The following is a 57436-nucleotide window of genomic DNA, read 5'->3' as shown; positions in this document are numbered from 1 at the left end:
GCAGAGGAAGTTATGCAGCTGACAACAGAAGCAGAAGTAAAAGCTTTATTGGAAGAAAGAGCCAGAAGCTAAGGCTTTATAATGTATGATAGACTCTCAGGAGATATGATCTGTATTCGGACATATCTTCTGAGAGTTTTCTTATTTCAGAGGGAAGGTCACAGACTTCCCTCTGAAATAAAAGCGCTCCGCGGGTTGTTCTTTACGGGAACCTGTTTTTTTACTATAATAGATAGTAAGAACTCATTAGAAAAGCTTTGAAGGGAGCATTAATTATGGATCAGAATATAGAGAGAAGACAGTTCGTCTGTCCCAAGTGCGGATGCAATTCCTATGAACACGATCAGTTTCAGGCCACTGGAGGAAACTTTGCAAAGATTTTTGATGTACAGAATAAAAAGTTTATTACGATCAGCTGCACACGCTGCGGATTTACCGAGTTATATAAGAGCCAGACTTCAGAGGGCATGAATATTCTGGACTTTCTCATGGGATGACCGGAAAAGTGCAGGAGAACAAATACAGAGAGATTCAATGTTCCGCGGCCTGCAACCGGGTCCGCGGAAGATTTCCCTATCACTGGGATTTAAATATATACAGGGGCTGTGCCCACCGCTGCCAGTATTGTTTCGCTCTTTATTCCCACCAATATATGGAGTCAGATGATTTCTACCGTGAGATTTTTGTTAAGACGAACATTGCAGAGCGGCTGGAACGCCAGTTAAAAAGCAGGAACTGGGACCATCAGGTCATCAATCTGGGAGGCGTGACAGACAATTACCAGCCGGCAGAGGAGCAGTACAGGATCATGCCGGAGCTTTTAAAGCTTTTGATCCGATTTGAGAATCCGGCTATCATTTCTACAAAATCTGATTTAATATTGAGAGACTATGACCTGATCGATCAGTTATCCAGAGTAGCCTATGTAAATATTGCGGCGACGGTCACCACAATGGACGAAGACATAAGGAGTGTGTTGGAACCGGGAGGGGTTTCTTCCTCACGGAGGTTTGATGTACTCAGTGAATTCCGGAAGACGAATGCGTCCACGGGTGTTCATATGATGCCTGTCATTCCATACATTACAAGCGTCAGGGAGAATCTGGAGGCTGTATTTTCTGAGACGAAACAGAGGGATATCCACTATCTGATCACATCAAATTTAAATTTGAAGGGCCCCACACGTGCAGTGTTTTTCAACTTTGTGAGAGAAGAATTTCCACAGTATGAACATCCTCTGACCAGACTGTTCAGCTACGGCAAAGAATATAAGGAATATAAAAGTGAATTGTTTCAAATGATTTCAGAAGTCCGCACTAAGTATAATGTTAAAGCAGATTTTGGCAGCATCATAAAAGAAAAAAATGCACAGTTTGAGGCAGAGCAGCTGTCATTTTTCTAGGAGGTAATGACTATGGGAGAGATTATGTTGGAATGTTGTGTGGACTCATTCGAGTCTGCCAGGACCGCAAAAGAGGCAGGGGCAAAGAGGCTGGAACTCTGCGGTGACTTGATGATCGGCGGGACCACACCCAGCCCTAAATTATTGGAAATGATCAAGATGCGCCTCGACATCCCGGTCCATGTACTCGTCCGGCCAAGATTCGGAGATTTTTTATACAGTGATGAGGAGTTTTCGCTCATGAGAAGTGAAATTCATCATTTCCGGGAACTTGGGGCAGATGGTGTGGTATTCGGATGCCTTACAAAAGACGGGAGGCTGGATATGAGACGCATGGAAAGCCTGATGCAGAAGACGATGGGGATGTCTGTCACGCTCAACAGAGCATTTGATATGTGTGTAAATCCTTATGAGGCAATGATTCAGGCTATTGAACTGGGCATTGACACCGTACTCACTTCCGGGCAGAAAAACTGCTGTACCGATGGAAAGGAACTGCTGAAGAATCTTTTGGAAGTGGCAGGAAAAGATATCACAGTGATGGTCGGGTCAGGAGTTAACGCAGCTGTGATTGAAGAATTTTTAAGAGAAGCTCCTTTTGAGGCGTTTCACATGTCAGGAAAGAAAACGGTTCAGAGTGAGATGGAATACCGCAAACCGGATGTCAGTATGGGACTGCCGATGATGAGCGAGTATGAGCGCTTCGTTACGGATGCGGAGGAAGTTAAAAAGGCCGCAGCAGTGATAGAAAAGTATCATTCATAATTGGTCCGGTATAATTGTAAGAATTTTGTTATGTTTTTGTCTGCCGGATTTCAGAACTGTCCGCTATGATAGAGATAGTAAAAGAAAGGCGGTGTCAGTTTATGAGCAGACAAGCAGTAAAAAAAGCGACAAATTTCACAACTCTGGTGTTGATCGGAGCGTTGATTATATTTTCGGTTTACGGTTATCAAAAAGGGATTTTTACAAGCAGGGATCAGTTGGAACTGTTTATCCGGCAGAGCAGCTTTTGGGGACCGCTTCTGTTTATTGTGATTCAGATTGCGCAGGTTGTCATAGCGGTGATTCCGGGAGGACTGACCTGTCTGGCAGGAGTCGTCTTTTTCGGACCCTGGTATGGATTTTTATACAGCGCTGTCGGGATTATCATTGGTTCCTGCATTAATTTTTACCTGGCAAGACGATACGGAGAGAAATTCATCAGGCTTTTTGTAAGTGATGAGACATATGAAAAGACAAAGAAAAAGTTTTTGACAGGAAAAAAGTTTGATGTTGTGTTTACAGCGGCGATCCTTCTTCCGTGTGCACCGGATGATGTGCTTTGCATGCTGGCGGGACTAACGGATATGTCCTGGAGAAAGTTTTTAACAATTCTTTTTCTGGGGAGGCCGGTTACGATCGTAGTTTACAGTCTGGGAGGTGCCATGCTCCCGATGCTGCTGCGGTAGGCGTAAAATCAATAAAGATATAAGACAGTGGGCGGGACAGCATCAGGCTGTTCTGCCTTTTATCGCTTTTGTTCTATTGATTCGGGCCATCCGGTAGTATATACTGAAAAAGAAATCAGCCGACGAAGAAAAGATAAAGGAGACAGACGATGGGTTTAAACGAGACGCCGAGAGGAGACAGAATTCATATTGCATTGTTTGGAAGGAGAAATGCAGGAAAATCCAGCATAGTCAACGCATTGACCGGTCAGGAGCTGGCGATTGTTTCAGATGTGAAAGGCACGACCACAGATCCGGTCTTCAAGGCCATGGAACTTCTGCCTCTGGGACCGGTTGTTATGATCGATACCCCCGGCCTGGATGACGAGGGAGAGCTGGGAGAAAAGAGGGTGAAAAAGGCGAAAGAAGTGCTGAGAAAGACAGACATCGCTCTGGTGATCGCGGATGCGGAAACGGGGATTACAGAGTTTGAGCAGGGAATTCTTGATCTGATCAGGGAGAGAAAGCTGCCCTACCTGATCGTATATAACAAGACGGATCTTGCAGGCAGAGTCAGGGCAGAAGATAACGATCATGCCTGCTTTGTCAGCGCGGTAACTAAAGAAGGCATCTTTGGGCTGAAAGAAGCCATAGGAAAGCTTCTCCCAGAAGAAGAACAGCCAAGACAGATCGTGGGCGATCTGATCTCGCCGGGAGACTTTGTAGTTCTTGTCGTGCCTATCGACTCGGCGGCTCCAAAGGGGCGGCTCATACTGCCCCAGCAGCAGACAATCCGGGATATTCTGGAGCACAATGCCTGCTCTGTTGCAGTCAAAGAATCTGAACTGGAGCAGACACTTAAAGATCTGGGGAAAAAGCCGGCTCTGGTTATCACAGACTCTCAGGCATTTGAACAGGTGGCTGCCATCGTACCGGAGGATATTCCTCTGACTTCTTTCTCGATCCTTTTCGCCAGATACAAGGGGGATCTTATGGAGGAAGTGGAGGGGGCAAGGGCCGCCGGGCATCTAAAGGACGGCTCCAGGGTCCTGATCGCGGAAGGCTGCACCCATCACCGCCAGTGCGACGATATCGGAACGGTCAAAATACCCCGATGGCTTACGGAATATACAGGAAAACAGCTCGTTTTTGAAACGTCCAGCGGGAGTGCATTTCCGGAAGACTTAAGCGGCTACGATTTGATCGTCCACTGTGGGGGATGTATGCTGAATCCGAAAGAGATGAAGCACAGAATTGCCTCCTCTGTAAAAGCGGAAGTACCCATTGTAAACTATGGTGTCCTGATTGCCGCCATGAAGGGAATTCTAAACAGGAGTCTTCAGCCTCTCGGACTCTAAAATCCGGAGGGAGTCTTGACCGGAGGCGGGGTTCTTGAGATAATAGACAAGATAACGAAAGAAAGGATTTGAAACAGATGAGTAAAGTTAGAACCAGATTTGCCCCGAGCCCTACGGGAAGAATGCATGTAGGGAATTTAAGAACAGCATTATATGCTTACCTGATCGCAAAACATGAAGGCGGAGATTTTCTGCTCCGCATAGAAGATACAGACCAGGAGCGCCTCGTAGAGGGAGCCGTCGATATTATTTACAATACCCTTGCAAAAGCAGGACTTGTCCATGATGAAGGGCCGGATAAGGACGGCGGATGCGGTCCTTATGTCCAGAGCGAGAGGCAGTCAGCAGGCATCTATATGGATTATGCAAAGAAGCTGATCGACAAGGGAGAGGCTTATTACTGTTTCTGTGACGAGGAGAGGCTTTCCAGCCTGAAGGTAAAATCCGGAGATGTGGTGGTCAGCCATTATGACAAACACTGCCTGAATCTGAGCAGCGAGGAAGTGGAAGAAAAACTGAAAGCCGGTATCCCGTATGTGATTCGTCAGAATAATCCTACCGAGGGCACCACGACGTTCGCAGATGAAATTTACGGTGAAATTACGGTGGAAAATATGGAACTGGACGATATGATCCTGATCAAGTCCGACGGATATCCTACCTATAACTTTGCAAATGTAGTAGATGACCATTTGATGGGAATCACTCATGTGGTCCGGGGAAATGAATATCTGTCATCTACGCCGAAATATAACAGGCTCTATGATGCATTCGGATGGGAGAAACCGGTCTATGTACACTGCCCGCTCATCACGGATGAGGAACACAAGAAGCTGAGCAAACGGAGCGGACATTCTTCTTTCGAGGATCTGCTGGAGGCAGGATATCTGCCGGAGACGATCGTAAACTTCGTGGCTCTGCTCGGATGGAGTCCGGGAGGGGAAAGAGAGATCTTTACGCTGAAAGAACTGGAAGAGGCTTTTGACTATCATCATATGTCCAAGACTCCGGCTGTTTTTGATATGACGAAACTTGCATGGATGAACGGGGAATATATCAAGGCTATGGACGATGAGAGATTCCGGGAGATGGCTATGCCGTATGTGAAGGAAGTGCTCACAAGAGATGTGGATACTGATAAAATCCTCTCTATGGTCAAGACACGGATCGAGCTGTTCACAGAGATTAAGGACCATATTGATTTCTTTGAAAATGTGCCGGAATATGACAGTGCCATGTACCAGCATAAAAAGATGAAGACAACAAGAGAGTCTGCGCTGGAAGTGCTGAAAGAAATCGTGCCGGTATTTGAAGCCCAGGAAGATTTCAGCAACGATGCCCTCTATCAGACACTGATTGGATTTGCAAAGAGCCACGAGGTCAAAAACGGCTATGTCATGTGGCCGGTCCGCACGGCTGTGTCAGGCAAGCAGATGACTCCCGGCGGGGCATCTGAACTTATGGAGATTCTGGGGAAAGAGGAGTCTGTAAAAAGACTTCGTGCGGCTGTTGATAAATTAGAGGCTGAGCTTTCATGACAGAATGGAATGAGGCCCAGACAAAGGCCATCACTCACAAAGACGGCCCAATGATGGTCCTTGCCGGCCCGGGATCCGGGAAAACTACGGTTATCACAGAACGGACAAAATATCTGATCGAACACTGCGGGGTAAACCCCTCCAATATCCTGGTCATCACCTTTACAAAGGCAGCGGCAGCTGAGATGAAGGAACGTTTTTTGAAACTGGCAGGGAGATCCCTGCCAGTTTCTTTCGGTACCTTTCACGCAGTCTTTTTTACAATCTTAAAGCATGCGTACAGCTTTCGGGCGGGGTGTATTCTGCCGGAACATAAAAAGTATGATCTTCTCCGTGAAATTATCATGGACCGGGATCTGGAAACAGGAGACGAACCGGATTTCCTGCGTTCTCTGATCAGTGAGATCAGTCTCGTAAAAGGGCAGCTTCTTTCGATGGACTATTATCACAGCCAAAGCTGTGCGGACAGTGTATTTCAGCTGATTTACAAGCAATACAATGAAAAACTGCGGAAAAACCAGTGGATGGACTTTGATGATATCTTAGTCTATACGTACAGCCTTTTAAAGGAGAGAGAAGACCTGCTTGCTGCCTGGCAGAATAAGTTTCAATATATTCTGATCGACGAATTTCAGGATATCAGCCCGATCCAGTATGAGATCATAAAGATGCTGGCTACGCCCAGAAACAATCTGTTTATTGTGGGAGATGACGACCAGTCGATTTACCGGTTCAGGGGAGCAAAACCGGAGATCATGCTCGGATTCCCCAAAGATTATAAAGATTCCGAGAAGATCCAGCTGGATGTCAACTATCGTTCCAGCCCTGAGATCGTGGAGGCATCCCAGAAAGTGATCCGTGTTAATAAAAAGAGGTTTGACAAAGAGATAAGATCCTGCCGGGACAGAGAAGTTCCAATAGAGCTCAGGACGTTTAAAAATCAGCAGGAAGAATGCACCTATGTGGCAAAAAGGCTCAGGGACGAATACGAAAAGGGCCATCCCTATGAAGAGTCATCGATCTTGGTCAGGACCAACCTGGGAGCCAGGACGATGCTTGGAAAGCTCATGGAATATAACATCCCGTTCACGGTGAAAGATGGGATTCCAAGTCTGTTTGAGCATTGGATCGCAAGAGACATCATAGATTATATGAGGATGGCGCTCGGTGACCGGAGACGGAGCACCTTTTTGAGAATCATGAATAGGCCCAAGCGTTATATCAGCAGAGAATATATAGACCAGCCGGAGATATCCTTTGAGGATTTGAAGGAGAAGACAAGAGACAAGGAATGGCTTTATGATTATATCGATGAGCTGGAGGAAGATCTGAGACTTTTAAAGGATATGACGCCGTTTCTTGCGGTCACCTACATAAGAAAGTCTGTCGGGTACAATGCATTTTTGTCAGAATATGCAAGAATACGAAAACTGAAGGAGGAAGAACTTACCGATGTGCTGGAGGAACTTCAGGAGACTGCCAGAGGATATGACACTTATGAAGAGTGGTTTGATTTCATGAGACGCTATACAGAGGAGCTGAAGGCACAGTCCGAGAGCAGGAATCAGGGGAAACAGGGAGTTGTCATAAGCACGCTTCACAGTGCAAAAGGGCTGGAATACGAGAGAGTGTTTCTCATTGATGTCAATGACGGGGTAATTCCATATAAAAAGGCTGTGAAGACAGAAGAATTGGAGGAAGAGCGGCGGATGTTTTACGTGGGAATGACCAGGGCAAAGAAATATCTGCATGTCTTTTCTGTGGAGAAGATGTATAATAAAGACAGTAAAGTGTCGGATTTTATCCTTCCTTTAGAGGGGAAGAGGAGAAAGCAGCAGAAGGGAGCGCAGTAATATGAAACAGAGGGCAGTACCCAGACCGGGGGATTTTTATAAACATTTCAAAGATAAGCTGTATCAGATTATAACGGTGGCCGAACACTCAGAGACCGGGGAGGCGCTTGTCATTTACCAGGCTTTATACGGGGAATATAAAACCTACGCAAGACCGCTGTCCATGTTTCTGAGCGAAGTGGACCATGACAAGTATCCGGGAGTCAGTGCAAAATACCGGTTTGAACGCGTGGATGTAAAGACGTACCAGAATATTACAGAACTTCACCATATTGGAAATATTTTAGAAAGGCACAGGGAGATACCAAAACCGGAGCCCAAAGAACCGGAACCGCTGCCTGAAAAAGAGCTGCCGAACCCCGGGGAACACCGCCAGGAAAAAGAACAGCAGGATCTTCTGATCCGTTTTCTGGACGCTGAGAGCAATGAGGAACGGCTGGAAATTCTTCGGAGAAATGAAGACAGGATCTCTGAGACAGTACTGGATTCCATCGGCCTTTCCATGGACTTTCCGCTAAGTGGTGATGACCGGGGAAAGAAGCTTCGTGATCTGGAGGGATTTATCAAGACGAAGATGAAGTATGAGAAGACAAGAAGATAAAAAAAGGGAAAGCATGTGTGATATGCTTTCCCTTTCACTATGGCTGCGAAGCTTTTCTGATGATCTGTATCAGTTCTAATCTGTTTTTTTCGACTTTCCGCACTTTGAAATCGAAGGATGCATCCGATGCGGTCTCTCCCTCGGACGGGAGATGGTCCAACAGTTCTATCACGTATCCGCCCACAGAGTCGTAGTCTTCAGACTCGATCTCCGTATCGATCAAATCGTTTAGATCGTCAAGCTTTAAGGAGGCGTTTACGAGATAGGAGCCGTCCTCAAGTTCCTGGAAGCTTTCTGATTCATTGTCGTCGTACTCGTCCCGAATCTCTCCCACCAGTTCTTCTAAAATATCTTCCAGTGTGATCAGACCGGCTGTAATCCCGTATTCGTCCAAAACGATAGAGAAGCTGACATTTTCCTGCTGCATCTGAGCCAACAGGCTGGATATCTTCTGGGTCTCATAGGTGAAAAATGGTTTTCTTAACACGTCTCTGATATGAAAGATTTCTCCGCGGTGAAGTGTGCGGTAGAAATAAATATCCTTTAAATATACGATTCCGATGACCTTGTCCTTTGTCTCCTCATATACCGGCAGACGGGAATACTGTGTAGCCATGAACAGCTCCATTACCTCGTCGTAAGAAGCGTCGGCAGATACAAACGTAATATCGATTCTCGGAATCATAATGTCTTTCGCAATGGAATCTTTAAAATCAAAGACATTATAAATCATTTCTTTTTCATCTTTTTCGATGACACCATCTTCATGGCTGGCGTCAACGATCGTTCTCAGCTCCCGCTCTGTCATGACCTGTTTTGACTGCTTTGCATCGATCCGTAGCAGCATCAGGAGACCTGTGGAGAGCTTATTGATGACGATCACTACCGGGGTCAGGACTTTGGTCACATAATAGATGACAGGTCCGAAGCGGAGTGCAAGGTTTGTATTTTTGATCGTCGCATAAGTCTTCGGAGTGATCTCACCGAAGATCAGGACGAGAATCGTAAGAACACCGGTTGCGATCCCTGCTCCGGCACTTCCGAAAACATCAATGGCTAATGTTGTGGCCAGAGATGTGGCAGAGATATTGACAAGGTTATTTCCGATCAGGATGCTGCTGAGCATGGCTGCCGGGTTTTCGATCAGCTGAAGTACTCTCTTGGCTTGTCTGTTGCCGTCTTCCACTAAAGCGCGGATGGTATGAACGTTGACTGTCGTAAGCGCAGTCTCCGACGACGAGAAAAATGCCGACAGAGCTAGTAAGATAATTAAGATACATAATCTTAATATGACACTGGGGTCCAAATAAAATCCCTCCTAATTAATGTGGTTTATAGTGTGAGTTCTTCACTGCCTCCAGTCGGCTCCGAAGAGACTTCCTGGCAGTAATGAAGAAAAAAGCCGCAGGATGGCACCTCTTAAATAAGCGGGAGCCTTCTCCGGCAGATATTTATTCATTTTACAGATGATTGGGGTGAGGCAATCCATGAGCCCAACGAAAATCATATGTAAAACGTCTGTGGTTACGATAATTTTACTAGCCAAGCGGGGAAGTGTCAAGTTTTGCCTTGAAGGACGTCTCTCTTAAAAGGCGGCTATTTATGCTGATAGTAAAAAATGGCAAGCTGTGTCCGGTCTCTGAGCTCCAGTTTTTCAAGGATGACACTCAGATAATTTCTTATGGTTCCCTCGCTTAAAAACAGACATTCAGAAATTTCTTTATTGCTCATTCCTTTGGCTATGTATTCGATCAGGCGCAGCTCTTTTTCGCTGATGCCGTAGTCAGAATAGGAAAAATGCTGTTTGCTTGATAGCAGATCCGGAATTTTTGAGATGATCTCATTTCCGAAAACGTTCTGACCGTTTTCCACAGCGTGGAGGGCAGGCAGGATGCTCTCGAAGTCCTGTTTCAGGATGTAGCCTTTTGCACCGATATTCAGGGCATCGATGATATATTCATCGTCAGAGAATGTCGTCAGAAACAGGATTTTAGAATCCGGATATTTCCTGCGGATTTCTCTCGCGGCCTCGATGCCGTTCATGCCGCTCATCCGGATATCCATTAACAGAACATCCGGATGATGTAATTCATATAAAGAGACAGCCTCAGCACCGCTTGACCCCAGGGCCTGCACATGAACGTCACCAGATGACTCTAAAATTGTTTTCAAAGAAGCCGACACAAGTTTGTCGTCGTCGACAATAATGATCTTCATGATTTACCTCCCGGCTGATAAGATGCCGTATTGCGCGGAACAGTGATAAATATTTTAAAACCGCGTTCAAATGTAATGTTTATAGTGCCGTGAAAAGATTCGATCCGTTCTTTCATATTGAGAAGGCCCATCCCGGAGGAATAAGATTTCGGCGCCGTGGACCCGTCGTCTTCAAATAACAGCTGATAGAAGGATGGATGTTCCCTCAGTACAAGGCGAATCCGTGCTGCGTCGCTGTGCTTTGAAGCATTTGTAAATGCTTCTTTTATGATTGCGGCAAAGCAGAACTGAAGGTTTTGAGGAGGAGGCTCGGATATATCATATTCCAGATCTACGGTGTACTCCGGATACCCGTGTATGATCTCGGCGACAGAGTCACGAAGACTCACAGATGACTCCTGAAGCCCGTGCACGCTGGTGCGTATGCTGTCCATGGCCGTATTCAAAGTCTTATGCAGTTCGGACAGAGGAGCAGACAGGCTGCTGTCATGATTCAGAGCTTTTAGGGCACCCAGCTGCAGGATCGAGCGGGAAAGCATATGCCCTACGTTGTCATGGATCTCTCTGGCAATTCGATTTCTCTCTTTCAGGGTTGCAAGGTGTACTTCCGTCTCTTGTTTTTCCATCAGATACTGGTTCTTTTTATTCAATAAAAGATTCAGTTCCATACTGTCATCTCTCAGTTTTTTAAACTCCTCCCTCATCTTCTCAAGCTTTTGGGTACGAACGGCCAGAAAAAGAGAAAGCAGCAGACTGAGCATCAAATCGATGCGAAGGAAAAAAGGACGGTCCATGAAAAAAGGCACGGACGCCACAATTAAAATAGCACCGGAGAATTTTTGTCTGGTCCGGGTACAGTTGTAACAAAACAGAGGAAGAAAAATACTGAAAACCGGAAGGAAAAGACAGAGAACTCCGTAGAAACCTGAGACTGCAAAAGACAGTTTTTCTTCATTTTTAAGGGAAAGAAAACAGGAGGCCGTAAAAGCAGTCAAAAAAGCAATGACAGGCATGGTTCCAGACTCCCTTGAAAGAAGGGGCAAAATAAAAAGCAGCAAAACAAATTTATCAATAAGTACAGACATAAACCCCACCCTTCCCGAAATTACTTTAAGTATACCTTATTATGCATAAAATGTCATGACAAATGTCACTTCCGCTCCTGACACAAGACACTGTAATGATACAGCAGGATCATGTATAGTAAAATTATCAAATGAAAGGGGTGGAATTATGGAACAGTCTGTCATCGAAATAAAAAATTTAGTTAAGAGATATAAGGATCTTCTGGCACTGGATCATTTAAATATGGAGGTCAGGCAAGGAGAGGTTTTTGGACTTCTCGGGCCGAACGGTTCAGGGAAGACCACAGCCATCAACTGTATACTGGGACTCTTATCCTATGATAAAGGGGAGATCAGAGTTTTCGGGAAACCTATGGAAGCCGATTCTTATGAGAGCAAAAGAGAAATCGGTGTGGTCATGCAGAATGTTGCAGTCTTTGATGAACTTACGGTTGTTGAAAATATTGATTATTTCTGCGGACTTTATGTCAGAGACAAGAAGGAGAGAAAGAGGCTTGTGGAAGAGGCTGTCCAGTTTGTGGAACTGGAAGAATTTCGGAAGTTTTACCCGCCAAAACTTTCCGGAGGCCTGTTAAGACGCCTCAATATCGCCTGCGGCATTGCCCATAAACCAAAATTGATCTTTTTGGATGAACCGACCGTAGCAGTTGATCCCCAGAGCCGCAATAAGATTCTGGAGGGGATTCTTGAATTGAACCGGCAGGGGACGACTGTCGTTTATACCTCTCATTATATGGAGGAAGTGGAGCAGATCTGCAGCAGGATACTGATCATGGATAAGGGGCGTCCGCTGGCTACAGGCACGAAAGAGGAACTGAAGCAGATGATCAAAATGGGAGAAAAGATCACGGTGGATGTATCTGACCTAAAAGAAGAGGAACTTCAGGCAGTACGTAATATGAAACATGTATTCCAAGCGGATTACACGGACGGAAAACTCTATGTGCAGTGCAGCGGGGGCAGTCACAACCTGGTAAATGTTCTCGGATACCTGTCTGAAAGAGAAGTTTCGTTCGGCAGAGTTTATTCGGAGCTTCCCACATTAAATGACGTATTTCTGGAGATCACAGGAAAACAGCTGAGAGATTAGGAGGGGAAACTATGTTTTGGCATTTATATAAATATCATTTCAAAGCATCCATTAGAAATAAGTCCGCTATTTTTTGGAGTTTTGCATTTCCTCTCATACTTGCTACCCTGTTCTATTTCGGATTTGGAAATCTTTTAAACGATTCGGAGGAACTGAAACCAGTCCCGGCAGCAATTGTGGAGACGAAGGCGGCAAAAGATGCGGAAGGATTTAAGCAGACTGCGGCAGAGCTTTCAAAAAAGGGGGAAGATCAGCTTCTGAAAGTGAAGTACACATCTTTGAAGAAAGCCGAAAAGCTGCTCCAAGACGGAAAGATTGACGGCTTTTATACTCTGGGAGACAACATAAGGCTTACAGTGAAAGAAAATGGCATCAACCAGACGATTTTAAAAGAGGTCAGCGATCAATATATCCAGATGAATCATATGGTACAGCAAACGATAAAAGAACACCCGGAAGGGATGGAAAAACTGGTGAAGGCGATATCACAGAATATGGTAGAGAATCAGCAGATCAGTCTGGGGAATGAAGATGCCAATATGATGGTGCAGTATTTTTATGCGCTGCTTGCCATGGTATGTCTCTACGGAGGTTTTCTGGGACTTCAGAGTGCCCTCCATGCTCAGGCGAACTTGTCGGATATTGCGGCCAGAAAAGCAGTTTCTCCGGCAGATAAGCTGAAAAGTACAGCAGCTGATTTCCTCGTAGGCGTGACGGTACAGTTTTTGGCATTCCTGGTGGCAATCGGTTATATGCGGCTCTTTCTGAAAATTGATCTTGGAAGTCAGGCAGGATTTATTTTGCTGGCAGGATTTATCGGATGTTTTACCGGGGTGTCCATAGGGCTGTTCATCGGTTCGATCGGCCGGATGTCCAGGGATACAAAAAGCGGGCTCAACATAGCCATCAGTATGTTTTTCTGCTTCTTCAGCGGATTAATGATAGGAAACATGAAAGACATCGTGGAAAAACATGTACCGCTTTTCAACAGAATCAATCCGGCAGCACTGATCACGGACTGCTTTTACAGCCTGAATATTTATGATGACCTGTCAGTTTATTTCAGAAGCTGCATTTCACTGATCATAATTTCTGTTTTATTTTGCCTTGGGAGTTTTTTCATGATGAGGAGGAAAAAATATGCAAGTATTTAAATGCTTTTTTAAAATTGTCAGAAGTAAAAAACTCGCAATGTTTATATATGCCGGAATCTTTTTCGTACTGACCATCTTATTTTCAAGCTTCGGTAAAGACAGCAATACCGGATTCCAGACAACAAAAATTAATGTTGGCATTGTAGATCATGATAAAAGCACGGCTTCCAAAGCTCTGAAGACATTTCTCTCAAATGAACAAAATGTAAAAGACATAAAAGATGAGAAGAAAACAATGCAGAATGAATTGTTTTACAGGAATACAGAATATATTCTGATTCTGCCGAAAGGATTCGGGGAGAGCCTGTTAAGCCAAAATAAAAAGGTACAAATAGAAAATGTAAAGGTTCCCGGCTCAACCAGCGGATATATGATTGACGAACAGGTAAATAAGTTTACTAAGATGGTGAGGAGCTATCTGGCCGCAGGGTTTTCAGAACAGCAGGCGGTGGAGAGGGCTGAAAATACATTAAAGTCATCGGCACGGGTGAACCTGCTGGGAAACAAAAAGGCCGGCGAACAGAGCAATACCTCGTATTATTTTCAGTACCTTGCCTATATCTTCATTGCCCTGATCACAGTGGCAGTGAGTCCGGTATTCATGGTCTTTTATAAAAAAGATATCAGAAGAAGAAACCAGTGCTCCGCGGCTACAGAACGATCCAGGAATCTTCAGCTGGCGCTTGGGACACTGACGGCATCCGTGGGCTGCTGGCTGGTGTTTATGCTGCTGGCTATGGCGATATACCGGGATGAGATTTTTCAGGGCAATCTTTTGTTGTTTATGCTCAACAGCCTTATGTTCATGGGCGTTTCGGCAGGCATCTCTTTTCTTGCGGGGCTTCTCGTCACTAATGATGACGCACTCCAGGGGGTAGTAAATGTGGTGTCTCTTGGAAGTGCATTCCTTGGCGGAGTGTTTGTACCGCTTGAGTTTATGAGCAAACAGGTACTGACTGTTTCAAGATTCCTTCCGACCTATTGGTATATCAGATCCAATAAGCTGATCGACCAGCTGGATGTTTTTGATATGAGCCATATATGGCCTGCAATGCAGGGAATCCTGATTCAGGCGGGATTTGCCCTGGCACTGTTTGCGGCGGCCATGCTTGTGAGCAAACAGAAGAGGATTGTTTAGAAAACACCAGACAAAAAGGCTGCAGACATATCCTGAACGATTGTCTGCAGCCTTTTTAACAGGAAATCAAAAGACAGGTTTACTTTGCTTTTTCGGCAAATGTATTGTCAACCAGTTTATCGAATGGGACGGAGTCATCTAATTCTCCTGCGTTTTTCAGGATATCCTGAAGAAGGGCAAACCCATCTTCACTGAACACAGGATTTTCTTTATAGGTATCCTGATCCTTGTAGCGCTTGATGATGGTGATCAAATCGTTTTTCGATACGTCGGGGAACTGTCCGCCGATGACAGCTGCAATCTCTTCCGGCGTATGTTTATTTACGTATTCCTGGCCTTTTTTGATGGCATTGGTAAAGCCCTGTATGATTTTTGGATTCTTTTTGATATAACTCTTCTTTGCACAGTAGGTCGTATAAGGAACAAACCCGCTTTCCACGCCTATGGATGCGGCAACATACCCCGCACCCTGTGTTTCGAGGGCGGTTGCATTGGGTTCAAATTCCACGGTAAAGTCTCCTGTGCCGCCGGAAAAGGCCCCGGATGTGTTGGCAAAGTCGATGTTTTGGACCATCTTGATATCTTTTTTCGGATCGATTTTCTGTTTCTTCAGAACATACTCAAAGATCATCTGAGGCATTCCGCCTTTTCGTCCGCCGATCACTTCCTTGCCCTTGATATCGTTCCATGAGAAGTTTTTGATCTTTTTTCTGGAAACGAGGAAGTTGCCTGCACGCTGGGTAAGCTGCGCAAAGTTGACGGCATAGTCCTGGTTTCCTTCGTTGTACTGATAGATGCTGGCTTCCGGTCCCATGAAGCCGATGTCTGCATTTCCCGAGATCAGAGCGGTCATACTTTTATCCGCACCGAATCCTGTATCCACTTTCAGGTCGATACCTTCGTCCTTGAAATATCCTTTTTCAATGGCTACATACTGGGGAGCATAGAAGACAGAGTGGGTAACTTCGTTTAAGGTGACTTTGGTGAGCTTTTTTGTCTCTTTTTCGGATTTAGATGTTCCGCATCCGGACAAAACGCCCAGAGCCAGTACAGAGGACAGAAACGCGGCAGCAAGTTTTTTTACTTTCATAAAAACTCCTAAAAAATACTTTATTTCTTAGAGTATGCACGGCAGAAAAATCGGTGCAAATCTTCTTTACTTTAACGCGCTGATGTTGTATATTAAAACTAATCAAGCATCGAAAAGTCGAAGCAGGAAAAGGAGCAGCATATTATGAGCAAAAAGATTAAGACAGAGGCCGCCAAACGGCTGTTTCAGGCGATTCTTACGCTGGAGACAGAGGAAGAGTGTTTTACTTTCTTTGAAGATTTATGTACGGTGAACGAATTGGAATCCCTGGCACAGCGTTTTGAAGTGGCTTCCATGCTCAGGGAAAAACATACGTATCTGGAAGTGGCAGAAAAGACGGGAGCATCCACGGCTACGATCAGCAGGGTCAACCGTTCTTTAAACTACGGAAGCGACGGATATGATTTGGTATTTAACAGAATGAAGAAATAGGCTTTCGCCTATTTCTTCATTTTTTTCTCTTTCTTTTCTTTTTCCGGACTGTCAGTATAGAAATTGTCGATCATTTTCTCGATCAGCTGTTTTTTCGCATAAATATCATAGCACAAAAGTGTGATGAAGGAAAAATGCTGAAGCAGATCCCGGTCCTTTTCGTCTTCCACGAAAGCAAAAGATTCCCTGGCCTTTTTCAGGTCATCCGCTACGGATTCCGCGATCACCGGCTTCTGTCTGTGTTCCAGCTGATAAATCTCCTCATAGATATCGAAAAACGACAGTTCTCTGTCATCGTCATAAAAGTGGTTTTTCAGCGGGGCCAAAAGAGACTTGATATCTGAAATAGACATGAAGTTTTTCAGGTAATAGATATAGATTAAAAGAATCATATGATTTCTGGAGTATTTCTTTTTGCTGGAAGGCGGCAGCAGATCATTCTTTGAATAATTATTGATCATTGTTTTGGTGAAAATCTTATCTCCCTGAAAACGGGTGGAATTTTTTAGTTCTGTGTCCATAAAAGTTGTGATCTGGTCCATATAAAGGTCGATATTTGGAATATCTTCCGGTAGTATATAGTCTAATTCCAGCCACTTTGAAAGCTTTTCTTTTAAATCATCCATACATCGTCCTCCTTGATTGTATGATAACTACATTATACGGTTTTTTAAACTATATGACAAGTCTCTGACATGACATTTTCCGAAGGATTTTTGTTTTGAAAGCGGGGCATAAAAACTCAGGCACATTTATCGCTTCTTTGTTTTGACCGGATGTAGTATAATAGTAGTTAGTCTTACCGGAAAGGAAGGTTAAACAGAAGTAGAACAGAAGCAAGAAAGGATATTACATATGAGCATATATGATACATTGAATGAACAGCAGCGGGAAGCCGTATTTTGTACGGAAGGGCCTCTGCTTCTGCTGGCCGGCGCAGGCTCAGGCAAGACAAGGGTCCTGACCCACAGGATCGCCTATCTGATCGAACAGGGAGTAAATCCCTATCACATCATGGCGATAACATTTACCAATAAAGCAGCCAGAGAGATGAGAGAGCGTGTGGATGCCCTGGTGGGTTCCGGAGCGGAGCATATATGGGTCAGCACGTTTCATTCTACCTGTGTCCGCATATTGAGGAGACATATCGACAAGCTTGGCTATGACAACAGTTTTACCATTTATGACAGCGATGACCAGAAGTCTTTGATCCGGGGCATCTGCAAACAGTTTAAGGTGGACACAAAAAGTCTGCCGGAGCGTGCCGTGATGAATGCAATCTCCTCAGCGAAAGATGAGTTTATGACACCGGGAGAATACGAAACCCGGTATAATTTTGATTTTAAGAAAAAGAAAATTGCAGAAATCTACAAGGAATACCAAAAACAGCTGAAGGCCAACAATGCCCTGGATTTTGATGATCTTTTATTTAAAACAGTAGAGCTGTTTCAGTTTCACCCTGAAGTTTTGGACTATTATCAGGAGCGCTTCCGCTATATTATGGTGGATGAGTACCAGGATACAAATACCATCCAGTTTCAGCTCATCAGCATGCTGGCGAGGAAGTATCAGAATCTCTGCGTTGTAGGAGATGATGACCAGTCTATCTACAAATTCCGGGGTGCAAATATCAAAAATATTTTAAACTTTGAGGGCGTATTTCAGGATGCCGAAGTGATCAAGCTGGAACAGAATTACCGCTCCACAAAGAACATTCTGAATGCCGCCAATGAAGTCATCAGAAACAATAAGGGCCGGAAAGAAAAAGCCCTTTGGACAGAAAATGACGACGGAGATACGATTGTATTTCACCAATATGGGACAGAATATGAAGAGGCGGGACAGATCGTCGAAGAGATCGGCCGCCTGGCAAAAGATGGAGTGGACTATAAAAATATCGCGATTCTTTATCGGACCAATGCACAGTCCCGTATTTTTGAAGAGAAATTTATGATCAAAAATATTCCATACCGGATCGTGGGCGGAACGAACTTCTATCAGAGAAAAGAAGTAAAGGATGTGATCTGTTATCTCAAAGCTGTGGATAACGGCCTTGACGATCTGGCAGTGAAAAGGATCATTAATGTTCCCCGGAGAGGGATCGGCGCGACAACCATCGACAAGGTTCAGACCTATGCGATCGAGCAGAATATAGGGTTCCTGGATGCATGCTTTCAGGCAAGACAGATAGAATCTCTTGCCAATGCAAAGAGAAAGATCGAAAAGTTTTCAGAATTGATCGCAGACTTTAGGGAACAGGCACAGAAGGGAAGTCTTGAAGACCTGTTTCACTATATCTTGGAGGAGACAGGGTACGTAACCGGTCTTGAGGCCGAGGGAACGGAAGAGGCCATGGCCAGAATAGAAAACATTAATGAACTTCTGAACAAAATCGTTGCCTATGAAGAGACTGCGGAGGAACCCACACTTTCGGGGCTGCTTGAGGAAATCGCTCTGGTAGCAGATATCGACAGTCTGGAAGATTCAGACAACAGGGTAATTCTCATGACGCTCCACAGTGCAAAAGGGCTGGAGTTCCCTTATGTATTCATCAGCGGAATGGAGGACGGAATTTTCCCAAGTTATATGACCATAATTTCTGAAGACCAGGAAGAACTGGAGGAGGAGCGGAGGCTTTGTTATGTGGGCATTACCAGAGCCAAAGATCGCCTTTATCTGAGCGCTGCAAAGCGCAGAATGATGCAGGGAAGAACTCAGTTTAACAAGGTGTCCCGTTTCATTGATGAGATCCCGCAGGAACTTTTAAAGCTGGATTACGGCGTTAATTTGAATGATAAGCGGCCGGATCATGATATTTTTTCATCCAACCGGAGGACTCAGTTCAGAAAACCGTTCCAAAAACATCAATTTGCAGAACCAAAGGCAGAGTCGCTCTCTTATGGAAAAGGTGACCGAGTGAGCCATATCAAATTCGGCCAGGGCACTGTCATGGAAATCGTCTCCGGAGGCCGTGACTATGAGGTCACGGTAGACTTTGATAAACACGGTGTAAAAAAGATGTTTGCTTCCTTTGCAAAATTAAAGAAAACCGAGCAAAATTAGAAAAAAGATTAGTAATGAAACGGGATAAGTGATATAATAAAAAAAACACATAAGAAAGGGTGAATGACATGAAAAGTTTTGACGATTTACTAAGCGCGGCAAAAGTATCAGACATTATGCACAAGAAAGACAAAGATGATAATAAAATTGTCTGGGCTCTGGCAATCATCGGTGCAATCGCAGCAGTGGCAGGGATTGCGTATGCAGTCTACAAGTATTTGACTCCAGATTACATGGAAGACTTTGATGATGATTTCGATGACGATTTTGATGATGATTTCTTTGAAGATGAAGATGATATAAAGTTATCTGCAAAAGAGGAAGAAGAATAAAATTTACAGAAGGCATCTCAGCTGTGAGATGCTTTCTTTTTTTGTTTCTTAGAAAAGACTTTGTCAAGCGAATGCTTAAGGAAATCATTTGACTGCGTCAAAATATAAAAATTTTTTTAAGAAAGAATGTAGAAGCCAGCGGCAAAACGTGACACAAAGCGCGCAGTTATGCGGTTTAACCCGGTTTTAAAAAAATACAAAAAAGATGTTGACTTTTGCGCGCCTGTCCAGTATAATAAATCTTGCTTGTGAGAAAGACGGCAGCCAAACAACAGCAGTTTTGGAAAGTCTTTCAAGAAGGAATTACATATCGGGGTGTGGCTCAGCTTGGCTAGAGCGCTTGATTTGGGATCAAGAGGTCGCAGGTTCGAATCCTGTCACCCCGACTTTGCGGGTGTAGTTCAATGGTAGAACTCCAGCCTTCCAAGCTGATCACGTGGGTTCGATTCCCATCACCCGCTTTCGCTTTGCGAAGCATAGTATATATATTTATGCATATGAGTCTGTAGCTCAGCTGGATAGAGCAACGGCCTTCTAAGCCGTAGGTCATGGGTTCGAATCCCCTCAGGCTCGTTTTATTTCGCTCTTTTGAAATAATAATTTTATAGTTCATGTTTATGGTGGGTATAGCGCAGTTGGTTAGCGCGCCAGATTGTGGCTCTGGAGGCCGTGGGTTCGAATCCCATTATCCACCCTTTTTGTTTTATTAATTACAGGACTACTGGATTTCCTGAAAGATAATGGGCTATCGCCAAGCGGTAAGGCACAGCACTTTGACTGCTGCATTCGCTGGTTCGAATCCAGCTAGCCCAGTACGGGTGTGTAGCTCAGGTGGTAGAGCACTTGACTTTTAATCAAGTTGTCCGGGGTTCGAATCCCCGCACGCTCACTAGTCATCTATCGTTTATAGTATAGGTGGCATTTTTTATGCGGATGTGGCGGAACTGGCAGACGCGCTAGACTTAGGATCTAGTTCTTCGGAGTGCAGGTTCGATTCCTGTCATCCGCATTCATTTAATTTTACAGGCTGAAAAAACAGAACGGTACATTTGGATGGAATGTACCGTTCTGTTTTTGTTTCAGAGGTACTTATGAACATACGGCTGCATGCTTTGACCGGTTTTTGAAAAATCAGATTATTAAAATCAATTATTGAATTATCAGTTTTAAAAGCACTGCATATACTAAGAATCAGAAGACAACAAAACGGGCAGGAACCGGGAAAACCGAGGTCAGAAAAATGAACTTCTTTTAATAAGAAGAAATCAAAAAATCTGACCTCTTTTTTGTGGAAAACAAAAGAGTAGTATAAATTGCATAAATAAGTATATGGATTTGAGGAAAATATCAGACAAAACGTACAATAATAATTGGTAGAACCAAAGAAAATTATATTTCAAGAGTAAAAAAAGTAATTTTTCGCGAAAAATTTCGTAAAAAATAGGTTAATTTTTAGAATTGACAAAGCAATATAGGAGTATTATACTCACTACAAATTTAGGAAAGGAGGAGCAGTCGATGAGTTTATCGGAGAAATTGATGGAAGAACTTGTGAGCAGGACAGCGTTCACCATTCCTCTCTTCGGCGGGATTCCGGTACCGGAATCGGTTGTCGTCACATGGGGTATTATGGCTTTTGTCATCCTGCTGTGCCTGATCTTTGTGAGAAATTTAAAGCTTGTCCCCACAAGAAAGCAGGCCTGCATTGAGACTGCGGTGGGAGGAGTATACCGGTTTTTCCACGGGATTCTGGGCGACGAAGGAAAAGGCTATATCCCGTATCTTGCGACAGTCGGAATTTATCTCGGCCTTTCCAATTTGAGCGGTCTGGTCGGACTGACACCGCCTACGAAGGACATCAACGTAACGGCAGGGCTGGCGGTCATGAGCATCGTGCTGATAGAATATTCGGGAATCAGGAAAAAGGGTTTTAAGGGGTTCATAAAGAGCTTTGCCGAGCCTGTTCCGTTTATCGCACCGCTTAACGTGCTGGAAGTCTTCATAAGGCCTCTGTCGCTGTGTATGCGGCTCTTCGGAAATATTCTGGGTGGATTCGTCATAATGGAACTCTTAAAGATCGTAGCGCCGATTCTGGTGCCGATCCCGTTCAGTTTTTATTTTGACGTATTTGACGGACTGATTCAAATGTATGTGTTCGTTTTCCTGACGGCCATCTTTATGAAAGAGCTGATGGATTAGAATAACAAAAACAATCAATTATAGTATAAGGAGATGTAGATTATGTCATTAGTAGCATTAGGAGCAGGTATTGCAGTATTATCAGGTATTGGAGCAGGTATAGGTATCGGAATCGCCACATCAGGCGCAACAGATGCGATCGCAAGACAGCCGGAGGCAACAGGAGAGATCAATAAGACGCTGCTGCTCGGATGTGCGCTTGCAGAGTCAACGGCAATTTATGGTCTGGTTGTTGCAATCATTATCATGTTTGTACTTTAAAGAGAGCTTGGAGGCGGTATAGGTGTTAACATTTAACTCAGGACTCCTGTGGACGTTCGTGAATCTCATTGTGTTTTTCCTTATCTTAAAAAAGCTTCTTTTTCAGCCTGTTATGGGCATGATTGAGAAAAGGGAACAGATGATCAGCGGACAGATAGAGGACGCGGAACAAAAAAATACCCAAGCCGGGCTGCTGAAGGAAAAATACGAGGCCGAGCTTAAAAACGCCAATCAGGAGGCGGCTATGATCGTAAAGACAGCTAAGGAGCGGGGAAAAGAAGAATATGAGAAGATTTTAAGAGATGCCGGTGCGGAGGCGTCCAAAATAATTGCGGACGCAAGTAAAACCATCGAGACAGAGCGGGAAAAAGCAGTGCAGGGAATACAGAATGAAATTGCCCAGGTGGCGATCGCGGCGGCTTCCAAAGTGATTCAGGAGAATGTTGACCAGGCATCGAATGAAAAAATACTGGATGATTTTTTGAGAGAAGCGGGTGCAGGCCAATGAATGAGCTGACAGATAATTATGCAAAAGTATTTTTTGACTTAACGATCCCTGAAGAGTACATCCATGAGACGAAAAGGATCTGCAGTGAGTGTCCGGAATTCGTGAAGGCACTGGCAAGTCCGGTAGTTACAAAAAAAGAAAAACATGCAGTCATTGAAAGAGTGATCCCGGGACCGGTGCAGAGCTTTTTTAAGGTTGTCACAGACAACGGTGAGGCAGACAGCATCTTTGAGATATTTGCATCATATGATGAATTGGTTCTAAGAAAAAATAAAGTAGTCAAGGCAGTCTTTGCTTATGTCACCAAACCGGATGACAGGAAAATTGAAGACATAAAAAATATGATCTGCCGAAAATATCATAAAACAGGCGTAAATCTGCAGCTGAAAGAAGACCCGTCATTAATCGGCGGATTCATTCTGACTGTAGGTGATGATGTATATGACAGAAGCGTGAAGGCTTCCATTACAAAATTACAAAACAGCCTTGTGCGGAGGTGAAACAGTTGGGCAATATAAATCCGGAAGGAATTATTTCCGTTTTAAAAAGTGAGATAGAAGATTATGAGAATAAAATTGAGGTGCAGGAGGAAGGAACCGTTATCCAGGTAGGCGATGGTATTGCGACCGTGCATGGTTTAAACCATGCGATGTACGGGGAACTGGTAGAGTTTGAGAACGGTACCAGAGGCATTGTGCAGAATCTGGAGATGAAGACGATTGGCTGTGTGCTGCTGGGAAGTGATCACGGGCTGATTGAGGGGTCCAAAGTCGTCAGAAGCGGCAAGCGTGCCGGAGTACCGGTCGGGGATGCTTTGGTCGGACGTGTGGTTAATGCGCTGGGCGCTCCGATCGACGGAAACGGACCGATCAAGACCGATGGGTATCTCCCGATTGAGAGAGAAGCGGCGGGAGTCATCGACAGAAAATCCGTAGACGTACCGCTGGAGACAGGGATCCTTGCCATTGACGCAATGTTTCCGATCGGACGGGGACAGAGAGAACTGATCATCGGTGACCGTCAGACCGGCAAAACGTCCATTGCTGTGGACACAATTTTGAACCAGAAGGGCAAAGACGTCATCTGTGTGTATGTAGCTATCGGGCAGAAAGCATCCACTCTGGCTAAAATTGTTTCCACACTGAAGAAGCATGATGCCATGGACTATTCAATCGTCGTATCCGCATCGGCAAGCGATGTGGCTCCGGTCCAGTATATCGCGCCGTATTCCGGCACGGCCATGGCAGAGTATTTCATGGACAAAGGAAAAGACGTTTTGATCGTCTATGACGATCTGTCCAAACATGCGGTAGCTTACCGGGCCATGTCTCTGCTCTTACAGAGGCCGCCGGGACGGGAAGCATATCCCGGAGATGTATTCTACCTTCATTCAAGGCTGCTTGAGCGTTCATGCAGGCTGAATGAAGAACACGGAGGAGGATCCATTACGGCGCTGCCGATCATTGAGACTCTGGCAGGCGATGTATCTGCCTATATTCCTACCAATGTCATTTCCATCACAGACGGACAGATATTCCTGGAGAGTGATTTGTTCTTCTCCGGAATCCGGCCGGCGGTCAATGTGGGTCTGTCCGTTTCCCGCGTAGGAGGGGCGGCACAGACGAAAGCGATGAAGAAAGTTTCGGGAAGTCTGAGAATCGACCTGGCCCAGTTTCGGGAAATGGAGGTCTTTACCCAGTTCAGTTCAGATCTGGACCCGCAGACAAAGGAACTCCTTGATCATGGAAACAGGCTGGTAGAATTATTGAAACAGCCGCTCTATCATCCGATGAGCCTGCACAAACAGGTTATTCTTTTATGTGCAGCCAACCATCGTCTGCTCATGGATGTTCCGGTGAATGAGATCAAATCTTTTACAGAAGATCTTGTATCATTTTTTGAGGCTAAATATAGTCAGCTGGTCAGAGAGATTGATGAGAAAAAGGTACTGACCGATGAGGTAACGGAACAGATCGTTCAAGCAGTAAAAGAATTTAAAAAGTAGGTGAGCATACATGGCAAATATGACAGAAATCCGCTCCAGAATGAAAAGCATTCAGGAGACCATGAAGATCACCAACGCAATGTATCTGATCTCTTCCACAAAGCTTAGGAAGGCAAGGGAGAAGCTGGATGCCACGGCCCCATATTTTGAACTGCTCCAGTCGACAATCAAAGATATTCTGTTTCATTCACCGGACATTAATCATACCTTTTTTGACCAGAGGAAAAAGATAAAACCGGAAGATAAAAAGCGGGGTTATGTGGTCATGACGGCAGACAAGGGGATGGCTGGAGCCTACAACCATAATGTGCTGAAGCTTGCACAGGAGCGTCTGGCACAGGGAAATGACAATACCCTGTTTGTCATCGGCCAGATGGGAAGGAAGTATTTTACGAAAAAGAATGTCAGGATAGACATGGAGTTTCTTTATACCGCTCAGGACCCCAGCATGTGGCGTGCCAGAAATATTGCGGAAACATTGGTCGATCTTTACCGGAAGGAAAAACTGGATGAGATCTATATTATCTATACAAAGATGGTGACGCCTTTGAAGGCAGAGCCTGAAATTATCCAGATCCTGCCGCTGAAACGGCAGAGTTTTGAGGAAATGAATGTGGAACTCGAAAAGTATCACAAGATTGCCGATTATTCTCCGTCTCCCAAAGTAGTGATGGACCATTTGGTGCCCAACTATGTGAAAGGACTGATTTACGGAGCCCTGGTAGAGTCATTTTCCAGCGAGCAGAATGCGCGTATGATGGCGATGCAGGGGGCTACGGAAAGTGCAAAAGACATGATCAGGGAGCTGTCGCTTTTGTATAACCGTGCCAGACAGGCGGCAATCACCCAGGAGATTACAGAGATTGTAAGCGGCGCGAAAGCGTTTCAGAAGAAATAAAATTGATTTAGTCATAGAAAGAATTGTGGTGAAGATATGGAAAAGGGAAAAATCGTACAGGTTTTAGGTCCAGTCGTGGACGTGGAATTTGACGGCGGGTATCTTCCGCTGATCAAAGATGCGCTGACGGTAGAACTGGACGGCAAAAAACTTGTCATGGAAGCTGCCCAGCATATGGGGAACAACATTGTCCGCTGTATCCTGCTCGCATCCAGTGAAGGTCTGTCTAAAGATATGGAAGTGACAGCCACGGGAGCAGGGATCACGGTTCCGGTGGGCAGGCAGACACTGGGCAGAATGTTTAATGTGCTGGGACAGAATATTGACGGGAAAGAGCAGGTCGAAGGAGAAGAGCAGTGGGTCATTCACAGGGATCCTCCTACATTTGAGGAGCAGAGCCCGGTCGTAGAGATCCTGGAGACAGGAATCAAAGTCATCGACCTCCTGGCACCTTATGCAAAAGGCGGTAAAGTCGGATTGTTCGGCGGTGCCGGAGTGGGTAAAACGGTGCTGATTCAGGAGCTGATCCATAACATCGCCACGGAACACGGCGGATATTCTATTTTTACCGGGGTGGGAGAACGCTCCAGGGAGGGAAATGACCTGTGGACAGAGATGAATGAATCCGGGGTTATTGACAAGACAGCCCTCGTGTTCGGGCAGATGAACGAACCGCCGGGAGCCCGTATGAGAGTGGCGCAGACCGGTCTTACGATGGCAGAATATTTCAGAGACAGGGAGCATCAGAATGTGCTGCTGTTCATCGATAATATTTTCCGCTACGTACAGGCAGGTTCCGAGGTGTCTGCACTGCTTGGCCGCATGCCTTCTGCCGTCGGCTATCAGCCGACGCTGGCCAATGAAGTCGGAGAGCTGCAGGAGAGGATCACGTCCACGAAAAACGGATCGATCACCTCTGTGCAGGCCGTCTATGTGCCTGCGGATGATTTGACGGACCCGGCTCCGGCAACTACCTTTGCCCATCTGGACGCCACCACGGTGCTTTCCAGAAAGATCGTGGAACAGGGAATCTATCCTGCGGTAGATCCGCTGGAATCCACATCCAGAATTCTGGAAGCGGAAGTGGTGGGAGAAGAACATTACGAAGTTGCAATGCAGGTTCAGGAGCTTCTCCAGAAGTACAAAGAGCTTCAGGATATCATTTCTATCCTCGGTATGGAAGAACTGGATGAAGACGATAAACTCGCAGTTTACCGTGCCCGTAAGATCCAGAAATTCCTCTCACAGCCGTTTCATGTGGCAGAGAATTTTACCGGCATGAAGGGCAAATATGTGCCGGTGAGCGAGACCATCCGCGGATTTAAAGCCATTATAAGCGGAGAGATGGACGAATATCCGGAAAATGCATTCTTTATGGTGGGAACCATTGATGAAGTCATTGAGAAGGCAAAGAGTGAAACGGCCAGGGAAGCGTAAGAAAGAGGGATGAGCATGGGAAAGACCTTTTATTTGGAAATTACGGCCAGTGACCGGAAGTTTTATAACGGTGAATGTGAAATGATGATCTTTCCGGCGATCGACGGGCAGCAGGGCATCCTGCCCAACCATGAGTCCATGGTGACCGCTGTGAAGGCAGGAGAACTCAGGTTCAAAGTAAATGGTGAGTGGAAAGAAGCTGCCGTGGGCGATGGATTTGTTGAGATTATGCCGGAATTCGTCGTTCTTTTGGCAGACACGGTGGAATGGCCGGATGAAATTGATATCCGGAGGGCAAAAGAAGCAAAAGAACGGGCCCAGGAGAGGCTCAGACAGAAGGAAAGCCAGAGAGAGTACTATCACAGCAAGGCGGCGCTTTCCAGAGCAATGGCAAGGCTTAAAGTGACAGGAAAACATTTATAAGGCAGAATTCGATGCCGGAGGTCGACAACAATTAGTTGACAAGCCAAAAAGAATCCGCTATTATAAACTTTAATAAAAGGGAGTAGCTGGCGAGCAAATCGTTTGCGGTGTCGTCAATCTCGATGAAGAAATTCATCCGTATCGTAATGAAACAGCGAGACTTTTATTGCACGAAAGATGCAGTAAAAGTCCCGCTGTTTTTTTCGTCGGAAAAAGAAAGAAAATACATATAGAAATGGAGAATGATGAAAATGAAAGAATTTTACCAACAGACAGCAGAAGAAGTCAGGAAGCAGCTCAATGGCTCAATGGAACCGCTGACTGCAGCCCAGGTCACGGAACATCAAAAGCAGTATGGGTATAATGAATTGGTGGAAGGAAAAAAGAAAAGTGTGCTTCAGATTTTTCTGGAACAGTTTAAAGATTTTCTGGTCATTATACTGATTGCAGCGGCCACGGTGTCAGGATTTCTTGGGGATGTGGAGAGCACCGCGGTTATTTTGGTTGTCATCACGATCAATGCCATTCTCGGTACGGTCCAGACTGTGAAAGCGGAACAGTCTCTGAACAGCTTAAAGCAGCTTTCGGCTCCTACAGCCAAGGTGATCCGGGACGGAATCACGGTACAGATTCCTTCCAGGGAAGTGACTGTGGGGGATGAGATACTTCTGGAAGCAGGGGATTCCATACCTGCGGACGGAAGAATCTTAGAATCAGCCAGCTTAAAAGTGGACGAGAGTGCACTGACCGGGGAAAGCTTGGGTGTTGAGAAGACCACAGGCATCATCATCAGCCAGGTTCCGCTTGGTGACCGGACCAATATGGTGTACTCGGGAAGCTTTGTCACCTACGGAAGAGGAAAATTCCTTGTGACCGGGGTGGGAATGGACACAGAAGTCGGAAAGATTGCGGGAATGCTGAAAAATACAGAGGAAAAGAGGACTCCTCTCCAGGTCAATCTGGATCAGTTCGGACAAAAACTTTCCATCCTGATTCTGGTATTCTGCGGCATTTTATTTGGGATCAGCGTTATCCGGGGCGAGGATATGGGAGACGCATTTATGTTTGCCGTAGCATTGGCGGTTGCGGCGATCCCGGAAGCATTAAGTTCTATCGTGACGATCGTTCTCTCCTTCGGAACACAGAAGATGGCCAAGGAGCATGCGATCATCAGAAAGCTCCAGGCGGTGGAAGGACTGGGAAGTGTGTCCATTATCTGTTCTGACAAGACAGGTACGCTTACGCAGAATAAGATGACAGTAGAAGACTATTATGTGGGAGGTGTCAGGATTCCTGCCGCCCATATCGATCTGAAGAAACCGGCCCAAAAACAGCTGCTTGACTACAGCATGCTCTGCAACGATTCTACGAACGTCAACGGCGAAGAGATTGGAGACCCCACGGAGACGGCACTGATCAATCTGGGGGACAAGCTGGGAAGAAAAGCTGAGAGCGTCCGTTGCTTTTACCCGAGGGTGGCAGAGATACCTTTTGACAGTGACCGTAAACTGATGTCTACGGTACATGATATGGAAAACGGCTATGTCATGGTGACAAAAGGAGCTGTGGACGTGCTGTTAAACCGTCTGGTATCGATTCAGAAAGGAGACAAAACCACGCCGATCACCAACTGGGATAAAAAACAGATTGAAGCCTGCAACCAGGAGTTTTCACGGAACGGTCTGAGAGTTTTGGCTATTGCATATAAGACCATAGAAAAAGGGAAACGGCTCACGCCGGAGGATGAAAACGGCTATACGTTCCTTGGACTGATCTCTATGATGGACCCTCCAAGAAATGAATCCAGATCTGCGGTAGCGCAGTGTATCCAGGCGGGGATACGCCCGATCATGATTACAGGAGACCACAAAGTAACTGCCGCCGCCATAGCCAAGCGAATCGGCATATTAAAACATGAAAGCGAAGCCTGTGAAGGTTCTGAGATCGACCATATGTCTGATCAGGAGCTTGAGAAATTTGTGGAAGGGATTTCTGTCTATGCGAGAGTTTCGCCGGAGCATAAAATCCGGATCGTAAAGACATGGCAGAGAAAGGGCAATATCGTTTCAATGACAGGTGACGGAGTCAACGATGCGCCGGCGCTCAAGCAGGCAGACATCGGGGTTGCAATGGGGATCACGGGAAGTGAAGTTTCCAAAGACGCTTCCTCAATGGTGCTTACAGACGATAACTTTGCAACCATCGTAAAGGCAGTGGAAAACGGAAGGAATTTGTACCGGAACATAAAAAATGCGATCCAATTCCTGTTGTCGGGAAATTTTGCGGGAATCCTTGCGGTGCTCTATGCGTCTGTCGCTGCACTTCCGGTTCCGTTTGCTCCGGTGCATTTACTGTTTATCAATCTGCTGACAGACAGCCTTCCGGCCATTGCACTCGGACTGGAACCCCACACCGACAAGGTGATGGAAGAGAAACCGAGGCCTGTGAACGAATCCATACTCACAAAAGATTTTCTGGTTAATATCGGAATCGAAGGATTTGTGATTGGAGTCATGACGATGATCGCATTTATGGTGGGATACCGGGACCACAATGCTCTTCTGGCGAGCACAATGGCATTTGGAACGCTTTGTATGTCGAGGCTGGTGCACGGCTTTAACTGCAAGTCAAATCATCCGGTGCTGTTTACAAGGAAATTTTTCGACAATGTGTATCTGATTGGTGCATTTATACTCGGAGTGATTCTGATGACATGCGTAATGACGATACCTTCGCTTCATACATTGTTTAAGGTCCAGACACTGAATATGCAGCAGCTGTTTACCGTATATGGGCTGGCACTGGCCAATCTTCCGCTGATCCAGCTGCTGAAAGCCATAAGAGTAAGAGTGAGGATATTATAAGATGGTGATAAAAGGAGCCGAATCCTGATTTTATTTTGGGAATCGGTTCCCTTTTTCTTGTCAGAAAAACAGAAAAGCTTTAAAATAGAGAAAACGGAAGAGAGACAGGGATGATCAGAAAAAGGGGGATATATGAAAAAAATTACAGGGAGAAGATTTTGCAGAAGAGCAGCGGTCTGTTTGTCTGTACTGCTGATCAGCATCATCTTTCTGGGGAATCACTGGAGTTTTGAGGCCTCCGAAAAGGAAACAGAACAAACGGATCAACGGGTGGTGAAGGTAGGATTTTTAGAAACTCCGGGGATATGCGAAAAAGATAAATACGGAAATTATACCGGGCTGACACCGGATTATCTGAATGAGATTGCAAAATATACGAACTGGGAATACGAATATGTCCCGACTACAGCGGACACCTTTATACAGGATCTTGCGGATGGAAAGTATGATGTATTGGGAGGTGCCTACTATGCCAAGGAATTGGAGCCTTATTTTGCATATCCAAAGTACAGTATGGGGAGCAGCCGTGCAGGACTTCTGTGTCTGAAAGAAGATAACAGGATCAAAAGTTATGAGCTGAATACGCTGAACGGCAAAACCATCGGAGTCTATGAGAAAGCGGATGAAAAGATCCGAAGGCTGAAAGACTTCTTAAAGATCAACAATATTAAGTGCAGGCTGAAATACTATGGTCCCAAAGACCTCTCAGAAAGTGGAGACCTTTATAAGTATTTATTAAATAAAGAAGTCGATTTGCTGCTGGGAAATGAACTGGAGGAGAATCCTGATTTCCGGCTGGCTGCTTCCTTCGATGCTCAGCCTTATTATCTTGTAACAAGCCCGAAAAATAAAGAGATTCTGAACGGAATTAATTCTGCGCTGGAAAAGATCCAGGACGCCGATCCTGGTTTTGAAAAGGAAAAGTATGAAGAAAATTTTAAAGACAGACAGAAGATATCGTCCGTCTATCTGACGAAAGAAGAGGAGAAATATATCGCCGCCAAGAAATCGGTTTCGGTTGCTGTTGTAGCAGACTGGCACCCTTTCTACTGTAAGCAGAATACTACAGATCACCATGATGGTATTATTCCGGAAATACTCGAAGAGATCTCTGATTTTTCCGGCCTGAAGTTTACTTATGTCACTGCGGATTCGTATGAGGAGGCCATCCGGCTGGTACAAGAAGGCAAGGCAGATATTATGGGATTTTTTCTGGATACTGAAGCAGATGCGAGAAAGAATGATCTTGTCCTGACCAGCGCCTATGTCAGCCTTAACAATATTGTCATCAGAAATAAATCAGAGAATTTTCCTTCCGACGGGATGGAAGCCGGGGTTCTGAAAGGAAGAACACTCCCGGATGAAATAAAGGCGAAAAGAGTGAAATATTATAAGGATGCAGAAGAGATTATTTCGGCACTGAATAAAGGAAAAGTGGACTTCGTGTACGGTCTGGCGGCTTCTATGGAACAGGAGATGCAGAACCACCGGTATAATAATGTCGTCCCGGTGACAGGAGTCAACATTAACATGGGGGTGTCCTTTGCACTGGCGGGCCCGGCGGATACCAATCTCCTGTCGATACTCAACAAATCCATAAATAATGTTACATCGGATGAGAGGAATACAATTCTTAACAGGAATCTGGTTTCCTTCGGCACCTCATTTTCGTTTAAAGATTATATTTATGCAAACCCCATCGCTGTACTTTGTCTGCTGGCAGTCATTATGCTTATGGCGGCAGCAGCCTTTATTCTGACTTACAGATCCAAAATGAGAAGCAGGATCATGCAGAGTGAACTTGAGAAAGCAGAGGCAAAGAGCAGGGCAAAGAGTGAATTTCTCTCTCAGATGAGTCATGAGATACGGACACCTATGAACGCGATCACAGGTCTCACCGATTTGCTGCGGATGGAGGAGAAGCTTCCGGACGGAGCCAGGGAAAAACTGCAAAAAATTCATGCATCCTCTCAGTATATGCTGTCACTGATTAACGATATTCTGGATATGTCAAAGATTGAAAATGGAAAGCTGAACATTGAGCCCGAAGACTTCTCTCTGACAGAACTGCTGGATGGGTTAATTGAAATGATGGAAGTGCAGGCAGAAGAAAAGCAGATTCATTTTGAATTTGTCAGGGAGATTGAGCATGACTTTGTAACAGGAGATCCGATCCGCCTGCGCCAGGTACTGACCAATCTTCTCTCTAATGCCTTTAAATTTACGAAGCACGGAGGCAGAGTCACTCTGACTGTCCGGGAGGAGCACAGGGACGTCAGTACTGGGGAATATTTCTTCTCTGTCAAAGATAATGGGATCGGTATCGCCCAGGACAGGCAGAAACAGATTTTCGAGGCCTTTGAACAGCTGGGAGCCAGCAGCGCAAGAAGCGAGGGAACAGGTCTCGGACTCCCGATCAGTTCAAGCATCATCAAGGCTATGGGAGGAAATCTCATGGTGGAGAGCCAGACTGGCAAAGGTTCTGAGTTTTATTTCAGACTCTGTCTGCCCACCGGGAAAGACAGCACGAACTACAGGAGTGAAAATGCTTTGGAACTTCGGCAGTTCCATGATATCCGGATTCTGGTTGCGGAAGATAACGATCTGAATGCAGAAATTGTAAAAGAACTGCTTGAGATGGAAGGCGCGTCCGCAGAACGGGCAGTCAACGGACAGGAAGCCGTGGAACGATTTTTGTCGGGTGAACAGGGCCGTTATCAGCTTATTTTAATGGACATCAAGATGCCGCTGAAAAACGGTTATGAAGCGGCGGAAGAGATCAGGAAAAGCAGCCATCCGGATGCAGAAACAGTACCGATCATTGCGATGACAGCAAACTCTTTCAAAGAAGATATGGATGCAGCGTTTGCCTCAGGAATGAACGGTTTTGTGCCAAAGCCGATAGACATTGGATATCTCAATCAGGTGATGGAAGAGAACCTGAAAAAGGAATAAAAAAGTGCCGTATCCCAGAGGATAAAACGGGGATACGGCATTTCCTTTTAATCTAAAATAAATGGTTTTAATGCATTTTCAATGTCTTCCAGTTCGTCTTCACCGTAAACAGTGAGAAGCAGCGGTTTGGACAATTCCAGGCTGAAAATGCCCATAATGGATTTTGCATCGACAACATAGCGGCCGGATGCTAAATCTATCTCGGATTTAAACCGGTTGATCAAGTTGACAAAGTCTTTTACTTTGTCTATGGAATCTAACAATATTTTATAGGTTTTCATATCAAACACCCCTTTCTTCTTTGCTGATGCAATGTCATGGTACAATTTTTTCAGCGGAAAGTCAAATTTCTCATAAGAATATATTGACAAGAAACGGATAAAATGAATAAAATAAAGATCAGCGAAAAGGGAGAGCAGAAAGCAGGGAGGAAGATACATGGGACTTTTAACAAGAGTAACAGATAATAATCCATTTAGTAAAGATATCGACGAATTGCTGGAAAAGCGTGCTGATGTACAGGAAAAAGATACGGAAGACGGACTTACCTATGAAGAATCTATGAAAAAGATTGAGGAACGGATTAAGGAATTAGGCATCCTTGAAGAGGAAGAATAAAATGCAATTTTAGACGTGCGTCAATATGCGGCGCACGTTTTCATACATCTGAATTGTTAACCTATATACTTATCATGGTTGACAATTTGAAGTTCATAGCGTATACTTCAATAACGAAGAGGGAAAGAGAAAGGAGTTTATATGCTGGAGGAATTTACAAGACAGATCCTTTCAGGAGAACAGGAACAGATTAAAACAGAAGATGTATTGTTTTTGCTGGATGCAGATCTTGAGATGCTGTGCCGGTCGGCGGACAGGATCAGAAAGCATTTTTGCAAAGACCATGGAGATCTCTGCACGATCATCAATGGGAAAAGCGGAAAGTGCAGCGAGGACTGCAGGTTTTGTGCACAGTCATCCCATCACCGGACCCATGCGGAAGATTATGCGTTTCTTCCGGCCGAAGAGATCTTAAAGGACTGCCGGATGCAGGAGAGGAAAGGAATACATAGATACTCTGTCGTGACAGCCGGAAAATCCCTTGAGGGAGAAGATTTTTCAAGAGCTTTAAAGGCCTATCGTGTTATGTCTGAGCAGTGCAGTGTTTCCCTTTGTGCATCCCACGGATTTTTGTCTTATGATGCTTTTTTAGATCTGAAAAGGAATGGAGTTACACGATATCACTGTAATTTAGAGACATCAAGACGTTTTTTTTCTGAGATCTGCACGACGCATACATATGATGATAAGATCGCAAATATCGAGAGGGCAAAGAAAGCAGGCCTTGAGATCTGTTCCGGAGGGATCATCGGAATGGGTGAGACAGAGGAGGACAGGCTTTCTTTGGCCCTTGAGCTGGCAGGACTCGGAGTTGACTCGATCCCGGTCAATGTTCTTACGCCGATCAAAGGTACTCCTCTGGAAGGAAGAAGAAGGCTTAAGGAAGAAGAAATACTGAGAACGGTCGCAGTGTTCCGGCTCTTAAATCCAAAAGCAGAAATTCGTCTGGCTGCAGGGCGGAATTTGATGAAAGACTGCGGAAGAGAGGCGTTTTGTTCCGGGGCAAACGGAGCAATCACTGGTGATATGCTCACTACATCCGGCAACAGGGTGGAAGACGACAGAAAAATGTTTTTACAGCTTGGATTTTCATTGACATAAGGAGGAATAACCATGAAGAAACTAGAAACAAGGCAGATGACACTCATAGGATTGATGTCGGCACTCATGTGCGTTGCGGGACCGCTTTCTGTTCCGTTGCCGTTTACACCGGTTCCAATATCTCTGACAAATCTGATCATTTATCTGACAGCATTTGTACTCGGGTGCAAATCAGGTACTGTGAGTTATGTGATCTATCTGCTGCTTGGCACAGCGGGACTTCCTGTTTTTTCGGGATTTACGGGAGGCCTGTCCAAACTTGCCGGTCCTACGGGCGGATATTTGATCGGATTCATATTGACGGCTGCAGTCTGCGGGTTTGCAGCGGATCACTCCGGAGGAAAAAGGACCATACAATTTGCAGGAATGGTGATTGGAACGCTGGCAGCATATCTGTTCGGAACCGTTTGGCTCTGTTTACAGATGAACCTTACACCGCTCCAGGGCCTCATGGCCGGAGTCATCCCATATTTGCCGGGGGACCTGGTGAAAATGATACTGGCTGCGGCGATAGGAAACAGCATACGGCATACGGTGAAGCAAACGGCGTCGGCGTCTTCGCATTGATGAAAAGGCATGAAAATAATTTTTTCATGCCTTTTTGTTGACAAATTATTTGTACTATCGTATTATTGTATTAAAAGATCAGTACAATAATACGATAGTACAAGGAGGATATATGGATACGATTGTGAAAGCAGAGGAGATTACAAAATCCTTTGGAAAACAAATAGCAGTGAGAAATGTCAGTATGGAAGTAAAGAAGGGAGATATTTACGGATTCATCGGGGAGAACGGTGCAGGGAAGACTACCATGATCCGGATGATGGCAGGACTGGCCAAACCCTCCTCCGGCAGACTTTCCCTGTTCGGTTCCGGTGATCTGGTGAAGGCCAGAGAGAAGATCGGGACAGTGATTGAATATCCGGCGCTGATGCCCGGTATGACGGCCAGAGAGAATCTCATGGTGGAGATGAAGCTCAGGGGATTGAAGGATCCGAAAAAGATTGAAGAAGTTCTTATAAAGGTAGGGCTTGCAGACACCAAAAAGAAGAAGGTGAAAAATTTTTCCCTTGGTATGAAGCAGAGGCTGGCGATCGCCATTGCACTTTTGGGCGATCCGGAATTTTTAATTTTGGATGAACCTACCAACGGGCTTGATCCGGTTGGAATCCGTGAGATCAGAGAGCTGATCCAGGAGCTGAATCAGGAACATCACATCACGGTTTTGATATCAAGCCACATTTTGGGAGAGTTATCGAAACTGGCTACCAGATACGGTATCATCCACAAGGGCGAACTGATCCAGGAATTTACGGAAGAAGAATTAAACAGGCAGAGCCAGTCCAGTCTCACGGTAAAGATGCCGAAGGAACAGCGGGAGAAGGCGTGCAGAGTTATGAGAGAGCAGTTTTCAGCCAGAGAATTCCAGATGGTTGGAGAAGAAGAACTGAAGGTCTACGGATTTTTAGAAAAGCCAGGGAAAGTCAATCAGGCGCTTATGCAGGAAGGAATCCAGGTAGAAGAAATCTTCGTAGAAAACATGGATTTGGAAAAATACTTTTTAAGAGCAGTGGGAGGTGCGGCATGTTAAATTTAATTCGGGCAGATGTTTATAAATTGTTAAAATCAACGTCATTTCGTGTGTGCGGAGTGCTGTTTCTTTTGCTGGCGGGATCTGAAAATTTTCTTTATCATCTTGTGGAAAAAATGGGCGGCGGTACTGGGACGCAGACGACGGTCCTTTCAAGGATACAGGGGACAGATACCTCTTATCTGATTCTGCTGGCGATCGTTATTTCCCTGTTCATCGGAAGTGAATATACCTATGGAACCATTAAAAACCTGGCATCAAAGCATTACGAGAGGAATGAAATCTTTGCTTCCAAGTGGATCGTGAGTGTTCTGCTGGCAACGGTTTATTTCGCGGTGAGCATCGTAATTGTGGGAATCACCGCTGCGTTTTACTGGAAAACCGGAGATTTGAGCGGGAATGTTATAAGCAATACCGCAGGCTTTTTGTTCACAAAATATATTCTGGTCCTCAGTATCACTTCTCTGTATGTCATGGCCGCCTTTGTAATAAGGAAGACACAGTTTGTCCTTCCGGTTGCCATCATTGGGCTGGACGTTATCGGAACCATTGCATTATATGGCGATATGGGACTCACAAAACTATTGGGGCATACGGTGCAGCTGTCAAAATACTGGCCGGGCAACATGCTGTCTATGATCATTCAGAGCGGCGCACAACATGCTGAACTTCTTCCGGGGGTTTTAACCGGACTTGTATTTCTTACTGCGGCTGCGGCCGGCGGAGTTATACATTTTAAACGTGTGGATATCAAATAACCCGGTTGACATTTTTATGGAAAGCGCATAAACTATATGGTAAGTGAAATGCGCAGAACAGAAAGAGTACCTACACTGGAACTAACAGAGAGAAACTGTCACCGGCTGAAAGCAGTTTTTAGGAAATGTGTTGGGAATGCCTCTGGGAGCAGACAGGGCGAATCGAAAGTAGTCCTGTACGTGGCCGGCGTTAACGGAAGGTTAAGGGAAAGCATCCTCAAGGATACTTTAAGTAAGAGTGGAACCGCGGATATAACTTCGTCTCTTTTTTGAGACGGAGTTTTTTATTACTTAGGAAAGCTCTGCGACCTTCCCTGTGAAATAAAAAACGCTCCGCGGGCTGTACACAGATGTGTAAGGAAATTATTTGACTGCGTCATTGGGAAGTTGAAGTGTGGGCTTGCCCACTTTGTTCTATGGAGGTAAGTATGGGCTTTAGAGAGTTTGCAAAAAGCCAGTTTGACATCATAAAGGACCGGGACCCGGCCCTTAAAAATCAAAAGGAAGTATATTTATATCCTTATGTAAAGGCTTTATACTGGTATCGGATCACCCATCGTATGTATAAGGAAGGAAATTTTTATAAGGCCAGAAAGATATCACAAAAGATTGCCCGAAAGACTGGGATTGAGATTCACCCGGGAGCACAGATAGGAAAAGGCCTGTTTATTGACCACGGACATGGGGTTGTCATCGGTGAGACTACGATCATCGGCGACAATGTGACGATTTACCAGGGAGTCACGCTGGGAGGCACCGGAAATGAAACCGGGAAGCGCCACCCTACCATCGAGGACAATGTTTTGATCAGCGCCGGTGCGAAAGTACTAGGATCGATCACGATTGGGAAGAATTCCAAAATAGGAGCGGGTTCCGTTGTAGTTTCCGATGTGCCTCCCAACTCCACCGTGGTCGGAGTGCCGGGCAGAGTGATCAAGAGAGACGGGACCAGGATTCAGAGCCTGGAGCTCAACCAGATCGATCTTCCGGACCCGGTTGACATGGATATTGAGAAGCTGGCAAAAGAAAACGCTGAGTTAAGAAGTGCACTGAATATATTTATGGAGCACTGCAAACGTGTAGAAGATGCTGCGAAAGGAGATAGAGAATGAAGATCTATAATACACTGACAAGAAAAAAAGAGGAGTTTGTACCGGTACACCCTGGGAAAGTGGGGATGTATGTGTGCGGCCCCACAGTTTATAACTATATTCATATCGGAAACGCACGGCCGATGATCATCTTTGATACGGTCCGCAGATATTTTGAATATAAAGGATATGATGTGAATTACGTCTCAAATTTTACAGATGTGGATGATAAGATCATCAAGAAAGCCAATGAGGAAGGCGTATCTGCCACAGAGATCGCAGAGCGTTACATTGAAGAGTGTAAAAAAGATATGGAAGGCTTAAACGTGAAGCCGGCGACCCATCAGCCGAAAGCCACGGAAGAGATCGACGGAATGATCCGTATGATCGGGACCTTGATTGAAAAAGGGCATGCCTACGAAGTAAATGGTACGGTTTACTTTAAAACCCGTTCTTTTGACGGATACGGAAAGCTTTCCAAAAAGAACATTGACGACTTGGAGGCAGGCCACAGGGATATTAAAGTCCGCGGGGAAGAAGGCAAACAAGATCCGCTTGATTTTGTGCTTTGGAAGCCGAAAAAAGAAGGTGAGATTGCATGGCCGTCTCCTTGGGGAGAAGGCCGCCCGGGATGGCATATCGAATGTTCCGAAATGTCGAAAAAGTATATCGGGGATACGATTGACATTCATGCGGGAGGAGAGGACTTGATTTTTCCTCATCACGAAAATGAAATTGCCCAGAGTGAAGCATGCAACGACGAATGTTTTGCAAACTACTGGATGCACAACGGGTTCTTAAATATCGACAATCAAAAGATGTCCAAATCAGCCGGCAACTTTTTTACTGTCAGAGAGATCAGTGAAAAATATCCGCTGCAGGTTATCCGGTTTTTCATGCTGAGCGCACATTACCGCAATCCGCTGAACTTCAGCGATACGCTTGTGGAATCTGCCAAGAACGGACTGGACCGCATCCTCACAGCGATTGATCTTGTAAGGGATCAGGCCGATAAACCGGAGACAGCTGCAGGAAAAGAAGAAGAGGCTAATCTTGAAGAAGCAAGGAAATTGGTCGGCAAGTTTGAGGAAGCTATGGAAGATGATTTCAACACGGCGGATGCGGTCTCTGCCATCTTTGAACTTGTGAAGCTGGCCAATACAACCGTAAAAGAGTCATCCTCTGATTATGCGGCAAAGCTCCTGGAAACCATGGAAACGCTGTGCGGAGTACTCGGAATCGAGACAAAGCAGGAAGAAGATATTCTGGATGAAGAGATTGAAAGGATGATTGAGGAACGGCAGCAGGCGAGAAAAGAAAAAGATTTTGCCAGAGCAGATGAGATCAGAGACGAACTGCTGGAAAAAGGGATTATTTTAAAGGATACAAGAGAAGGCGTAAAATGGAAACGAGCTTAATTGAGTTTATGACGAAGGGACTTGACCTGCCTCAAATGGACCCTAAGGCTTACTCACCCCTTGGGCTCGCCTACATCGGAGATGCGGTCTATGAGATCGCCGTTCGGACACTGGTTATCTCTGAAGGGAACATGAGTGTGAATAAGTATCACAAAAAATCCAGCAGTCTGGTGAAAGCTTCCGCTCAGGCAGGGGTTTATGATAATATTAAAGAAAAGCTCACAGACGAAGAGGCAGCCGTCTATAAGCGGGGCCGAAATGCCAAATCTGCTACGGCCGCAAAAAATGCTTCGATCGTGGAATACCGGATGGCCACAGGGGTCGAAGCCCTGATCGGATATCTGTACTTATCCGGGAGGACGGCACGGGCTTTGGAGCTGATTAAAATTGGATTAGATGTAGGAGAAAATGAATGAGTTACGAAGAATATCTGCTGGCGGGAAGAAATGCGGTGCTGGAGGCACTGAGGGCGGGAAAGCCCATTGATAAGATCTATATTCTGGACGGATGCCAGGACGGTCCCGTCCGGACGATCGTCCGGGAGGCAAAGAAGACAGACGCAGTTCTGAATTTTGTAGAAAAAGAACGTCTGGATCAGCTTACAAAGGAACATCATCAGGGCGTAGTCGCAATGGCTGCGGCCTATGAATATGGACAGATGGAAGATCTGTTTGCCAGGGCAGAGGAAAAGAAGGAAGATCCGTTTTTTATTCTACTGGACGGTATTGAAGATCCTCACAATCTGGGAGCTATCATAAGAACAGCAAATCTTGCCGGAGCCCATGGCGTTATCATTCCAAAAAGAAGGGCAGTGGGACTGACCCCGACGGTGGCAAAAACATCCGCAGGAGCGCTGAATTATACCCCGGTGGTCAAAGTGACCAACTTGTCAAATACGATGGAAGAACTGAAGGAGCGGGGATTATGGTTTGTCTGTGCTGATATGGACGGGGACATGATGTACCGCCAGAATTTAACCGGTCCTATTGGGCTGGTCATCGGAAACGAGGGCAGCGGTGTCAGCCGCCTTGTGAAGGAGAGGTGTGATTATACCGCTTCTATTCCGATGAACGGCGATATTGATTCTCTGAATGCATCGGTTGCAGCCGGCGTGCTGGCTTATGAGATCGTGAGGCAGAGGCTTTTAAAATAGGGGAACTATGAAAGACTTTGAACATTATTCTGACAGGGACCTGTTAAATGAGATAAAAAGCGGTGACGATCGGGCGATGGATTTTCTTCTGAACCGGTATGGGGGACTGGTGCGCAGGGAATCCAGGAAGTTCTTTCTGGCCGGAGCCGATGAGGAGGACTTGATCCAGGAAGGGATGATCGGTCTTTTTAAAGCTGTAAAAAATTATGATGACGAAAAGAACGCCTCCTTCTCTACATTTGCATCACTTTGTGTAAAACGGCAGATTTATACGACGGTGACGGCTTCCAAGAGAAAGAAACACGGTCCATTGAACAATTATATCTCACTGTTTAATGAACAGGGAGAGGAAGACCAGTTTATGGAAGAAGACACAAATCCGGAACAGGTTCTGATACAAAAGGAAAACATCTCTGACTATTATAAGAAAATTGAGACAAAGCTCAGCAGTTTTGAGAAAGATGTGATGGAACTTTATCTGAGCGGAGAGAATTATGTGGAGATCGCCGTAAAACTGGACAAACCGAAAAAGTCCATTGACAATGCGATTCAGAGGATCCGCAGAAAATTAGGGGAAGAAAGTTAATCACCCGGAGGGGGAGTATACATGCAGAATGTTTATGCGTTGTCCGATATTCACGGCCAGGGCCGGGCTTTTTTTGAGATGCTGGAGAAGATCCGTTTCTCTCCGGAAGATAAATTATATATTATCGGAGATGTGGTGGACCGCGGGCCGGATGGCATCCAGCTGCTGGAATATATAAGGGAACAGCCGAATATGGAACTTCTCATGGGAAATCATGAAGATATGTTTCTAAGAACGATGGATGACGAAGAGTCATGGTATGAGACGTGGATTTTTAACGGCGGAGGTGTTACGTTAGCTTCTCTTATGTCGTTTCCGAAAAAGGAGCAGGAGCAATGTATTGAGTTTGTGCGAAAGCTTCCTCTTTACCGGATGATCACAGTGGAGAACAAGCGTTATCTTTTGGTTCATGCAGGCATTGATGCAGCACTGGGAGATTCAGAGGATAAGATTTCACAGATGGACCGGGATAACCTTTTATGGATTCGCAGGGAGTTTTTCAATGCTGCCCTTGCCTGTCCGTATACCGTTGTTTTTGGACACACACCCACAGGTGCACTGCTTTATTATGCCGGGACTTTGACGGAAGAAGCAAGGGAACAGGCTGCCGCATTTCATATTACAAAATGGGATCACAGGATCGCCATTGACTGCGGAGCCGCCTACGGTGAAAATCTTGGCTGTCTGAGATTGAATGATCAGGAAGAATTTTATATAAAAATATGAAAAAATATTGACAAGATTCGATCGGTATGATAAATTTAATAACGGTCTTGCTGATGTGGCACAGGTGGTAGCGCACCTCATTGGTAGTGAGGAGGTCACGGGTTCAACTCCCGTCATCAGCTTATCGTAAGAAACGGCTCAAACCTTGATTTTATGCGGGTTTGAGTCGTTTTTTTTGCTTGAATGCTTTGTATGAAGAATAGGAAAATGATTTTGATATAATAATTTTAACGAGATTTTTTATTACATATATTTACAAAAAAATGATTTACTTTAAATTCCAAATATGTTAAAGTAGAATCATGAAATATACTTACAGTACCAAGAAAGGGGTTGGTACAATGAAAATAGAATATAAAAAGAAAGCTGTTAAATACATAAATAGTTGTGATAAATCAACTAAAAGACGCTTGAAAGACAGCATTGAGAAATTACCGCTCGGTGATGTAAAAAAATTAACTGGATATGAGTGTGAGTATAGATTAGGGGTTGGTAATTTGCGTGTGTTATTTACGTTTGAAAATGATATAATAACAATAAATGAGATAAGACCAAGGGGAAAAGCATATAAGAGGCTTTAGGAGGTGTAAACAATGAGCAGAGAAACAATAAAGAATTTGATTGACATGATAGATGAAAAGGATATAGATACAATTTACAAGGTAATTTTGAAATTTATTCCGGAAGTGAGTCCTGATCCGGATGAGATTGAAGCAATTGCAGAGGCAAAAGCAGACAGGAGTGCTACAATTTTGCATGAAGACATTCATTGGGATTAGTCATGTTAAACGTTTGCAGATGTAGGCCCTCTTTTACATGAGAAAATGGTAAATAAGAATAAGGTTATTATAAAAAGTACAATTTTATGCGGAGTTAAGAGGCACTGAAACACTAGAGATTATGAGGCGGGTTACTCGGCTACCCGTCTCTTTTTTTAAAATATTTCAGGAACATATAAATTGAAATATGGAGGTAATACAAAATGGAACTAAAGATTTTAAAACAGGATTTTTCCATCGGTAAGCTTCACGATGTTTCCCAGGCAGATTTACAAAATGAGTTTTGCTTTTTTGCTAAAACCGACCAGGAGAATTCACTGGTCTGCCCCACGGAGTTTATGCCTGACGACATGATCGAGAGAGAAGACGGCTGGAGGGCGTTCCGGATACAGGGAATCCTTGATTTTTCTCTGATTGGGATTTTGGCTGAAATATCTTCCATGCTGGCCGATCACAAAATCGGGATTTTTGTTATTTCTACTTATAATACGGATTATATACTGACCAAAGCCGAAAACTTTGAAAGAGCCGTCCGTGTTCTAGCGGATCATGGATATGAAATCACACATTGATTTTCCGGACTTGACTGAAAAGTTCTGTGAAAAGATTGCGCTGAATGTTTGGAAACTTTCCTGCAATATGATATGATGAATCCAGAGAAAATTTATGGAAGAAAGGAACGACAGATGTTAGACGGAAAGAAATCATTATTCAGTGGCATGCAGGCCACCGGTACTATTACATTGGGCAATTACCTGGGAGCATTAAAAAACTGGGTGGACATTGATAAAGATCAGTATATGTGTTTTTACAGTGTTGTGGACATGCATTCCATCACAGTAAGACAGGAGCCTTCGGAGCTGAGAAAAAGGGCCAGGAGCCTTTTGGCACTCTATATAGCGGCAGGACTTGATCCGGCAGAAAACTGTATTTATTACCAGTCACACGTTTCGGCACACGCAGAACTCATGTGGATCTTAAACTGCTTTACCTATATGGGGGAAATGAACCGGATGACTCAGTTTAAAGATAAGTCACAGAAGCATCCGGAAAATATCAACACAGGACTTTTCACTTATCCGGTCCTGATGGCAGCAGACATTTTGCTGTTTCAGTCTGATGTGGTGCCCGTGGGAAAAGACCAGATGCAGCATTTGGAGATCACCAGAGATATTGCTGAAAGATTTAACAAGATATACGGTGATGTATTCACGATTCCGGAAGCATATATCGGCAAAGTCGGACAGAAGATCATGAGCCTTCAGGAGCCGGAGAAAAAGATGTCCAAATCTGACGAGAATGCCAATGCACACATTCTGCTTCTGGATGATCCGGACACGATCATGAGGAAGTTTAAGAAGGCGGTGACGGACTCCGAGGCATGTATTGCTTATTCAGAAGAAAAGCCAGGCATTAAAAATCTGCTGGATATTTACTGCGCGATCAACGGAAAGAAACCCGAGGAAGCAGTGGCTGAATTTGAAGGCATGGGATACGGAAAGCTGAAAGAGCGGGTTGGAGAAGTGGTTGTGGAAGAACTGCGGCCGATTCAGGAACGCTATAACGACATTATGAAGAATAAAGATTATTTAAATAAGATCATAAAAGATAATGGGGAAAAGGCTTCTTACTATGCAGCGAAGACCTTGAGAAAGGTACAGCACAAAGTGGGATTCCCTGACCGTATCCGCTGATATGTGCGGAATATGAGTACAAAACAGCAAGATCCGGTGCGGGCAGCTTTCAGAGGCTGCTTTCACCGGATTTTTTGATGCAAAAGAAAAGTTTATATTGCCTGCCATTTGAGACCTGAATAGGCAAAAGTATCTTGCAGTGGACAGGCGCTTTTGTTATAATTTTAATATCATTTAATGCGCACAGGCGCAGTTTTGGCATCCGTGCACAAGGCGGAAGCCAGGCAGAAGGAGGAAGGTTCATGAAGAAAAAAGTTTTAAAAGTCACTGGTATTATTTTGTCGTTAGTGCTTGTCCTTGGATTGATGACAGGCTGCGGTTCCAAGAAGACGACAACTGACAAGAAGGAGGAGAAAAAACAGTTCAAGATTGCCAAAAAAGATCTCAAGATCGGAGTGATCCATATTTCCGACCCTTCCGAGGGATCAGGGTACACTTACACACATGATCAGGGTATCATAACAATGCAGAAGAAGCTGGGCCTGAAAGACAATCAGATCGTGCGCAAGACCAATATCACAGACACAGACCCGACTAAGACAGAGACTGCGATCAAAGAGTGTATCGAAGACGGATGCAACGTGATCTTTGGTACAAGTTGGGGCTACATGGACACGATGGAAGCTATGGCAAAAGAGTATCCTGATGTAGTATTCTCCCACGGAACCGGATATAAGAAGAATGATTCCAACTTTAACAACTATTTCGGAAGAATCTATCAGGCAAGATATTTAAGCGGTATCGCGGCAGGCCTTAAGACGAAGAGCAACAAGATCGGATATGTTGCGGCTATGGGCAAGGACAATGCCGAGGTGACCGGAGGCGTGGATGCGTTTGCCATGGGTATTTACTCTGTAAATAAAAAGGCAAAAGTATATGTAAAAGTGACAAACAGCTGGTTTAACCCGAATGAAGAGACAAATGCGGCAAAAGCCCTGATCTCCCAGGGATGTGACGTGATCGGACAGCACTGTGATACGCCGAACCCACAGCTGGAAGCGGAAAAAGCAGGCGTATGGGGTGTCGGATATAACTCTGATATGACAAAAGATGCTCCGAAAGCTACGCTGACATCTACGATCTGGCACTGGGGTGCTTACTATACAGAGGCAGTTCAGGAACTCATCGACGGAACATGGAAGCCGGAAGTTTACTACGGCGGCATGAAAGAGGGACTGGTTGACATCGCTCCGCTTAACAAGAAACTGATCGCTCCGGGTACGGAAAAGAAGATCGAGGAGGCAAAAGAAAAGATGCTTTCCGGCGACTTCAATGTATTTGACGGTGTCATCGAGACCAACGACGGCAAGAAGGTCGGCAAAAAGGGCGAAACTTTAAGCGACGAAGACATCAAAGGAAAAATCAACTGGTACTTCAAAAACATCGTTGTAAAATAAGCAGCGCAGCAGAAATTTCCATGAGAGTCATGGATGAATGAGAAGGGCATTGTATATTCTGAATCAGAAGGCAGTGCCCTTCTTTCTTGGAACTCAATGAAAGAAGAGAGGCAGAAAACACATGATACGAGGTGATGAAATGGCACAGGAGAAGAAGGATACATATGCCATAGAGTGCAGAGGCATCCGAAAGACTTTTGGGAGTGTTGTGGCAAACAATAACGTAGATCTGGATGTAAAATATGGTGAAATCCTTGCCCTGCTCGGAGAAAACGGTTCAGGAAAGACGACTCTGATGAACATGCTCTCCGGGATCTACCACCCGGATTCCGGAACCATCAGGATCGGAGGACAGGAAGTCTCCATCAATTCTCCGACGGATGCGATCGGACTGGGAATCGGCATGATCCACCAGCATTTTAAGCTGGTAGATGTGCACAGTGCGATGGACAACATTGTACTTGGGACAAAGGAGAAGAGAATCCGGCCGAAAGAGCTGAAAGCAAAGATCGAGGAGATCAGTTCAAAATTCGGTTTGGAGGTCGACCCGGAAAAGAAGATCTACAACATGTCGGTCAGCGAAAAACAGACTGTGGAAATCCTGAAAGTCTTATACAGGGGAGCAAGTATTCTGATTCTGGATGAGCCGACGGCGGTGCTCACACCCCAGGAGACAGAAAAGCTGTTTGCAATTCTTCGGAGAATGAAAGAGCAGGGCTGTGCCATCGTCATCATTACCCATAAACTGAATGAGGTGCTGGCCATCAGCGACCGTGTTGCGATTCTCCGAAAAGGGGAGAGCATCGGAACTGTGGACACAAAGAACAGCGATGAGAAAAAGCTGACAGAACTGATGGTGGGACGTCCTGTGACACTGGAGATCGACCGTCCCGAAAGGAAGGCCGATGCAGTTCCCGAAATCGTCATCCGGAATCTGAATGTCGACCGTCCGGACGGCACACCGGGACTTACCGATGTGAATTTTGAACTGATGGAAGGTGAGATCTTAGGAGTGGCGGGGATCGCCGGAAGCGGCCAGAAAGAGCTGTGTGAGGCGATCACGGGGCTTACGGAGATCAAAGAAGGAAGCATCGTTCACAGAGACGAAGAACTGGTGGGCATGACGTTTAAGGACATCCGAAGCCGCGGCATCCGCATTTCCTTTGTGCCGGAAGACCGGCTTGGCATGGGACTGGTGGCGTCTATGGGGATGGTGGACAATGTCCTCCTGAAACACTACCAGGATCAGAAAGGTATTTTTATAGACCGGAAAACGCCGAGGAAGATGGCAGAAGAAATGGTGAAGGAACTTGGCATCCTGACTCCGAGTGTGGATACGCCGGTGCGGATGCTGTCCGGAGGGAACGTACAGAAAGTACTTTTGGGCAGAGAGATCATCGCAGAGCCGAATGTACTCCTTACTGCCTACCCGGTCCGCGGACTGGATATCAATTCTTCTTATACTGTATATGACCTTCTCAATGAGCAGAAGAAAAAGGGTGTGGCAGTGCTGCTGGTGGGAGAAGACCTGGATGTGCTCTTATCTATCAGCGACCGCATTTTGGTACTCTGTCATGGAGAGGTCTCCGGTATCGTGGATGCGAGAAAGACGACAAAAGAAGAAGTCGGCCTGCTAATGACAGGGGTAAACGGAACGAAAGAGAAGAAGGAGGAGAACACAGATGGAAGCAAGTAAGAAGACAGGAAGGGAGCCGCTGCTGCGTACAGTGAAACGGGCGGAGCTGTCACAAAAAAAGACCATGATCCTGCGCGCTGCTTCCGTGCTGCTTGCCCTGCTGGCAGGAGGGATCTTCCTTCTGATCATCGGTTTTAACCCATTTACTGTGTATCAGACGATTATAAGCGGAGCCTTCCGGAGTGAGATGGCAGTCCAGGCTACGATCCGCATCATGATACCGCTGCTGATCTCTTCTCTGGGCGTTACTATGGCGTTTAAGATGAGGTTCTGGAATATTGGGGCAGAGGGGCAGATCATTATGGGAGCAATTTTTGCCACCTATTTTGCGCTGTATCAAAATGCGATGCCTCATGTTCTTCTGCTGATCGTTATGTTTTTATTCAGTGTGATCGGGGGAGGGCTGTTCGGCTTGATACCGGCGTTTTTCAAGGCGAAGTTCAATACCAATGAAACATTGTTTACGCTGATGCTGAATTACATCGCCCTGAATGTGATCGTGTATCTGAGAGACGGTCCGTGGAAAGATCCGGCTTCCTCCGGATTTCCGAAGATCGCAAGGTTTGATATTAACGCACAGCTGGATTCGGTTCTGGGTGTCCAGGCCGGCTGGATCATTGCTTTGGTGCTCACTGCGATCGTTTATATTTATCTGAAATATACGAAGCAGGGATATGAGATCTCCGTAGTGGGAGACAGCCATGCCACAGCCAAATATGCAGGAATTCCGGTAAAGCGTGTGATGCTGCGGACGATGTTTTTCAGCGGTGCTATCTGCGGTATTGCGGGTATGGTGCAGGCAACGGGCTCCGACATGACATTGGCAACCTCTGTGGCAGGAGGAGTCGGATTTACGGCGATCATCGTAGCGTGGCTGGCACGCCTGAATCCGGCTGGAATCGTGATCGTGTCTTTCCTGTTTAGTATTCTGGAGAAGGGAAGCAGTGTGATGCAGTCTACCTACGGGCTTTCCAGCTATTCCGCGGATGTTCTTCAGGGAATCATCCTGTTTTTTGTTCTCGGATGTGAGTTTTTTGTTCGTTATAAATTTGTCGGAAGAAAAGGAGGTGCCGGAAAATGAATACGGTATTGAATCTGTTTGTGGCAGCAGTGCTGGCCGGCACGCCTCTGCTGTTTGGCACGGTCGGTGAGATCATGAACGAAAAGGTCGGACATCTGAACCTGGGTGTAGAAGGCATGATGTCAATAGGTGCATGTGCAGGATTTATGGTCGGCTATCAGACAGACAATGTGGTGTTTGCCCTTCTGGCCGCATTTGCTGCCGGAGTAGCCGCGGCGCTGATCTATGCGGTCCTCACGATTACGTTTATGGCGGATCAGAATGTAACCGGACTGACACTGACCATATTTGGAGTGGGTCTTGCAAACTTTATCGGCGAATATATGCTGAATCACTCTGCCACCCAGTCATTAAAACTGCCGGAACACATTTCTGCACAGATTGCAAATCTGCATATCCCTGTGCTGAGTGATATTCCGGTCTTGGGAAAACTGCTGTTTTCCTACAATATCTTTGTCTATATCGGTATTGTGACAGCCGTGATCTGCTGGTACTATCTGCAGAAGACAAAAACCGGGCTCAATGTCCGGGCAGTGGGAGAAAATCCCGGGGCTGCCGATGCGGCCGGGATCAGAGTTATCCGCGCCAAGTATATCAACGTACTGATCGGCGGAGGAATCTGCGGTATCGGAGGAGCCTATTCGGCCATGATCATCTGCGGAGGTGTTTGGATCAGCAACTGTGTCAACGGATTGGGCTGGATCTCTGTTGCACTTGTCATCTTTGCATCGTGGAGTCCGGTGAAAGCGATCTATGGATCTCTGGCTTTCGGCTGCTTCAGTGTTCTGAAATACTATGTGCCGAAGAGCATCATCAGTATACCGAATGCATTTTATGATATGCTCCCATTCGTGATTACGGCGCTTGTACTTGTAATTTCCTCTGTAAGACAGTCAAAAGAAAATAATCAGCCGGCATCCTGCGGGACAAACTATTTCCGGGAAGAACGGTAAGAAAAAAGGAATCTCTGAAAAAAGAGGTTCCTTTCTTGCTTTTAAAAGCCAGGAGCTGTATGGGGTTCATTTTATTTTCCGGTAATGCATGATGACCACCAGAAGAGTGCTTGCCATCAGTCCCCAGAGATATCCGTTAATCCCTACCAGCGGGACCACAAATACGATAAAAGCGATCCTGAGCAGGAGGGAGACGGAATTGTTAAACAGCGTGGTTTTGGTCTTCCCAAGGCCGTTTAAAATACTGGACAGAGTTCCGGAAAGATAAAGCACCGGACACAAAAAGGAGAGCATCCTTAAGAACATGCCTGCCTCTTTGCTGTGGAATACGATCAGTCCGATCGACGGCCCCAGAGTAAAAAATAAAAAGAAGCTTACGATCCCCAGCAGAAAGCAAAAGGAAAGGGAGTATTTGGTGGCCCTATGTAATGTGCGGTAATCCTGTTCCGCTGTCGCGGCTGACACTTTCGGAAGAAGCATCACCGAGATAGAGTTGGTGATGCTGGACGGAAAGTTGATAAAAGGAATCGCCATTCCGGTCAGGATTCCATATACCTCTACCGAATAGTGTTGGTTGCAGTAAAACCTGGTCAGCATCAGCGGGATCAGAATGTTTTCCAGACTCTGCAGCAGTGTGATGGAGAGAGAGTTGCAGGTCAGAGGAAAACTTAATGAGAGCAGGCTGCCAAAAAGCTTTCTGGAAGAAGCCGCAGGCAGCCCGCTGCTTTGCCGTTTTGTCTTTAAAAGGTGATAAATGACAGTGTAAAGGCAGGAAGCCATTTCCCCGGCTACCATGCCGAGTACTGCAATTAACGCGGGTGTCTCAAGCTTTAAAAAGAAGGTGACAGAGACTGCATAAATGCCCAATATCCGGGAAATCTGCTCAATGCAAAGAGAGACGGACGGGAGGCCGGGTTTGCCGAGACCGATGTGGTAACTATGGATACATGCTTTTACACCCACAAACGGCATAGCAAAGACAGCGGCTTTGAGGCAGGGGATGCAGTCTTTTTCGTGGAGAAATTTCATGCAGAGCTCGTCGGCAAAGAAATAAAAGAAACAGGCACAGATCACAGAGAGCAGGATCGTGACGGCTAAAGTGATCTTCAGTATTTTTCTGCAGTTTTCCGGACGGCCTTTAGCCATCTGGGCGGCGACGATCTGAGACAGGGCAGTCTCATATCCGTGAAAACAGAGGGCAAAACCCACCAGGTAAATAGGAAAAATTAATTGATAGACTCCCATCTGGTGGGCACCAATTAATCCAGCCAGAAATATTCTATTATAGAATCCAATAAATCTGGAAAAAATATTAGCGGCTGTTAAAATTAATGTACCTTGTACAAAAGGGCTGGATTTTTTCATAAGAACTCCCCGATTGATATTGTTCTATTGTATGTCAAGAAATACGCGGTTATGATTGGGATTGTGTTGACATCGGAAGTCCCAGGTGATAACATAGCAGTGTGATATCCGACTATTTTGGTCGGGATTGGAGTGGTGAGATGAAATTATCAACAAAAGGAAGATACGGCCTTCGTGCGATCGTAGATATTGCAGTGTTCGGGGAGAAGGAACCTGCGGCTGTCAGCGCGATATCAGAGCGGCAGGATATATCCATTCGGTATCTGGAGCAGCTTCTTTCCAAGTTAAAGAAGGCGGGGCTTGTAAAAAGCATCCGGGGAGCCCAGGGAGGATATGTTCTGGCGGGAAATGCAGAAGATATTTCAGTCGGAGACGTGCTGAGGGCACTGGAAGGCGATCTGACGCCGGTAGACTGTACAGAACTTACCGATACAGAGGAAACATGCAGCGGCTCTAAGTACTGCGTGACAAAAACTGTGTGGAAAAGGATCAATGACAGCATTGCCAAAACAGTGGATTCTATTTATTTAGATGAGCTGGCGGACGAGGCAAGAGCTGTCCAGCAGGGGAAACCGGCGGAACGAAATTGTGAAAGATAGGAGAAGTTATGGAAAAGATCATATATTTAGACCATGCGGCAACAACACCGGCGAGACCGGAAGTAGTAGAAGCGATGATGCCATATTTTACGGAGAAATTCTGGAATCCGTCCAGCGTCTATTCACCGGCTGCTGAGGCGAAAAAGGCAGTCAATGAAGTAAGGGACAGGATTGCCGAATCTCTGGGCACACAAAGCCAGGATATTTATTTTACGGCCGGCGGCTCTGAGGCGGACAACTGGGCCATCAAGGAGACTGCCGAAGCCTATGCCTCAAAGGGAAAACATATCATTACAAGCAAGATCGAGCACCATGCGGTTCTTCACACCTGCCAGTATCTGGAGAGAAACGGTTATGAGGTGACCTATCTGGATGTGGATGAGAACGGATATATTAAGCTGGATCAGTTAAAAGCGGCGATTCGCCCGGATACGATTCTGATCACTGTCATGTTTGCCAACAATGAGATAGGAACGATCCAGCCGGTGAAAGAGATCGGAGCGATTGCAAAAGAACACGGCGTTCTGTTCCATACAGATGCGGTACAGGCATACGGACAGGTACCGATCAATGTAGATGAGATGAATATTGATATGCTGAGTGCCAGCGGCCATAAGCTGAACGGACCGAAGGGAATCGGATTTATGTATATCCGCAAAGGACTGAAACTTCGCTCATTTATCCACGGAGGAGCGCAGGAGCGTAAGCGCCGGGCCGGAACAGAGAATGTGACAGGCATTGTGGGATTCGGAAAGGCCGTTGAGATCGCTTTTGAGACAATGGAGGAGAGAACTGCCAAGGAACAGGAGCTGAGGGATTATGCGGTCCGCAGGATTCTGGCAGAGATCCCGTACTGCCGCTTAAACGGAGGAAGAGACAAAAGGCTTCCCAACAATATTAATATCAGTTTTCAGTTTATTGAGGGCGAATCCCTTCTGATCATGCTCGATATGGCAGGAATCTGTGCTTCCAGCGGATCAGCCTGCACGTCCGGTTCACTGGACCCGTCACATGTACTGTTAGCCATTGGACTTCCTCACGAGATTGCACATGGATCTCTCAGGATGACTCTGGGGGAAGAAACAACCAAAGAGGATATGGATTTTGTTGTGGAGAAATTAAAAGAGATCGTAGATAAGCTGCGAAAAATGTCTCCGCTGTATGAAGATTTTGTAAAGAAACATTAAACGGGTTTTTTGCCTGATTTATATTTAGAAGAAAAACAGGAGGTACTGTTATGTATAGTGAAAAAGTTATGGATCATTTTGAGCATCCGAGAAACGTAGGAGAGATTGAGGGCGCCAGCGGCGTGGGTACTGTCGGAAACGCCAAGTGCGGAGACATCATGCGCATTTATTTTGATATCGACGATAACCAGATTATTCAGGATGTAAAATTTAAGACGTTCGGCTGCGGAGCCGCAGTTGCCACCAGCAGCATGGCAACGGAACTGGTCAAAGGAAAATCCGTGCAGGAAGCACTGGAAGTTACAAACAAGGCGGTAATGGAAGCTCTCGACGGTCTTCCGCCGGTCAAAGTGCACTGTTCTCTTCTGGCAGAGGAAGCAATCCATGCAGCCCTCTGGGATTATGCACAGAAAAACGGCATCAAGATCGAAGGCCTTGAGAAACCGAAATCCGATATTGGAGAAGAGGAAGTGGAAGAAGAGTACTAGGAGGCATCCGTGAAAGAGAAAGTAGTTGTAGGCATGTCAGGAGGGGTGGATTCCTCCGTGGCAGCCTATTTATTGAAGGAACAGGGATATGAAGTGATCGGTGTTACCATGCAGATCTGGCAGGATGAAGAACAGGAACTTCTGGAAGAAAACGGAGGATGCTGCGGCCTGTCAGCTGTGGATGATGCCAGGAGAGTGGCCCAGGCGCTCGATATTCCCTATTATGTCATGAATTTTAAACAGGATTTCAAGGAACATGTCATTGATTATTTTATAGACGAATATCTGGACGGAAGAACTCCGAATCCCTGTATTGCATGCAACCGCTATGTTAAATGGGAATCTCTGCTGAAAAGATCTCTGGATATCGGCGCCGATTATATTGCAACCGGACATTATGCCAGGATTGAAAAGCTTTCCAACGGACGATATGCGCTGAAGCGTTCGGCGACTCCCGAGAAGGATCAGACCTATGCTCTTTATAACCTGACACAGAACCAGCTGTCTAAGACACTGATGCCCGTGGGGGAATACACGAAAGATGAAATACGGGAAATAGCAGAGAAGATACATCTGCCGGTGGCCCACAAGCCGGACAGCCAGGACATCTGTTTTGTAGACGGCAGCTACGGAGATTTTATCGAAGAAACTACGGGACAGAAGATCCGGCCGGGTAATTTTGTGGATATGGATGGGAATATCCTCGGCACTCACAAGGGCATTGTATGTTATACTGTGGGACAGAGAAGAGGACTGGGTCTTTCCCTGAAGCAGCCGGGATATGTTGTACGGATAGATAAAGAGAGAAATGAAGTGGTGATCGGGAGCAATGAGGATCTTATGACGGATACCCTCTATGGAGACCATGTAAATTTGATGTCTGTATCCTCCATCGAAGACGGTATGAGATTTCAGGCGAAAGTCCGCTATAACCACAGAGGGGCCCTGTGCACAGTGAGCATGGACGGAAAAGACAGGATAAAAGTCCTGTTTGACGAACCTCAGAGAGCAGTGACTCCGGGACAGGCGGTAGTGTTTTATGACGGCGATTATGTGGCAGGGGGAGCTACGATCCTATAATTCCGATGGGAGCTTGATTGATTATGAGTGTATATTATCTTTTGTCATATTTTTTTATTTATGGATTTCTCGGCTGGTGCAGTGAAGTGGCATTTGCCGCATTTAAGCAGAGAAAATTTGTAAACCGGGGGTTTTTAAACGGGCCTATCTGTCCGGTTTACGGATTCGGCGTTGGATTTGTGGTATCTTTGCTGATGCCGTATAAGTCCAATGTTTTTTTCATGTATATTGCCTCTGTCATAGCCGTATCTTCCATCGAGTGGATCACGGGCTTTGCGCTGGAAAAGATTTTTCACAGCAGATGGTGGGATTATTCGGACCAGCCGTTTAATTTAAACGGATATATCTGTCTTCCGTTTTCACTGATCTGGGGTGCTGCCTGTATGCTCATCGTCTATGTGGTTCATCCTATGATTACGAAATTTGTGGGACTCATACCGGGTCTCTTCGGCAGCTTCCTGCTCCTTATGCTTTTGGCCGGCATGGCAGCCGATCTCTGGGTAACAGCGGCGGGTATCTTCAAGATGAATCAAAGGCTGCGCAAAATGAGCGAGATCGCAGAAGAACTGCATAATATGTCAGAGCAGCTGGGTGAAAATATTTATCTCGGTGTCATGTCTGCCGTAGAAAAGCAGGAAGAGACGAAAAAGAAGCTGGATGAGGCCGGCCAGGAACTGGCGGAAAAGAGAAATGCCGTATCGGAAGGCCTGAAAGAACGGAAAGATACGATCAGCGGCGAACTGGAGCAGAGGATCGAAGATCTGAAAAGCCGGTATCAGGAGATTGCGGAGAAGAAAAGCCAAACCAGCAGGAGACTTTTGAATGCGTTTCCTTCCTTTAATTCTGAGAGATACAAAGAGGCGCTGGATGAGCTGAAAAAGCGAATGAAGATAAAATAAAAGAAGATCTGTAAACCTCTCAGTGGGATTACAGATCTTCTTTTATAAAATGATACCTTAGGTCAGTTTAAAATTATCGCGGTCTGCGAGAATGCAGCGGATGATGTAGGCAATGCCATCTTTTGTGTTGGCACGGGTCTGATAGACACAGATATTTTTGATGGCTTCTGTGGCATTTGCCATAGCAACGGAATGAATTCCCGGAATGGAGAGCATGGAATAGTCATTTTCGCTGTCTCCGATGGCAACGATCTCATCCGGAACCAGCCCTTTCCGCTTTGCATAGTCCATCAGGCCGATCCCTTTCTGGGCTTCTGAGGAGGTAATCTCAATATCCGTAGGTGCCGTGGATACTACGGCAAGTCCCGGGATTTGTTCTAATTCTGCCCGCAGTCTTAACAGCGCTTCGGGATCTGTTGACTGGGAAATGAACTTTAAAACCCGGTGTTCGCTGTCAAACAGTCCGGCTTCACCTTCTACATAGGTAACCTGGCTGATTAAATCTTCAAATTCTTCATCTGTATATACAAAGTCGGGATGATTGATCTGCATGGATGGAATCATGACTTCTTTCGTATATTTTTTTAGTTCCTCTCTGGAAAGCAGAGAAATACGGCCCATCTGGGAAAATGGCGTCGGAACCAGGCTGGATTTGTGAAATACCCCGAGGATCTGTTTTACTGTATCTGCCGGAATGGAATGCTCAAACAGCAGGTTTCCTTCTTTATCATAACCGCAGGAGCCGTTGCTGCAGATCATATCGCATTCAAGGCCTGCTTTTCCTAAAATATCTGTCACATTCTGGTATTCCCGTCCTGTGTTGATGATAAACTCGACGCCGCTGTCCTGGAGTGTACGGATCGCATCGATATTGACCTGAGTGATCTGGCGGTAGCTGTCCAGCAGTGTTCCGTCCATGTCGGATGAAATTAATTTTATCATATAGAACCTCCTTCATATTCGTAATATTATACTATCATAAAAGCAAAAAGAAGGACATAGTTTCACAAATCTTTAAGATTTTCTTGCTTTTTATTTTACATAACGTGTGCTATAATACTAAAAGTTGTGCTGGAATGGATTCCGGCATTTGTATGTGTTTTAGAAAACAAAGGAGTCAATATGCTAAATTTTATTCGGGGATTTTGTATGGCATTAGCCGACAGTGTGCCGGGGGTATCCGGCGGGACCGTGGCTTTTCTGCTCGGTTTTTATGACCGTTTTATCTCATCCCTAGACGATTTAATTACAGGAAATAAACAAAAAAAGATAGAGGCAGTGAAGTTCCTGCTGCGTATCGGGGTTGGCTGGGTCGTTGGCTTTGGGGCAGCGGTTTCTGTGCTGGCCAGTATTTTCAGTGACAGAATTTATGAAATCAGTTCCCTGTTTTTAGGACTTATCATTTTTGCCATACCGATCATTTGGTCTGAGGAAAAGGACTGTCTGAAAGGTAAATACGGCAACGCTCTGTTTGCCCTGATCGGAATTGTCATGGTGGCAGCAATCACCTATTTTAACCCGGCATCGGGAAAAGGCATGAATGTAAGTGTGGAACATTTAAATCTGGGACTGGGAATCTATATTTTCCTCGTGGCCATGGTTGCTATTTCGGCTATGGTGCTGCCTGGAATTTCAGGTTCTACCATGCTTTTAATCTTCGGGCTGTATGTGCCGGTCATTTCAGCTGTGAAAGAAGCTATGCATTTTAACACGGCTTATTTTCCGGTAATCCTGATCTTTGGCTGCGGCATCCTGTGCGGGATTGCGTCAGTCGTTAAGCTGATCCGCACCTGTCTTGAAAAGTTCCGGTCACAGATGGTCTATTTCATCATCGGAATGA

General features: G+C 45.5%; 58 protein-coding genes, 8 tRNA genes and 1 other annotated feature (2 of these 67 cut by a window edge). Of the genes, 58 read left to right on the top strand and 8 right to left on the bottom strand.

Features of this window, described 5'->3' with window-relative positions:
* The 9 genes from ptsP to DWV34_RS03990 all read left to right on the top strand — a co-directional run.
* Nucleotides 1-72 carry the end of a phosphoenolpyruvate--protein phosphotransferase gene (gene ptsP, locus DWV34_RS04030; RefSeq protein ID WP_118475521.1) on the top strand. 1638 nt of this gene lie to the left of the window's left edge, so 72 of the gene's 1710 nt are visible here — the last part of the coding sequence; the start codon falls outside the window, past its left edge; it ends in the stop codon at nucleotides 70-72.
* A 203-nt stretch (nucleotides 73-275) separates the two neighbouring features.
* Nucleotides 276-497: a zinc ribbon domain-containing protein gene (locus DWV34_RS04025; protein WP_006568972.1), complete on the top strand. Its 222-nt coding sequence runs from the start codon at nucleotides 276-278 to the stop codon at nucleotides 495-497.
* An 8-nt stretch (nucleotides 498-505) separates the two neighbouring features.
* On the top strand, nucleotides 506-1402 hold the full coding sequence (locus tag DWV34_RS04020; protein ID WP_325058593.1) for an SPL family radical SAM protein: 897 nt from the start codon (nucleotides 506-508) through the stop codon (nucleotides 1400-1402).
* A 12-nt stretch (nucleotides 1403-1414) separates the two neighbouring features.
* Complete coding sequence (locus DWV34_RS04015; protein ID WP_009290427.1) at nucleotides 1415-2167, top strand: copper homeostasis protein CutC; 753 nt, start codon at nucleotides 1415-1417, stop codon at nucleotides 2165-2167.
* 101 nt (nucleotides 2168-2268) lie between these two features.
* Nucleotides 2269-2853, top strand: a complete 585-nt coding sequence (locus DWV34_RS04010; protein WP_009290428.1) for a TVP38/TMEM64 family protein — start codon at nucleotides 2269-2271, stop codon at nucleotides 2851-2853.
* A 149-nt stretch (nucleotides 2854-3002) separates the two neighbouring features.
* Nucleotides 3003-4190 carry a [FeFe] hydrogenase H-cluster maturation GTPase HydF gene (hydF, locus tag DWV34_RS04005; RefSeq protein ID WP_009290429.1) on the top strand — a complete coding sequence of 396 codons (1188 nt, stop codon included), beginning with the start codon at nucleotides 3003-3005 and terminating at the stop codon, nucleotides 4188-4190.
* A gap of 77 nt (nucleotides 4191-4267) precedes the next feature.
* On the top strand, nucleotides 4268-5728 hold the full coding sequence (gene gltX / locus DWV34_RS04000) for a glutamate--tRNA ligase (protein WP_009290430.1): 1461 nt from the start codon (nucleotides 4268-4270) through the stop codon (nucleotides 5726-5728).
* On the top strand, nucleotides 5725-7581 hold the full coding sequence (locus tag DWV34_RS03995; RefSeq protein WP_009290431.1) for an ATP-dependent helicase: 1857 nt from the start codon (nucleotides 5725-5727) through the stop codon (nucleotides 7579-7581). The genes gltX and DWV34_RS03995 overlap by 4 nt, the downstream gene beginning before the upstream one ends.
* A gap of 1 nt (nucleotide 7582) precedes the next feature.
* Nucleotides 7583-8182 (top strand): DUF1653 domain-containing protein, encoded by a 600-nt coding sequence (locus DWV34_RS03990; protein ID WP_118475519.1) that lies wholly within the window; start codon nucleotides 7583-7585, stop codon nucleotides 8180-8182.
* A gap of 37 nt (nucleotides 8183-8219) precedes the next feature.
* Here the strand turns inward: DWV34_RS03990 and DWV34_RS03985 are convergent, their stop codons facing one another.
* From DWV34_RS03985 to DWV34_RS03975, 3 genes are all read right to left on the bottom strand, one after another.
* Entirely contained in the window at nucleotides 8220-9488 is a 1269-nt protein-coding gene (locus DWV34_RS03985; protein WP_039947100.1) for an HlyC/CorC family transporter, read from the bottom strand.
* Between the two features lie 290 nt (nucleotides 9489-9778).
* A complete protein-coding gene (locus tag DWV34_RS03980) occupies nucleotides 9779-10399 on the bottom strand; it encodes a response regulator transcription factor (protein ID WP_006568962.1) in 621 nt (206 codons plus the stop codon).
* The gene (locus DWV34_RS03975; RefSeq protein WP_243000811.1) at nucleotides 10396-11412 is read right to left on the bottom strand and encodes a sensor histidine kinase; all 1017 of its coding nucleotides are present in this window, start codon (nucleotides 11410-11412) and stop codon (nucleotides 10396-10398) included. Before DWV34_RS03975 ends, DWV34_RS03980 begins: the two co-directional genes overlap by 4 nt.
* Before the next feature lie 220 nt (nucleotides 11413-11632).
* On the opposite strand from DWV34_RS03975, the gene DWV34_RS03970 reads away from it, so the two are divergent.
* Genes DWV34_RS03970 through DWV34_RS03960 form a run of 3 tightly spaced genes read left to right on the top strand, consistent with a single transcriptional unit; the run spans nucleotide 11633 to nucleotide 14866 of the window.
* Nucleotides 11633-12574 (top strand): ABC transporter ATP-binding protein, encoded by a 942-nt coding sequence (locus DWV34_RS03970; RefSeq protein ID WP_006568959.1) that lies wholly within the window; start codon nucleotides 11633-11635, stop codon nucleotides 12572-12574.
* A gap of 11 nt (nucleotides 12575-12585) precedes the next feature.
* Nucleotides 12586-13728, top strand: a complete 1143-nt coding sequence (locus DWV34_RS03965) for an ABC transporter permease (RefSeq protein WP_009290436.1) — start codon at nucleotides 12586-12588, stop codon at nucleotides 13726-13728.
* Complete coding sequence (locus DWV34_RS03960; protein ID WP_118475515.1) at nucleotides 13715-14866, top strand: ABC transporter permease; 1152 nt, start codon at nucleotides 13715-13717, stop codon at nucleotides 14864-14866. The genes DWV34_RS03965 and DWV34_RS03960 overlap by 14 nt, the downstream gene beginning before the upstream one ends.
* Before the next feature lie 79 nt (nucleotides 14867-14945).
* On the opposite strand, the gene DWV34_RS03955 is transcribed toward DWV34_RS03960, so the two are convergent.
* Entirely contained in the window at nucleotides 14946-15956 is a 1011-nt protein-coding gene (locus tag DWV34_RS03955) for an ABC transporter substrate-binding protein (RefSeq protein ID WP_006568956.1), read from the bottom strand.
* A 144-nt stretch (nucleotides 15957-16100) separates the two neighbouring features.
* On the opposite strand from DWV34_RS03955, the gene DWV34_RS03950 reads away from it, so the two are divergent.
* Nucleotides 16101-16388, top strand: coding sequence for a YerC/YecD family TrpR-related protein (locus DWV34_RS03950; protein WP_006568955.1), 288 nt, complete (start codon nucleotides 16101-16103; stop codon nucleotides 16386-16388).
* A gap of 8 nt (nucleotides 16389-16396) precedes the next feature.
* Here DWV34_RS03950 and DWV34_RS03945 read toward each other — a convergent pair whose 3' ends face one another.
* Complete coding sequence (locus tag DWV34_RS03945; protein ID WP_006568954.1) at nucleotides 16397-17014, bottom strand: DUF1836 domain-containing protein; 618 nt, start codon at nucleotides 17012-17014, stop codon at nucleotides 16397-16399.
* Between the two features lie 229 nt (nucleotides 17015-17243).
* Here DWV34_RS03945 and pcrA point away from each other — a divergent pair, with 229 nt between their 5' ends.
* The 19 genes from pcrA (at nucleotide 17244) to DWV34_RS03850 (ending at nucleotide 33333) form a co-directional block, all read left to right on the top strand.
* On the top strand, nucleotides 17244-19451 hold the full coding sequence (pcrA, locus tag DWV34_RS03940) for a DNA helicase PcrA (protein WP_009290440.1): 2208 nt from the start codon (nucleotides 17244-17246) through the stop codon (nucleotides 19449-19451).
* A 68-nt stretch (nucleotides 19452-19519) separates the two neighbouring features.
* Nucleotides 19520-19783, top strand: a complete 264-nt coding sequence (locus DWV34_RS03935; RefSeq protein ID WP_006568952.1) for a hypothetical protein — start codon at nucleotides 19520-19522, stop codon at nucleotides 19781-19783.
* Between the two features lie 311 nt (nucleotides 19784-20094).
* A tRNA-Pro gene (locus DWV34_RS03930) sits at nucleotides 20095-20169 on the top strand.
* A 4-nt stretch (nucleotides 20170-20173) separates the two neighbouring features.
* Nucleotides 20174-20244, top strand: a tRNA-Gly gene (locus tag DWV34_RS03925).
* Between the two features lie 38 nt (nucleotides 20245-20282).
* Nucleotides 20283-20356 (top strand) — tRNA-Arg (locus tag DWV34_RS03920).
* A 47-nt stretch (nucleotides 20357-20403) separates the two neighbouring features.
* A tRNA-His gene (locus tag DWV34_RS03915) sits at nucleotides 20404-20477 on the top strand.
* A gap of 47 nt (nucleotides 20478-20524) precedes the next feature.
* Nucleotides 20525-20596: transfer RNA gene (locus DWV34_RS03910), tRNA-Gln, on the top strand.
* A 3-nt stretch (nucleotides 20597-20599) separates the two neighbouring features.
* Nucleotides 20600-20672, top strand: a tRNA-Lys gene (locus DWV34_RS03905).
* A 40-nt stretch (nucleotides 20673-20712) separates the two neighbouring features.
* Nucleotides 20713-20792: transfer RNA gene (locus DWV34_RS03900), tRNA-Leu, on the top strand.
* A gap of 509 nt (nucleotides 20793-21301) precedes the next feature.
* Nucleotides 21302-21982: a F0F1 ATP synthase subunit A gene (locus DWV34_RS03895; protein WP_006568950.1), complete on the top strand. Its 681-nt coding sequence runs from the start codon at nucleotides 21302-21304 to the stop codon at nucleotides 21980-21982.
* A gap of 42 nt (nucleotides 21983-22024) precedes the next feature.
* Nucleotides 22025-22243, top strand: coding sequence for an ATP synthase F0 subunit C (gene atpE, locus DWV34_RS03890; RefSeq protein WP_006568949.1), 219 nt, complete (start codon nucleotides 22025-22027; stop codon nucleotides 22241-22243).
* A 22-nt stretch (nucleotides 22244-22265) separates the two neighbouring features.
* Nucleotides 22266-22751 (top strand): F0F1 ATP synthase subunit B, encoded by a 486-nt coding sequence (gene atpF, locus DWV34_RS03885; RefSeq protein WP_006568948.1) that lies wholly within the window; start codon nucleotides 22266-22268, stop codon nucleotides 22749-22751.
* Nucleotides 22748-23251 (top strand): ATP synthase F1 subunit delta, encoded by a 504-nt coding sequence (atpH, locus tag DWV34_RS03880; protein WP_009290444.1) that lies wholly within the window; start codon nucleotides 22748-22750, stop codon nucleotides 23249-23251. Before atpF ends, atpH begins: the two co-directional genes overlap by 4 nt.
* Nucleotides 23252-23256: 5 nt before the next feature.
* Entirely contained in the window at nucleotides 23257-24756 is a 1500-nt protein-coding gene (atpA, locus tag DWV34_RS03875) for a F0F1 ATP synthase subunit alpha (protein WP_009290445.1), read from the top strand.
* 10 nt (nucleotides 24757-24766) lie between these two features.
* On the top strand, nucleotides 24767-25654 hold the full coding sequence (gene atpG, locus DWV34_RS03870; RefSeq protein WP_006568945.1) for an ATP synthase F1 subunit gamma: 888 nt from the start codon (nucleotides 24767-24769) through the stop codon (nucleotides 25652-25654).
* Nucleotides 25655-25690: 36 nt separating this feature from the next.
* Nucleotides 25691-27091, top strand: a complete 1401-nt coding sequence (gene atpD / locus DWV34_RS03865; RefSeq protein WP_006568944.1) for a F0F1 ATP synthase subunit beta — start codon at nucleotides 25691-25693, stop codon at nucleotides 27089-27091.
* Nucleotides 27092-27100: 9 nt separating this feature from the next.
* Entirely contained in the window at nucleotides 27101-27514 is a 414-nt protein-coding gene (atpC, locus tag DWV34_RS03860) for an ATP synthase F1 subunit epsilon (protein ID WP_006568943.1), read from the top strand.
* A gap of 251 nt (nucleotides 27515-27765) precedes the next feature.
* Nucleotides 27766-30378 (top strand): cation-translocating P-type ATPase, encoded by a 2613-nt coding sequence (locus tag DWV34_RS03855; RefSeq protein WP_022260810.1) that lies wholly within the window; start codon nucleotides 27766-27768, stop codon nucleotides 30376-30378.
* Between the two features lie 132 nt (nucleotides 30379-30510).
* Entirely contained in the window at nucleotides 30511-33333 is a 2823-nt protein-coding gene (locus DWV34_RS03850) for an ATP-binding protein (protein WP_118475513.1), read from the top strand.
* A 47-nt stretch (nucleotides 33334-33380) separates the two neighbouring features.
* Here DWV34_RS03850 and DWV34_RS03845 read toward each other — a convergent pair whose 3' ends face one another.
* Complete coding sequence (locus tag DWV34_RS03845; RefSeq protein ID WP_022260809.1) at nucleotides 33381-33614, bottom strand: HPr family phosphocarrier protein; 234 nt, start codon at nucleotides 33612-33614, stop codon at nucleotides 33381-33383.
* A gap of 157 nt (nucleotides 33615-33771) precedes the next feature.
* On the opposite strand from DWV34_RS03845, the gene DWV34_RS03840 reads away from it, so the two are divergent.
* The 20 genes from DWV34_RS03840 to DWV34_RS03745 all read left to right on the top strand — a co-directional run bounded on the left by DWV34_RS03840 (nucleotide 33772) and on the right by DWV34_RS03745 (nucleotide 49978).
* Nucleotides 33772-33951, top strand: a complete 180-nt coding sequence (locus tag DWV34_RS03840) for a hypothetical protein (RefSeq protein WP_006568939.1) — start codon at nucleotides 33772-33774, stop codon at nucleotides 33949-33951.
* 141 nt (nucleotides 33952-34092) lie between these two features.
* A complete protein-coding gene (gene bioB / locus DWV34_RS03835; protein ID WP_009290451.1) occupies nucleotides 34093-35052 on the top strand; it encodes a biotin synthase BioB in 960 nt (319 codons plus the stop codon).
* 12 nt (nucleotides 35053-35064) lie between these two features.
* The gene (locus DWV34_RS03830) at nucleotides 35065-35619 is read left to right on the top strand and encodes a biotin transporter BioY (protein WP_009290452.1); all 555 of its coding nucleotides are present in this window, start codon (nucleotides 35065-35067) and stop codon (nucleotides 35617-35619) included.
* 112 nt (nucleotides 35620-35731) lie between these two features.
* Nucleotides 35732-36646, top strand: a complete 915-nt coding sequence (locus DWV34_RS03825) for an ABC transporter ATP-binding protein (RefSeq protein WP_118475511.1) — start codon at nucleotides 35732-35734, stop codon at nucleotides 36644-36646.
* Complete coding sequence (locus DWV34_RS03820) at nucleotides 36640-37404, top strand: ABC transporter permease (protein ID WP_009290454.1); 765 nt, start codon at nucleotides 36640-36642, stop codon at nucleotides 37402-37404. The genes DWV34_RS03825 and DWV34_RS03820 overlap by 7 nt, the downstream gene beginning before the upstream one ends.
* A gap of 44 nt (nucleotides 37405-37448) precedes the next feature.
* Nucleotides 37449-37673 (top strand) — a binding site (T-box leader).
* Nucleotides 37674-37832: 159 nt separating this feature from the next.
* Nucleotides 37833-38516 carry a serine O-acetyltransferase EpsC gene (epsC, locus tag DWV34_RS03815; protein WP_009290455.1) on the top strand — a complete coding sequence of 228 codons (684 nt, stop codon included), beginning with the start codon at nucleotides 37833-37835 and terminating at the stop codon, nucleotides 38514-38516.
* Nucleotides 38513-39913 carry a cysteine--tRNA ligase gene (cysS, locus tag DWV34_RS03810; RefSeq protein ID WP_009290456.1) on the top strand — a complete coding sequence of 467 codons (1401 nt, stop codon included), beginning with the start codon at nucleotides 38513-38515 and terminating at the stop codon, nucleotides 39911-39913. The genes epsC and cysS overlap by 4 nt, the downstream gene beginning before the upstream one ends.
* On the top strand, nucleotides 39898-40329 hold the full coding sequence (locus DWV34_RS03805) for a Mini-ribonuclease 3 (RefSeq protein WP_006565918.1): 432 nt from the start codon (nucleotides 39898-39900) through the stop codon (nucleotides 40327-40329). Before cysS ends, DWV34_RS03805 begins: the two co-directional genes overlap by 16 nt.
* Entirely contained in the window at nucleotides 40326-41066 is a 741-nt protein-coding gene (gene rlmB, locus DWV34_RS03800; protein WP_009290457.1) for a 23S rRNA (guanosine(2251)-2'-O)-methyltransferase RlmB, read from the top strand. Before DWV34_RS03805 ends, rlmB begins: the two co-directional genes overlap by 4 nt.
* A 7-nt stretch (nucleotides 41067-41073) precedes the next feature.
* Nucleotides 41074-41652, top strand: a complete 579-nt coding sequence (locus DWV34_RS03795; RefSeq protein WP_006565916.1) for a sigma-70 family RNA polymerase sigma factor — start codon at nucleotides 41074-41076, stop codon at nucleotides 41650-41652.
* 21 nt (nucleotides 41653-41673) lie between these two features.
* Nucleotides 41674-42378 (top strand): metallophosphoesterase, encoded by a 705-nt coding sequence (locus tag DWV34_RS03790; protein WP_009290458.1) that lies wholly within the window; start codon nucleotides 41674-41676, stop codon nucleotides 42376-42378.
* Between the two features lie 49 nt (nucleotides 42379-42427).
* Nucleotides 42428-42500, top strand: a tRNA-Thr gene (locus tag DWV34_RS03785).
* A gap of 219 nt (nucleotides 42501-42719) precedes the next feature.
* Nucleotides 42720-42959, top strand: coding sequence for a type II toxin-antitoxin system RelE family toxin (locus DWV34_RS03780; RefSeq protein WP_039930521.1), 240 nt, complete (start codon nucleotides 42720-42722; stop codon nucleotides 42957-42959).
* Between the two features lie 12 nt (nucleotides 42960-42971).
* On the top strand, nucleotides 42972-43157 hold the full coding sequence (locus DWV34_RS03775) for a hypothetical protein (RefSeq protein ID WP_009290459.1): 186 nt from the start codon (nucleotides 42972-42974) through the stop codon (nucleotides 43155-43157).
* 203 nt (nucleotides 43158-43360) lie between these two features.
* Nucleotides 43361-43729, top strand: a complete 369-nt coding sequence (locus tag DWV34_RS03770) for an ACT domain-containing protein (RefSeq protein ID WP_009290460.1) — start codon at nucleotides 43361-43363, stop codon at nucleotides 43727-43729.
* 114 nt (nucleotides 43730-43843) lie between these two features.
* A complete protein-coding gene (gene trpS / locus DWV34_RS03765; RefSeq protein ID WP_022260806.1) occupies nucleotides 43844-44851 on the top strand; it encodes a tryptophan--tRNA ligase in 1008 nt (335 codons plus the stop codon).
* Between the two features lie 242 nt (nucleotides 44852-45093).
* Complete coding sequence (locus tag DWV34_RS03760) at nucleotides 45094-46248, top strand: BMP family ABC transporter substrate-binding protein (protein ID WP_022260805.1); 1155 nt, start codon at nucleotides 45094-45096, stop codon at nucleotides 46246-46248.
* Between the two features lie 139 nt (nucleotides 46249-46387).
* Nucleotides 46388-47944: an ABC transporter ATP-binding protein gene (locus DWV34_RS03755; RefSeq protein WP_022260804.1), complete on the top strand. Its 1557-nt coding sequence runs from the start codon at nucleotides 46388-46390 to the stop codon at nucleotides 47942-47944.
* Complete coding sequence (locus tag DWV34_RS03750; RefSeq protein WP_006565906.1) at nucleotides 47931-49025, top strand: ABC transporter permease; 1095 nt, start codon at nucleotides 47931-47933, stop codon at nucleotides 49023-49025. Before DWV34_RS03755 ends, DWV34_RS03750 begins: the two co-directional genes overlap by 14 nt.
* Nucleotides 49022-49978, top strand: a complete 957-nt coding sequence (locus DWV34_RS03745) for an ABC transporter permease (RefSeq protein ID WP_006565905.1) — start codon at nucleotides 49022-49024, stop codon at nucleotides 49976-49978. The genes DWV34_RS03750 and DWV34_RS03745 overlap by 4 nt, the downstream gene beginning before the upstream one ends.
* A 66-nt stretch (nucleotides 49979-50044) precedes the next feature.
* Here the strand turns inward: DWV34_RS03745 and DWV34_RS03740 are convergent, their stop codons facing one another.
* A complete protein-coding gene (locus DWV34_RS03740; RefSeq protein WP_006565904.1) occupies nucleotides 50045-51343 on the bottom strand; it encodes a polysaccharide biosynthesis protein in 1299 nt (432 codons plus the stop codon).
* Nucleotides 51344-51483: 140 nt separating this feature from the next.
* On the opposite strand from DWV34_RS03740, the gene DWV34_RS03735 reads away from it, so the two are divergent.
* From DWV34_RS03735 to DWV34_RS03715, 5 genes are read left to right on the top strand one after another with little or no spacing between them, the layout of a single operon-like run.
* On the top strand, nucleotides 51484-51942 hold the full coding sequence (locus DWV34_RS03735) for an RrF2 family transcriptional regulator (RefSeq protein WP_022260803.1): 459 nt from the start codon (nucleotides 51484-51486) through the stop codon (nucleotides 51940-51942).
* An 8-nt stretch (nucleotides 51943-51950) separates the two neighbouring features.
* Complete coding sequence (gene nifS, locus DWV34_RS03730; RefSeq protein WP_009290464.1) at nucleotides 51951-53129, top strand: cysteine desulfurase NifS; 1179 nt, start codon at nucleotides 51951-51953, stop codon at nucleotides 53127-53129.
* A gap of 50 nt (nucleotides 53130-53179) precedes the next feature.
* Nucleotides 53180-53617: a Fe-S cluster assembly scaffold protein NifU gene (gene nifU, locus DWV34_RS03725; RefSeq protein WP_006565901.1), complete on the top strand. Its 438-nt coding sequence runs from the start codon at nucleotides 53180-53182 to the stop codon at nucleotides 53615-53617.
* A gap of 9 nt (nucleotides 53618-53626) precedes the next feature.
* Nucleotides 53627-54697, top strand: a complete 1071-nt coding sequence (gene mnmA / locus DWV34_RS03720; RefSeq protein WP_118475509.1) for a tRNA 2-thiouridine(34) synthase MnmA — start codon at nucleotides 53627-53629, stop codon at nucleotides 54695-54697.
* A gap of 23 nt (nucleotides 54698-54720) precedes the next feature.
* Nucleotides 54721-55596, top strand: a complete 876-nt coding sequence (locus DWV34_RS03715) for a putative ABC transporter permease (protein ID WP_118475507.1) — start codon at nucleotides 54721-54723, stop codon at nucleotides 55594-55596.
* A 57-nt stretch (nucleotides 55597-55653) separates the two neighbouring features.
* Here DWV34_RS03715 and DWV34_RS03710 read toward each other — a convergent pair whose 3' ends face one another.
* Nucleotides 55654-56538 (bottom strand): Cof-type HAD-IIB family hydrolase, encoded by an 885-nt coding sequence (locus tag DWV34_RS03710; protein WP_006565898.1) that lies wholly within the window; start codon nucleotides 56536-56538, stop codon nucleotides 55654-55656.
* Nucleotides 56539-56718: 180 nt separating this feature from the next.
* Here DWV34_RS03710 and DWV34_RS03705 point away from each other — a divergent pair, with 180 nt between their 5' ends.
* Nucleotides 56719-57436, top strand: partial view of a DUF368 domain-containing protein gene (locus DWV34_RS03705; protein ID WP_022260801.1) — the 5' portion only. It continues 188 nt past the right edge of the window; 718 of the gene's 906 nt are visible here — the first part of the coding sequence; it begins with the start codon at nucleotides 56719-56721; its stop codon lies off the right edge, out of view.

Source organism: Anaerostipes sp. AF04-45 (assembly GCF_003461725.1).
In the GTDB taxonomy this organism is placed as follows: domain Bacteria; phylum Bacillota; class Clostridia; order Lachnospirales; family Lachnospiraceae; genus Anaerostipes; species Anaerostipes caccae.
Note: the sequence above shows the minus strand (reverse complement) of the source record. Positions and strands in the feature narration are given on the sequence as shown.

Bases quoted from the DNA above. Each gene is read 5' to 3' on its own strand.
- DWV34_RS04025 (WP_006568972.1), top strand. From the start codon at position 276: ATGGATCAGAATATAGAGAGAAGACAGTTCGTCTGTCCCAAGTGCGGA.
- DWV34_RS04015 (WP_009290427.1), top strand. From the start codon at position 1,415: ATGGGAGAGATTATGTTGGAATGTTGTGTGGACTCATTCGAGTCTGCC.
- DWV34_RS04010 (WP_009290428.1), top strand. From the start codon at position 2,269: ATGAGCAGACAAGCAGTAAAAAAAGCGACAAATTTCACAACTCTGGTG.
- hydF (WP_009290429.1), top strand. From the start codon at position 3,003: ATGGGTTTAAACGAGACGCCGAGAGGAGACAGAATTCATATTGCATTG.
- gltX (WP_009290430.1), top strand. From the start codon at position 4,268: ATGAGTAAAGTTAGAACCAGATTTGCCCCGAGCCCTACGGGAAGAATG.
- DWV34_RS03995 (WP_009290431.1), top strand. From the start codon at position 5,725: ATGACAGAATGGAATGAGGCCCAGACAAAGGCCATCACTCACAAAGAC.
- DWV34_RS03990 (WP_118475519.1), top strand. From the start codon at position 7,583: ATGAAACAGAGGGCAGTACCCAGACCGGGGGATTTTTATAAACATTTC.
- DWV34_RS03980 (WP_006568962.1), bottom strand. From the start codon at position 10,399: ATGAAGATCATTATTGTCGACGACGACAAACTTGTGTCGGCTTCTTTG.
- DWV34_RS03975 (WP_243000811.1), bottom strand. From the start codon at position 11,412: ATGCCTGTCATTGCTTTTTTGACTGCTTTTACGGCCTCCTGTTTTCTT.
- DWV34_RS03970 (WP_006568959.1), top strand. From the start codon at position 11,633: ATGGAACAGTCTGTCATCGAAATAAAAAATTTAGTTAAGAGATATAAG.
- DWV34_RS03965 (WP_009290436.1), top strand. From the start codon at position 12,586: ATGTTTTGGCATTTATATAAATATCATTTCAAAGCATCCATTAGAAAT.
- DWV34_RS03960 (WP_118475515.1), top strand. From the start codon at position 13,715: ATGCAAGTATTTAAATGCTTTTTTAAAATTGTCAGAAGTAAAAAACTC.
- DWV34_RS03955 (WP_006568956.1), bottom strand. From the start codon at position 15,956: ATGAAAGTAAAAAAACTTGCTGCCGCGTTTCTGTCCTCTGTACTGGCT.
- DWV34_RS03950 (WP_006568955.1), top strand. From the start codon at position 16,101: ATGAGCAAAAAGATTAAGACAGAGGCCGCCAAACGGCTGTTTCAGGCG.
- DWV34_RS03945 (WP_006568954.1), bottom strand. From the start codon at position 17,014: ATGGATGATTTAAAAGAAAAGCTTTCAAAGTGGCTGGAATTAGACTAT.
- pcrA (WP_009290440.1), top strand. From the start codon at position 17,244: ATGAGCATATATGATACATTGAATGAACAGCAGCGGGAAGCCGTATTT.
- DWV34_RS03935 (WP_006568952.1), top strand. From the start codon at position 19,520: ATGAAAAGTTTTGACGATTTACTAAGCGCGGCAAAAGTATCAGACATT.
- DWV34_RS03895 (WP_006568950.1), top strand. From the start codon at position 21,302: ATGAGTTTATCGGAGAAATTGATGGAAGAACTTGTGAGCAGGACAGCG.
- atpE (WP_006568949.1), top strand. From the start codon at position 22,025: ATGTCATTAGTAGCATTAGGAGCAGGTATTGCAGTATTATCAGGTATT.
- atpH (WP_009290444.1), top strand. From the start codon at position 22,748: ATGAATGAGCTGACAGATAATTATGCAAAAGTATTTTTTGACTTAACG.
- atpG (WP_006568945.1), top strand. From the start codon at position 24,767: ATGGCAAATATGACAGAAATCCGCTCCAGAATGAAAAGCATTCAGGAG.
- atpD (WP_006568944.1), top strand. From the start codon at position 25,691: ATGGAAAAGGGAAAAATCGTACAGGTTTTAGGTCCAGTCGTGGACGTG.
- atpC (WP_006568943.1), top strand. From the start codon at position 27,101: ATGAGCATGGGAAAGACCTTTTATTTGGAAATTACGGCCAGTGACCGG.
- DWV34_RS03855 (WP_022260810.1), top strand. From the start codon at position 27,766: ATGAAAGAATTTTACCAACAGACAGCAGAAGAAGTCAGGAAGCAGCTC.
- DWV34_RS03850 (WP_118475513.1), top strand. From the start codon at position 30,511: ATGAAAAAAATTACAGGGAGAAGATTTTGCAGAAGAGCAGCGGTCTGT.
- DWV34_RS03845 (WP_022260809.1), bottom strand. From the start codon at position 33,614: ATGAAAACCTATAAAATATTGTTAGATTCCATAGACAAAGTAAAAGAC.
- DWV34_RS03840 (WP_006568939.1), top strand. From the start codon at position 33,772: ATGGGACTTTTAACAAGAGTAACAGATAATAATCCATTTAGTAAAGAT.
- bioB (WP_009290451.1), top strand. From the start codon at position 34,093: ATGCTGGAGGAATTTACAAGACAGATCCTTTCAGGAGAACAGGAACAG.
- DWV34_RS03830 (WP_009290452.1), top strand. From the start codon at position 35,065: ATGAAGAAACTAGAAACAAGGCAGATGACACTCATAGGATTGATGTCG.
- DWV34_RS03825 (WP_118475511.1), top strand. From the start codon at position 35,732: ATGGATACGATTGTGAAAGCAGAGGAGATTACAAAATCCTTTGGAAAA.
- DWV34_RS03820 (WP_009290454.1), top strand. From the start codon at position 36,640: ATGTTAAATTTAATTCGGGCAGATGTTTATAAATTGTTAAAATCAACG.
- epsC (WP_009290455.1), top strand. From the start codon at position 37,833: ATGGGCTTTAGAGAGTTTGCAAAAAGCCAGTTTGACATCATAAAGGAC.
- cysS (WP_009290456.1), top strand. From the start codon at position 38,513: ATGAAGATCTATAATACACTGACAAGAAAAAAAGAGGAGTTTGTACCG.
- DWV34_RS03805 (WP_006565918.1), top strand. From the start codon at position 39,898: ATGGAAACGAGCTTAATTGAGTTTATGACGAAGGGACTTGACCTGCCT.
- rlmB (WP_009290457.1), top strand. From the start codon at position 40,326: ATGAGTTACGAAGAATATCTGCTGGCGGGAAGAAATGCGGTGCTGGAG.
- DWV34_RS03795 (WP_006565916.1), top strand. From the start codon at position 41,074: ATGAAAGACTTTGAACATTATTCTGACAGGGACCTGTTAAATGAGATA.
- DWV34_RS03790 (WP_009290458.1), top strand. From the start codon at position 41,674: ATGCAGAATGTTTATGCGTTGTCCGATATTCACGGCCAGGGCCGGGCT.
- DWV34_RS03780 (WP_039930521.1), top strand. From the start codon at position 42,720: ATGAAAATAGAATATAAAAAGAAAGCTGTTAAATACATAAATAGTTGT.
- DWV34_RS03775 (WP_009290459.1), top strand. From the start codon at position 42,972: ATGAGCAGAGAAACAATAAAGAATTTGATTGACATGATAGATGAAAAG.
- DWV34_RS03770 (WP_009290460.1), top strand. From the start codon at position 43,361: ATGGAACTAAAGATTTTAAAACAGGATTTTTCCATCGGTAAGCTTCAC.
- trpS (WP_022260806.1), top strand. From the start codon at position 43,844: ATGTTAGACGGAAAGAAATCATTATTCAGTGGCATGCAGGCCACCGGT.
- DWV34_RS03760 (WP_022260805.1), top strand. From the start codon at position 45,094: ATGAAGAAAAAAGTTTTAAAAGTCACTGGTATTATTTTGTCGTTAGTG.
- DWV34_RS03755 (WP_022260804.1), top strand. From the start codon at position 46,388: ATGGCACAGGAGAAGAAGGATACATATGCCATAGAGTGCAGAGGCATC.
- DWV34_RS03750 (WP_006565906.1), top strand. From the start codon at position 47,931: ATGGAAGCAAGTAAGAAGACAGGAAGGGAGCCGCTGCTGCGTACAGTG.
- DWV34_RS03745 (WP_006565905.1), top strand. From the start codon at position 49,022: ATGAATACGGTATTGAATCTGTTTGTGGCAGCAGTGCTGGCCGGCACG.
- DWV34_RS03740 (WP_006565904.1), bottom strand. From the start codon at position 51,343: ATGAAAAAATCCAGCCCTTTTGTACAAGGTACATTAATTTTAACAGCC.
- DWV34_RS03735 (WP_022260803.1), top strand. From the start codon at position 51,484: ATGAAATTATCAACAAAAGGAAGATACGGCCTTCGTGCGATCGTAGAT.
- nifS (WP_009290464.1), top strand. From the start codon at position 51,951: ATGGAAAAGATCATATATTTAGACCATGCGGCAACAACACCGGCGAGA.
- nifU (WP_006565901.1), top strand. From the start codon at position 53,180: ATGTATAGTGAAAAAGTTATGGATCATTTTGAGCATCCGAGAAACGTA.
- DWV34_RS03715 (WP_118475507.1), top strand. From the start codon at position 54,721: ATGAGTGTATATTATCTTTTGTCATATTTTTTTATTTATGGATTTCTC.
- DWV34_RS03710 (WP_006565898.1), bottom strand. From the start codon at position 56,538: ATGATAAAATTAATTTCATCCGACATGGACGGAACACTGCTGGACAGC.